Raw genomic sequence first — 57671 nt, forward strand, 5'->3', positions numbered from 1 at the left:
TGGCCCGCGTGCGCAGCACGCTTCGTGGACTGACTGTCGCCGACTGTTTGACCACAGCGAACGAAGTGAGCGGAGGGAGTTTCGGCGACGGGCCATGAAGCCAGCCAGCGGAGGGCAGTCCTCGGCCCCCGGGGGGGCCGAGGACCGCCCCCGACGGCGCGCCACAGCCTCCCCACCCGCGCCTTTGCACGCCCCAACGCCACCGCGTCAATACAACTCAGGCACGATCATCTGCTCCGGCACCGGCTGCCTGAAGTAATCGTCATGCCGCACCCGCTGCGGCAACTCGATCGGCGCGTGCGCCACCTCGCCGTACGGCAGCTGCCCCAGCAGGTGCGCGATGCAGTTCAGCCGCGCCTTCTTCTTGTCGACCGCCTGCACCACCCACCACGGCGCCTCCGGGATGTGCGTGCGCTCCAGCATGATCTCCTTGGCCTTGGTGTAGTCCTCCCAGCGGCGGCGCGACTCCAGGTCCATCGGGCTCAGCTTCCACTGCTTCAGCGGGTCGTGGATGCGGCCGAGGAAACGCAGGTGCTGCTCCTCGTCGGTGATCGAGAACCAGTACTTCAGCAGCACGATGCCCGAACGCACCAGCATCTTCTCGAACTCGGGCACGGTGCGGAAGAACTCCTCGTACTCGTCGTCGCTGCAGAAGCCCATCACCCGCTCGACGCCGGCGCGGTTGTACCAGCTGCGGTCGAACAGCACGATCTCGCCGGCCGCCGGCAGGTGCGTCGCGTAGCGCTGGAAATACCACTGCGTGCGCTCGCGGTCATTGGGCGCCGGCAGCGCCGCGACGCGGCACACGCGCGGGTTCAGCCGCTGCGTGATGCGCTTGATGACACCGCCCTTGCCGGCCGCATCGCGGCCCTCGAACAGGATCACCACCTTCTGGCGCGTGCCGACCACCCAGTCCTGCAGCTTCACCAGCTCGCCCTGCAGCCGGAACAGCTCGCGGAAATAACTGCGACGCGCTTCGCGGTCCGACGGCGTGCCGTCGGGGTCGCGGTCCTCGATCTCCAGCTCGAGCTCCTCGTCGTAGCTGTCCATCAGATCGCGGTGGATGCGCTGCATCCACTCGTCTTGCTCGGGGTTCACGCTCATGGTGTGTACGGCAGGTTGGAAGGAAACACGGGTGCCCGACGGTGCAACAACCCGATGACGGGATCGTGACAACCGGCTGTCATCCGGCCGTCACGACGCCGTCCGACGATCCGGCCATGAACACGACCACCGCCGGAACACTGCCGCCCTCGTCACGCCCCCAGCTGGACAGCAAGCCCGGCCCGCTGACGGCGGTCCTGTTCGTCGGCCTGCTCGCCGCCGGGCTGCTGTTCACCGGCTACAGCCTGGTCGGCGACATCAGCGAGGCCGGCACGCCCGCCACCACCTGGGTGCCGTTCCTGCTGCTGGGCGTCGCGCTGCTGATCGCGCTCGGCTTCGAGTTCGTCAACGGCTTCCACGACACCGCGAACGCGGTCGCGACCGTCATCTACACCCACTCGATGCCGCCGAACATCGCCGTCGTCTGGTCGGGCTTCTTCAACTTCCTCGGCGTGCTGGTGTCCAGCGGCGCGGTGGCCTTCGGCATCATCTCGCTGCTGCCGGTCGAGCTGATCCTGCAGGTCGGCTCGGGCGCCGGCTTCGCGATGGTGTTCGCGCTGCTGATCGCCGCCATCGTCTGGAACCTCGGCACCTGGTGGCTCGGGCTGCCGGCCTCGTCGTCGCACACGCTGATCGGCTCGATCATCGGCGTGGGCATCGCGAACGCGCTGATGCACGGCCGCGACGGCACCAGCGGCGTCGACTGGGCGCAGGCCACCAAGGTCGGCTACTCGCTGCTGCTGTCGCCGCTGGTCGGCTTCGGCTGCGCGGCGCTGCTGCTGGTCGCGCTGCGCGCCTTCGTGAAAAACCGGGCGCTCTACGAAGAGCCGAAGGGCAACCAGCCGCCGCCGTGGTGGATCCGCGGCCTGCTGGTGCTGACCTGCACCGGCGTGTCGTTCGCGCACGGCTCGAACGACGGCCAGAAGGGCATGGGGCTGATCATGCTGATCCTGGTCGGCACGGTGCCGATGGCGTACGCGCTGAACCGCGCGATGCCGGTCGACCAGGTGACGCAGTTCGCCGCGATGGCGCAGGCCACGCAGACCTCGCTGCTGCACGGCGCCCCCGCCGCAACATCGGCCGATCCGCGCAAGACGCTGTCCGACTACGTGCGCACCAAGGCACTGACCCCCGACGTGGTGCCGGCGCTGGCCGCGATGGCCGGCCGCATCGGCCAGCAGGTGAAGCAGCATGGCTCGCTGGCCCGCGTGCCGGTCGACGCGGTCGCGAACGTGCGTAACGACATGTATCTGGCCTCGGAGGCGATCCGCTTCCTCGACAAGGCCGACAGCGCCGGCATCGATGCCGATGCGCGCGCCAACCTGATGGCCTTCAAGAAGCAGATCGACGACGCGACGAAGTTCATCCCGCTGTGGGTGAAGGTGGCCGTCGCGATCGCGCTGGGCCTGGGCACGATGATCGGCTGGAAGCGCATCGTGGTCACCGTCGGCGAGAAGATCGGCAAGACCCATCTGACCTATGCGCAAGGCGCGTCGGCCGAACTCGTGGCGATGATGACGATCGGGGCGGCCGACGTCTACGGCCTGCCGGTCTCGACCACGCACGTGCTGTCGTCCGGCGTGGCCGGCACGATGGCCGCCAACCGTTCGGGGCTGCAGATGTCGACCATCCGCAACCTGCTGATGGCGTGGGTGCTGACGCTGCCGGCGGCGATCCTGCTGTCGGGTTCGCTGTACTGGCTGTTCACGCACCTGTTCTGACAAGGCGCGCGGTGGGACGACACACCCCCGTTCGGGCGTGTGGGATCACGCGTTTCGCCCGAATGGGTGGTTTGCCTCCTGCGCGCTCAGCGCATACGATGCGCGCTTGCTTGAGCGTCGATGAGGCCTCCCCTGCGATGAATCCTGTTCTGCACACTGGCGCCGAATCCACGGCCGCTGCCGTGTCCGCCCACCCGAAGGTCCTGATCGTCGACGACCACGCGCTGCTGCGCGTCGGCATCGTCACCAGCCTGTCGGCCATCGAGGGCACGCCGCTCGAGCTGATCGAGGCGAGCACGCTGCACGATGCAATCGAGGCCTATCGTGCCCACCCCGACACCACGCTGGTGCTGCTCGACCTGAACATGCCCGACTGCAAAGGGCTGCAGGGCCTGAAGCAGTTCCTCGAGACCTTTCCGCAGGCGCGCGTCGCCGTCATCAGCGGCACGCAGGATGAATTCGTGATTGGTCAGGTGCGCGCGCTCGGCGCCGTCGGCTACGTCACCAAGGGCCAGGCGCCGGGCTCGATGTGCGACATCGTGCTCTCGCTGCTATCGGCCGCGCCCGGCGGCGCCAACGGCCATGGCGCCCACCACGGCGCCAGCGGGCGCTTCCCGCGCTTCCCGAGCTCGTCCAGCTACGACCGCGTCGCCGAACTCGGCCCGCGCCACCTGGAGATCCTCGAACTGGTGCTGTCCGGCTGCTCCAACCAGGAGATCAGCACCGCCACCGGCCTGTCGCTCGGCACCATCAAGAACTACGTGTCGACGATCCTGCTCGCGCTCGACGTCAAGTCGCGCTCGCACCTGATCAGCCTGTTCCGTTGAACGGTCCGGTGAACACGCGGCCGCCGGTGGTGTTCCGCATCGCGCCTTCGGCCGCCCACGACGCGCACGACGAAGGCCAGGAACGCCGCCGCGAGCGCACCGCCGCGTCGCAGGTGGAGCGCTTGTTCCGGCATCCCTACCGGTCGATCGCGGGCGCGTTCGCGGTCGCGCTGCTCGGCTGGGGCGTGTTTGCGCTGCTGACCGACGAGCCCCGCGTGCTGTGGTGGTCGGCCGCGATGCACAGCGTGCAGGGGCTGCAGCTGCTGCTGGCCTGGCGATTCCGGCGCCAGGGCCGCGCCGCGCTCGCCGAGCCGCAGCAGTGGTTGCGGCGCTACCTGGTCATGCTGGCGCTGTCGTCCACCGTGTGGGGTGCCGCCGCCTGGTGGCTGTTGCCGAGTACCAACTGGACGGCGACCTCCTGGCTGGTCGGCGTGCTGGTCGCGGTGGCCGCTGCCGGCGCGCACCTCGCGACGCCGTACCGGCCGGCCATCTACTGCTGGCTGCTGCCGGTGCTGCTGCCGCTGATCGCGGTGCTGCTGCGCGAGGGGCTGCCGCTGTCGCTGACGCTCGGCTCGCTGGTGGCGGTGTCGGGGCTGGTGATCGGCGTGTTCGCGCTGTCGCGCCACCGGCTGCTGATGCGCGAGCTGCAGACCAAGCTCGACAACGACGCGCTGGTGCGGGCGCTGCGCCAGCAGGTGTTCCTGGTGGAGCGGGCGAACCGCGAGAAGAGCCGCTTCCTCGCGTCGGCCAGCCACGACCTGCGGCAGCCGATGCACGCGCTCGGCCTGTTCGCCGCGACGCTGCAGAAGCAGCTCGGCAGCTCGCCGCTGCAGCCGATGGTGACGAACATGATCCGCTCGATCGACGCGCTGGAGCAGAGCTTCACGTCGATGCTTGACATCTCGAAGCTGGACGCCGGCGTGATCGAGCCGAACCTGCAGTCGTTCCCGATCCGCGACCTGTTCCGGGTGCTGCACATGCACTGCAGCGGGCAGGCCGAGGAACTCGGGCTGTCGCTGCGCTTCAAGCCGGGCGGCAAGATCGTCACCAGCGACCCGCATTTGCTGGAGCGGGTGCTGAGCAACCTGATCCACAACGCGATCCGCTACACGAACGAAGGCGGCTTGGTGGTGGTGGCGCGCAACCGGCGGCATCACGTGAGCATCGAGGTGTGGGACACCGGCATCGGCATGGCCGAAGACGAGCTGCCCAAGGTCTTCGACGAGTTCTACCAGGTCGGCAACCCGGGGCGCGACCGCACGCGCGGGCTGGGCATGGGCCTGGCCATCGTCAAGCGGCTGGTGGTGCTGATGGGGCACCGGCTGGAGGTGGCGTCGACGCCGGGCCGCGGCACGGTGTTCCGCATCCTGATCAAGCAGACCGAGCTGGTCGAGATGGACAACATGGTGATCGCCGCCGACACCGTGCCGGCCGAGGTGGATGCGAACCGCACGGTGCTGCTGATCGACGACGAGGAGATCATCCGCGAGGGCATGCGCGAGCTGCTGCAGACCTGGGGCTACCACGTGCTGACGGCCGGCACCATCCTCGAGGCCTGCACCGAGGTGCGCCGCCATGCCGGCGTGATCGACGTCGTGGTGTCCGACCTGCGGCTCGCGAACGACGAGGACGGCATCGCGGCGATCGAACGCGTGCGCGAGTTCTACGGCGCCCCGCTGCCGGCGCTGCTGATCACCGGCGACACCTCGCCGGAGCAGGTGAAGCGGGTGCACGACAGCGGGCACCAGGTGCTCTTCAAGCCGGTGCGGACAAGGGAGTTGTATGCGGTGTTGAGGGCGGTGCCGTAGGGCGGCGGTATCGAACTGTGCACCCCGTTGAGCGCCTCAAGTTTCCAGGTCAGGAAATTGCCGATAGAGGTGCGCGTTGACCTGAATCTCGATGGACCCAATGGCCAGTCCAACGCCTTTCTTCACTTGCTCGAACTCCTCGCTGGAGACCTTGTCCTTGACGATGGCGAGCACCGAGGCAAGTTCCTCAACAGCGGCAAGTGCCTTTTCCTTGATTCTGACTGCTTGGTCTCTGTTCATCGTTTCCGTCTTCCAACCGAGGCCCGATTCCGAGACTCGAAAATGCCGGTATGAGCCCGGGTCACCTCGTCATGTCGGGCACGCAACGCAGTCTGAGTTGGTGGGGCGCCAAGGCCTCGATCCATCCCCTGGCGATCAGAAAAGGTCTTCAGCAGCCATGAACAAGCTTCGAGGAGGTCATTGAAGTCACCGCTTCAGCTCACGCCCCGTCTTTGCGCAGCAATAGGGAATCGTTGTCATCGCATGCTCCGCGGATAGGTGGTTGCGTCGACAGGGGTTGCTTGCTCGACTGTCATCCTTTTCGACTGTTCGACACGCAGTGCCTTCAGGCGCTCATCTCGGTCCTGGCGGAGCGTTGAGTCAAGTTCCCTTCGAACACCGGGCCACCCGGATTCGATGGTGCGCAGCAGCACCTTTGCACGCCCAGGAGAAACCACCATCAGGCTTGAAGCAACAGCGTCAGGATGCTTCGCGAACACCGAAGCCAACGCTTCGGGGACCGCTTCGTCCGCCGAGTTCTGGCGGGAGACCGCGTACGCCATCAGTGCGCGAAGCAAACCCTCGTCAAACTCCCGGTCAAGCATATCCACAGCCCGACGCACGCACGGCAAGGCCGTCTTTTCGCTGTACTGTTCGTTCTGCCTGCGCAAGGTCTTGTAGGTGGTTCCATCGCCTGAATTGACTGAGCGCTTGAATCGCTCGTTCAGGTCAATGCCTCGTCGGAGAACCTGAATGACCTGTGCCGGGTTCTTCCGCTCGCAGCCAGCGTCCGCCAAAGCCGGATACAAAAAAAAGATTGCCACGAAGGTCAGCGACCACCTCATTGCGGGTACCTCACGATGACAGGGATTCCCGACCAACCTTCCTTGAAGTATTCGCGGAGGGCGTCATGAACCGTTCTTTGAGCTGCGCCGCATGCCGGACCAATGCAGCCTTGAGTACCCGGCACGTTTCCATCAGGATGAATACGCAGGAGATCCCGGGAAGTCTGGAAGGTCGGATCGAGGTCAAGGCTCCATCCCCTGCCCTCGCATTGCATGGCCTTGTTACCCACCTCATTGCGTGGGCGGAAGTTGCTGCCGTCGTAGACACCCTCGGGCAATCGCCCGTTGCCCCAAGGGCCGGACACCGCCGGCACCCGGAACTCAACACCCATGTCTTCGTATCCCGTCAGGTAGGTTCCATCGAAGACCAGACGATCGAGCAGGCCAGAAGGATCAACTCGCGATGTCGGATTTCCGCGCACGTACGCATAGGTATTGATTCCCCCCGCCAACCCGATCGGATCGCTCTGCGTGTAGTCTCCGCCCTCCTTCCGGTAGTAGCGGTTCCAGTTGTAGAACAGCCCCGACTCCGCATCCGCGTACTGCCCTGGGAATCGCAAGTTGAGCATGAACTCCCCGAGCCCGGCTGGGTTGGTCAGCGGCGCCGTGGTGCCGAACGGCTCGGCCATCCAGCTCCACCGCGGCCGGCCTTCGCGATCGACCACCATGCGCGGCGTGTTCAGGTGATCGGTGTGGATGAAGTACACCAGCGGCGCGCCTGCCGCGTCCGACGGATCCGGCATGAACACCGCGACCGGCACGTCGTCCAGCCACACGTATTCGCGGATCGCGCGGCCCTGCGCGTCGTACTCGCCGAGCAATTGACCTTGCGGGTCGTACACGAAGATTACCGTGCTCTGCGGCCCGTCGCTCGTGAACTTGCGGATGCGCCGCCGCTCGGTGTCATAGCTGTAGCGCGCCGTCACCCCGCCTCGCGCGAGCGCTGCCAGCTGGCCCGGCAGGTCGTAGCTCGCGGTGTAGCCCGCGCTGTCGCTCGTCGTGTTCCCCGCGTTGTCATACCCGAAGCTGCGCGCTGGGTTGGTCATCGCAGCAAGCCGGTTGCTGGTCGCCTCGGTCACGTAGGTGCTGGGCACCCCGCTCAGGCTCAGCTCGGTGCGGTTGCCGTTCGGATCGTGAGCGATCGCCCAGCTGGTCGTCGCGGTGACCACGCTCGTGAGCCGGCTGTTCGCGTCGTGGCCGAAGTTCTGGTCGAGCGCGGGTCGCGGCATGCCATCCAGCGCCAGGTGCGTGAACGAGACGATCCGATCGGCTTCGTCGTAGCGGATGTCGCGGAAGACATCGCCAATCCGCAAGCGCACGATGCGCCCGTCGAGGTCGGTCACCCGATCGTGCACCTGCGCACCGCGGGCCATCGCCCACTGCCAGCCCTCGACTGTCCCGAACGGCTGGTACATCACCTGATCGATCAGCAGCACCTCGGCACTTCCCGCGTCCTTGGCCAGCGCGATCGACGCAATCTGCGAGCCGTTCCAGCGGATCGCCACTCGGCGACCCGACGGGTACGTGATGCCGGTCAGCCGCCCGAGCGTGTACTCGTAGCCGACGACGGTCGTGACCGGTGCACTGTTGCCTCCAGCGGTCGGGCTCACCCGCTGCGTGCTCGTGACGACCTCGCCCCACGCGTTGTAGGCGTACTGCGTCGACCCGCCGGGAAAGATCGTCGAAGTCAGGCGCCCGATGCCAAAGCTGAAGCCCGGCCCGGTCTGGCTGTGGTTCCAGACCAGCAGCGCGTCCGGCTGCCCGGGCTGCAGGTACTGGATGGCATTCAGCCGACCTGCCGCGTCGTAGGCGATGCGCGCGGTCACGCCACGGCTGTCGATGCGCGTGCTCACGCGACCGGCTTCGTCGACGCTGAGGTCGGTGATGCCGGTGTCGGGACTGATCACCTGGCGGCCGCCACCGTTCTTTTCGGGGTAGCGCGTGACCAGCCGGCGCGGGTCGGTCACCTGCGTCACGCGGTCGCGACCGTCATGCTCCAGCTCGGTCACCCCGCCCGAGGGATCGACGTGCGCCTTGAGGCGGTTCAGCGGGTCATAGGCCAGCCGTGTCTCCAGGTTCAGCGTGCCGGCGCCGCGGATCACCTTCGTGACCTGTCCTTCGGCGTCGTATTCGTAGCGCGTCACCGAGCGGGGCGAGACCGGCGGCGCTGGCAGCGTCTGCGCCTGCGCTGTCAGGCCCGCGACGACGCCGACGGCAACGAGGCACCGCACGGCGGCCCTCACCGCGCTGCCTCCCGGCCTTCGCTCTGCTGCACCCGCCCGAGCGCGTCGACGATGCGCTCCAGCGTTCGACGCAACGTCCCCTGCGGGTCCTGCACCTTCTCGCGAACCTTGATGCTGGCCATGTCCAGCAGGTAGTCGATGCGGCGGCCCTGCTCGTCGTAGACCGCGACCTGGCGGTGCGCATCGTCGTAGTCCCAGCCGACCCAGCTGCCGTCGGGCAAGGTCAACCGCTTCAGCTGGCCCACGGCATCGTAGGTGTAGCGCGTGATGCGTCCGGCCACGTCGCGCGACAGCAATCGCTGCCGCAGGTCCCAGGTCTGCAGCGTGACGATGCCGTTCGGGTCGACGCTCTCCAGCAGCTTGCCCATGCGGTTGTAGCGCAGGTAGCGCGTGACGCGACCGTCGCTCGTGGTCTCGCTCTGCAGATCACCCACCGTGTGATCGGCGGTCTTGTCCTCGTAGTAGGTCCACGTGGTCGTGGTGTGGTCGGGCGCCGTGGCAGTGAGCTTCTGCCCGCGCACGTTGTAGGTCCAGCTCCAGACCTGGGCGCCGGGCGGGTACGCCGCCACGGCGTTCAGCGGCACGGCGAGCGAAGCGATGACGGCAAGCCGCCTGATGATGTCCAGCATGAATCCCCCTGATCTGTTTGACGCTTGACGCGCCGCAGTCTTCGGAGGGGATGTGCAGGAAATGTGGAGATCACCCTGGTGGCGATGTGTTCGCCATGCGAGCGCGCGGGTGTAGCGTTGAGGGCAGTGCCTCGACGGGGAGAACCAAACGGCGACGAAAGGCCACTCAGCCAGGTCTCGACCACCCTGGAGCCCACCCATGAAACCGAACCTCACCGCCGTTGCGACTCGCCACCGGACGCAATTCGTCGGCGAGCCGCTCAAGACCAAGCTCGGCGGGATGGGCAGTCGACGGCGCCGCGCCGACGCAAGAAACGCAGCCACGAGCGAAGTCCAGCGCCATGGCCTCGTTCGCCTCGATTTCTCGCGCCGAAGGCTGACCCCGGACGAACTCGCCCAGGCCATCGACGCCTTGACGACCCATCATGTGCATGGCCTGGACTTCGGCGCAACGCAGCTCGACGATGACAAGGTCCGGCGGATTGCCGAAGCATTGCTGACGAATACCTCGCTGACCGAACTGAACCTGTTCAACTGTGGCCTCGACTCGAAAGCGGTCGACCTGCTGGCCACTGCGCTGCGCAGTCATGCCACGCTGCGGTCGCTGACGCTCGCGTGTGCCAACGCGGCAGCATCCGGCGAATCCCTTGCAGCACTGGTCAAGGCCAACGGCGGCCTGCGATCGCTCGATCTGTCCTGGTCACGCCTCGACGGTCCGGCCCTGTGCAGGCTCTTCAACGCGCTGCCTGAGAACACCAGCCTGGACCGGGTCCGGCTGCGAGGCCTGCACATTCCGACGGAAGCCGTCTTCGCGCTGTCGACTGCGCTGCGCCGTGCCGCCGGCTCCCTCCTGGCACTGGACCTGTCGGGCTGCACCATCGATCAGGGCGATGCGGATCGATTGATCGATGCCGTCGCAGCAAGCGGCCTGTGGGCCATCGAACTGGTTGGAACCTCGCTGTCCGAGCGGCAGCAGGCGCGGCTTGAGAACGTCCTGATGACGAACCGCAGCCGCTCCTCGGCGACCGGCAGCCTGTTGCAATGCCTGCGCACCGACCACCACCTGCCGCTCGACATCTGCGCAGAGATCATGCGACACATTCCTCTCGATGCCGAAGGCCTCGGAACCGTGAGGAATCTGCGCGCATGGGCGATTGCCATCGACCCAGTCAATCCTGGGTCTGCAGTCTGAACATCACATCCACCAGGTTGCGCAAGGCAGACGGCTCCTGACGAGTGTCGAGCGCTCGCGTCAAAGCCATGAACGCTTCCTCGAGTGCGTCCGTGAGACCCATCGACAGCCAGGTGACGACGCGCCCTGCCGTTTCGAGATCATCGCCGACCATATCGAGCATTCCGTTGAGCGCGCGTCCTATTGCCGCCTTGGCGAAAGGCTTGCGAAAGGCAATCTGATCGAGGTCCGATTTCAGAGACTTCAATACGGTCAGGAGGTCGGTGGCACTGCCGCGTTCGAGAGCGGTCTCAAGACGGCTCATGGCGCCGAAGAAGCTGGTCGCTGCCTGGCGCCGGCAGTCCGGGTCCGCAACTTCCAGCGCGTCAAGGACGGCGTCGCGGAACTGGACCGCCAGCGGTTCCAGCTGCCGTTTCTTCTCATCGACAGAAGCGTGCTCCAACGGCAGCTCTTCCACAGCCTCCTTGAAGTCCGCCATCGCGGCCCGGATCATCGAGCGTGCAGGCTGAACTGCGTGTTGCTCGTACTCGTATGCCGCAATGCGGGGCGCGATCTCGTCCAGCGTCTCGTCGACAGTGGCGTCGTCTTCAGAACCCAGCTTCTGCAGGGTCTTCTCCAACGACCTCCCGGATTGCCCGATGTCGCAAAAATCTTCCAACAGCGCGATGCGGACTTTCTTTCTCATCGGGGCATCGAGCAACTGCCGCAGTCCCTGCCTCACCTGCTCGTCATCGAACTGATTCGAGTCGCTGAGCCGACCGAGTGCTTCATCGAAGGCAGTACTGTCCTCACGCAAGGCGCCCGAATGCATCCACCACTGGCGCACGAAGTGCCCGCGCACCTCGTTCTCATGGCAGGCGCCGGTCCACGACTGCCAGAGGTCGCTCACGGTGTCACAGGGGAGCTCGATCTTCGACGTCGACATTTCCTGTGCCAGCGTCGTCATTGCCATGCCCAACTGCCGCTCGACGTAGCGCAACCCGCTGCCCTCATTCTTCACATCCGAGAAGGCCTGCTGCATGCGCGCGACGGTCATGCCCAGCTTGATTCGACGCATGCTCGTGACGACTTCCCCGAGACGGGCAATGTCATGCGACGGCTTGGTGATCTCCTCGCGATCACCGTCGTCCGGGGGGGAGATGGCGTCCAGGTCTTGCCGATGACTTGTCAGCAGCGCGCGACAATGCGAGGCAAATTCCTTGTTTTGACTTGATTCCGCATGTCGTACGAGGTCGTTCCTGAGCATGTTCACTGCTTCTCTCAACCGGGCCGGCCGCGACGGGGTGACCGCATTCGCCATCGTGTGTTCGACCGTCTGCAGCAAGTCTTCCAGGATCTTTGCCTCCTGACCGGGAACAATGAATTCGATGTCCGGACGAGCGTCATCACATTCCTTGAAGACCTTCAGCACATTCTTGGCCGACGGTGAGTGACGCACGAACGTCGCCAGCTTCACCTCTTCGTCAAAGCTCACTTGCAGTCCCTGCTTGCCGGCGGAGCCCGGCTTGCGCAGGATCCCCGAGCCAGACTCCTGCCCGGTCCATGGTTCGGGCAGAGACGCGCGCTTGGCATGAACTCGTTGCTCATACATGTCGCTCCTGAGCCGCATCGGCGTCGTCGACACCTTTTTCTTGCAGACGCCGTCCTCGTGCGGCGCCTGCAGTGGAACGATTCCACAATCCTGAAAAACGATTCCACGATCCCTGGAAGAGGGTGCCTTCATAGACTGCTCCAAACAATGACGGCGCCCCGGGAAGACATTCCCCGGGTCACGTCAGTGGCGCGGCACCGGTAGCAGTTCCATGGCAGGTTGGTTTGTCAGCTCGTGTCCACGCACGAATGCCGACGAAACGTGGCGCGCGGTGGCCAACGGTCTGAGGCGTCTTCGCCGCCGCGCTTCAATGCGATGTCAATCGCGCTGTGCCAGCCTGGCGATCTGGCGCGCCACCTCGGTGATCAGCGGCCGGAAATCCGCCGAGAGCCGCGTCACGTCGCCACCGAGCAGGGTCCACTGGTGGGTCAACGCCTCCAGCGCATGTCCCACGGCGACCGGCGACTTCGCGCCTTCGCAGAGCGAATCCAGCGCAACGCAAGCCCGCTCGGCGGCCAGGTCGACCTCGTGCGCGCTGGGCAGCCGGGCATGAGGGAGGACATTGGCAAAGACGTTGGCAACGACGATCTCGAGGATCTCGACCTGCCAGTACTCCCGCAGCATGCCCGGGTCGGTCATGTGATCCGCGATCAGGCCGAGTTCGTCCTTCACCATGTCGGCCTCACCGCCCAGAGCCGCCTGGGTCAGCACGCCACGGAACAGCGCGATCAGCGCCAGCTTGCGCGAGACCCCTGTCCAATCCGGGCCATGGCGCCGCCCCGCGACCGCCAGCATGCGGTCGGAGAGATCCGATACCAGCGCCGACAAGGCCCTGGCCCGCGCCGATTTCAATGGCAGCTTGCCGATCGCTCCGGTCCGCGCGCCGGCATCGCTCATGAGCTGCAAGGCCTCCCGCTCCGGCACTGAAGTCCGGGCCGGCGCCTGCGGCAGGCGTGGCGGCGGAGCAAACGAGACGAGGCGTTCGTCCGCTGCGAACCCGACCTTCTTCATGGGCTCGGCCTCGTTCTCGGGCCTGGCCTTCTTCCTGCGCCTGAGCGCAGTCGCTTCGCCGGCATCCTCCGGGTGAAGCGCGGCCCGCTTGAGGCCGGCACCGGCCATCAACTTCACGTTCTTGACCTCCTTGCCCACCTTGGGCGGCCTCGTGATCTCTTCAAGCTTCCTGCTGAGTGGTCCGGCCACATGGCCCGCGCGCGGGCCTTTGCCTCCACTCATGCGATCGATGTTCTTGTTCAAGGCAGACCTCCCATCATTGAACAGCCCCCTCTGTAACAGCGGGCGTCGGAAAGTTCACGCGGCATGCTTCCCCCTAGAACACGCACCGACTCACCTTGGTCACTTTGTGACCGCCCCCCCGCCTCCTAGCATCGCCCCGCGATTGCGCTCACGCGCGGCCCGCGGCATGCGTGGGCCGGCATGCACCGAAAGGCATAGGTTGTGTTGATTCCTTCAGTTCGTGCGGGCTGCGTGGCGATGGCCTGCGCATTGCTGCTGGCCACCGGCGCCCACGGCCAGTCGACCCCATCGGCCGCCGCGGCCGACGGCCTCGCCCCCGCCAACACGCAGGCCCGCGATGCGCTCGCCCGCCAGCGCGACGCCGAAAGCCTGTTCTCCGTCAGCGCCGAAGGCAAGGCGCTCTACGAACGCGATGTCGTCAAGCTCGACGGCTACGGCTACTGCGGCCGCTCGATCTCGCTCGCCGAACAAGGCGAGTTCCGCCAGAGCATCCGCGCCGCCAGCAAGGCGCTGCACCTCGGCCAGGCCGACGACAACGACGACCTGAAATCGCTGGCGCAGCGCGACCTGGCGATCGCCTACAACTACGCCGGCCTGCTCGACGAGGCCGAGCGCTTTGCCAACGGCTCGCTCGCGCTGACGCCGAAGAACCCGCAGCAGGCCCACGCGCCGTCGCTGAAGGTGCTCGGCGACATCGCGGTGCGCCGCGCGCGCTACGGCGACGCGGCCGGCTACTACGGCCGCAGCATCGCGCTCGCGAGCGACCGCTTCCGCCCGCTGGTGCAGGTCTCGCTCGCCAACGCCTACACCGCCGCCGGCCGCGCGCCCGAGGCGCTGAAGCAGCTCGACCAAGTGCCGGTGCGCGAGGCCGACAAGCTCGGCCCGTTCTACAAGCGCAGCCGCGCCAACGCGCTGCTCGGCAGCGCACAGCCGAACGAGGCGCTGGTGCTGTTCAGGCAGGTGCTCGCCGACCCCGGCACCGGCGACGCCGCCTACCACCGGCTGTGGGCCTCCGAAGGCATCGCGCGCGTCGAGGCCGCGCGCGGCGACAAGGCGGCCGCGCTCGCGGCCTACCTCGACACCGTGCAGCAGGCCGAACGGCTGCGCAGCAGATTCACCAGCGAGGAGTTCAAGACCGGCCTGTTCGGCGACATCCAGCAGGTCTTCAACGCCGCGCTGAACCTGAGCCTGGACGCGCGCAACTACGAGGCCGCATGGACGCTGTCCGAGGCGTCGCGCTCGCGCCAGCTGCTCGATTCGATCCGCGACCGCGCGAGCGACACGCTGGCGCAGGAGCGGGTGTCGCTGGCCGAGCTGCAGCGCTCGCTCGGCACCGGCGATGCGGTGCTGCAGTTCCACGTGCTCGACGACCGCAGCATCGTCTGGCTGGTCACCCGCAGCGGGCTGTCGGCCGCGGTGATCCCGCAGGGCCAGGCCTCGCTCGCGAAGCAGGTCGACGGCTTCCGCAGCAGCGTCATCGAGCGTCGCCGCGACACCACCGCGCTCGCGCAGCAACTCTACAAGTCGCTGCTGTCGGGCGTCGACCTGGGCCAGACGGACGACAAAAGCACCCGCCGCCTGTTCGTCGTGCCGCACGGCCCGCTGCACTACCTGCCGTTCCAGGCACTGCACGACGGCCGCGGGTTCCTGGTCGAGCGCAGCGCGCTGGCGGTGTGGCCGTCGGCGGCCGTCGGCTCGAAGCTGCTGGCGCGCGGCAATGCGCAGGCCTCGTCGCTGCTCGGCTTCGGCAACCCGGCCACCGACCGCGACGTGCCGCCGCTGCCCGGCGCCGAGCGCGAGGTGCAGAAGGTGGCCCAGCAGTTCGGCCGCAGCGAGGTCTTCGTGCAGCAAGAGGCCACCAAGCAGCGCTTCAAGGCGGGCGCCGCGTCGGCGAGCGTCGTGCACATCGCTGCGCACGCCGAGCTCGACGAGGTCGATCCGCTGTTCTCGCGCGTGCTGCTGGCGTCCACGCCGAGCGAACCCGGGCTGCTGGAGGCGCGCGACATCTACAACCTGAAGCTCGACGGCGTGCGCCTGATGACGCTGTCGGCCTGCGAGAGCGGCCTCGGCAAGGTCGCGCGCGGCGACGAGATCGTCGGCTTCACGCACTCGATCCTGTCGGCCGGCGCCAACAGCATCGTCGCGTCGCTGTGGCCGGTGGCCGATGAATCGACCGACCTGCTGATGACGCGCCTGTACCGCGAACTGGCCGGCGGCCGCGACCTGATGGGTGCGATGCAGCAGGCCGAGCTGGAGGTGCAGAAGAACCGCCGCTTCGCGCACCCCTTCTTCTGGGCCCCCTTCAACGTGATCGGCAACGGACGCCTGCAGGTCTTCAACGCCGTGGCCGCGCGATGAGAACAAGCATGACCCACCTCCCCCTTCGCACGCTGCCGATGGCGCTGGCGCTGGCCTTCCCGCTGCTGGCGCACGCCCAGGCCGAAGCCCCTGCGCTGCGCAACGCGCCGCAGCCTGCCGACGCCGCCTCGGCGCCGCGCGCCACCGCGAAGCCGGTCGTCCGGTTCACGATCACCTCGGTGCGCTTCACGCCCACCAAGGCGGTGCCCGAAGCCGAGCTGCAGCAGGTCGTCAAGCCCTGGTTGAACCGCGAGATCGCCGCCACCGACCTGGCGGTGGTCGCGGTCGCGCTGCGCCGCCTCTACGAGGAGCGCGGCTACGGCCTGGTCGGCGTCGGCTTCCCGACGCAGGACCTGGCGCAGGGCGTGCTGCGGATCGCGATCGTCGAGCCGCGCATCGTCCGCGTGACGGTCGAGAGCCCCGACAAGCCGCCGATCTCGCCGCAGAAGATCGCCGCGGTGCTGGCACGCAACGGCATCGCGAAGGACGAGCCGCTCGACGTGCTGGCGCTCGACCGCGCGATGTACACGCTGAACGACTGGCCCGGCGTCGGCGCGAAGTCGACGCTGCTGCCGACCGGCGACGAAGGCCGCTACGCGATCGCGGTGCAGACCGAGGCGCGCCGCGGCTGGGATGCGAGCGTCGATGCCGACAACTACGGCTCCGAGGTCAGCGGCAGGTACCGCGCCGGCGCGCTGCTGCGCTGGAACAACCCGACCGGCTCGGGCGACAACCTCGACCTGCGCGCCTCGGTCTCCAGCGGCAAGGGCACGCTGGTCGGCCGGGCCGGCTACGAGATCCCGCTCGGCGCGAGCGCGTGGCGGCTGGGCGCCGGCATCTCGCGCGTCGAGTACGAGCTGGGCCAGGACTTCGCCGGTACCGGCGCGGTCGGCTCGGCCAACGTCGCCGACGTGTCGCTGTCGTACCCCTTCATCCGCACACGCGACCGCAACCTGGTCGGCCGTGTCGCGCTGACGAGCAAGAAGTTGGTCGACGAGTTCGGCGACACCACCGAAAAGAAGATCCGCGGCGGCGAGTTCGGCCTGTCGTTCGAGAACCGCGACGCCTTTGCCGGCGGCGGCTTCACCGGCGGCAACCTCTCGCTGCAGTTCGGCAAGCTCGACATCGAGAGCGCCACCTACCGCGACTACGACAGCGGCCTGGGCGACCGCGCGACGCAGGGCAGCTTCCGCAAGCTCGGCGTGCAGGTCAACCGGCTGCAGGCCATCGTGCCGCGCGTCTCGCTGTTCGTCGGCCTGGTCGGCCAGTTCGCGAGCAAGAACCTCGACAACGCCGAGAAGATGACGCTCGGCGGCGCGCGCGGCGTGCGCGCCTACCCGTCGGCCGAAGGTTCGTCGGACGAGGCCGCGGTGCTGAACACCGAGCTGCGGCTGTGGATCGACCCGCAGTGGACGGGCTTCGTGTTCCACGACGCGGGCCACGGCAAGCGCTTCAAGCGCCCGGATGCCGACGGCCGGCCGAACACGCTGAACCTGCACGGCTCGGGCCTGGGCGTGCAGTACACCAACGCCGAGTTTTTCACGCTGAAGGCCGCGGTCGCGCGGCGCGGCGACGAGCCCGTCACCTCCGAAGCCGACGACAAGCGCACCCGCTTCCTGGTCGAGCTGCAGCACGCATTCTGAGGATCCCGCCATGGCAACCCGCAATCGCTCTCTCGTGTCGTCCCTGGGGTCATCCCATGCGTTCCAGCCGCGCCGGCTGCCGGTCGCGCTGGCCGCCGCCCTCGCGCTCGGCGGCACGGCGCTTGCCGCACCGCCGCTCACGCAACTGCCGGTCGTCAAGCCCGGCGGCGCGCAGATCAACGCCACCGTCGGCACCGCCACCGGCGGCGCGAACCCGACGCTCGCCGTCACGCAGAACGCCAGCGCCACCAACCGGGCGCTGGTCGAGTGGGAGAGCTTCAGCGTCGGCAGCAGCGCGAAGGTCAACTTCACGCAGCCGAACGCGCAGAGCATCCTGATCAACCGCGTGACCGGCAATGCCAACGGCATCCAGGCCAGCGAGATCTACGGCGGCATCAGTGCCAACGGCCGGGTCTTCCTCGTCAACCCGACCGGCATCGTGTTCGGGCCGACGGCGCAGGTGAACGTCGGCTCGCTGGTGGCGACCACGCTCGACCTGTCGGCCAGCATGACGGGCAACAACTACGCCGGCTTCGTCAACGGCAGCGGCGGCATCGACTTCGAGACCACCGTGGCGCCGGCCGGTGGGCGCAGCGTGCAGGTGCTCGTACCCGACACGCTGGTGCCGCAGATCCAGACCGGCAACGGCGGCTCGATCCTGCTGATCGGGCGCGACGGCGTCGAGCAGTCGGGCACCATCAGTGCGCCGCGCGGCTCGATCACGCTGACCTCGAGCGGGACCGCGACGCTGGCGCCGGTCACCACCAGCGGTTTCATCCAGATCGCGGTCGACACGCCGGCCCAGCGCAGCAGCGGCGTGCTGCTGGGCACCGGCTCGCAGACGCTGGCCAGCGGCGGGGCGATCCGCGTCGGTGCGGCCGTCGGAGAAGACGGCACGCGCAGCGAGACGATCACGATCCAGGGCCTGGTCAGCACCGACAGCACGACCGGCGCGGGCGGCACGATCGACATCGATGTCGGCAGCGATGCGGCGTCGAAACTCGTCCTGAGCGGCGACGCGGTGCTCGGCGCCAGCAGCACGGTCGGCCGGGGCGGGCGCATCACGCTCGGCGGGCGCGACATCGCGCTGGACAACACGGGCAAGGTCTCGGTGGCCGCCGATGGCGCGACCGGCGGTGGCAGCATCGCGATGGGCAGCATCAACACCGGCTCGCTGGTGGTCGCAAGCAACGCCGTCGTCAGCGCCGATGCCACCGGCACCGGCGATGGCGGGTCGATCGCGATGCAGGCGATGCTGAACCGCATGGTGTCGGCCTCGCCGACCGGCCTGCCGCGCGTCGAATTCGGCGTGCTCGAGATGTACGGCACGCTGCATGCGCGCGGCGGCGTCAACGGCGGCAACGGCGGCAGCATCGAGACCTCGGGCCTTGCGGTGACGGCCAGCCTGGCCGACAGCACCTCGGGCGCGCTGATCGGCCATGGCACGGTCGACGCGGGTCCCCGCGCGGCGGGTGGCCAGACCGGCACCTGGGTGCTGGACCCGTTCGACGTGACGATCTCGGCCAGCGGGGCCACCACCACCGACGGCTTGTTCACCCCGACGGGTCCGGGCGCCAACATCCGCGCGGACAACCTCTCGGCCGCGCTCGACAGCGGCACCAGCGTTGAAATCTCGACCGGTTCCGGCGACACCGGCAGCGCGACCGGCACCATCACGCTGGCGGACAACACCGCCATCGTGCGCAGCGCGGGCACCGTCGCGACCATCCTGACGCTGCGGGCGCACGACAGCGTCGTGATCGGCACCGGCAGCTCGATCACCGTGAAGGGCGCCGGCCCGTTGGACATCAACCTGCTGAGCGACCTGGACAGCACCGGCAGCGGCAACATCAGCATCAACAGCGCGACGATCACGACCGGCGGCGGCAGCCTGCTGTTGAGCGGCGGCGGGGCGCCGGGCGCCGGATTCGCACACGGCAACGGGCAGATCGCCGGCGTCGACATCAACAACAGCAGCATCGACACGCGCGGCACGACCGGTACCGGCGACGTGACCATCCGCGGCGCCGGCGGCCCGGGCACGTTCGAATCCGGTGTCTCGATGTTCGGCGCCGACATCACCGCGAACGACATCACCGTGCTCGGCACCGCGGGTGCCGGCTCGGGCGTGCAGATCAGCGGCGCCACGCTGACCACCGCGGCCGGCACGGTCGACCTGCGCGGCATCGCGACCCGGATCGCGAGTGCCGGCAACCCGACCATCGGGCTGGACATCGGCTCGCTGGACATCTCGGCCGGCACGGGCTCGGTGCGGCTGGCCGGGCGTGCCGACGATGCCGGCTTCACGCCGACGGCGATCACACCGGCGGTCGGGCTGCGCTACAGCACGCTGTCGATCGCCGGCGCGGCCGGCTCGACCGGCACGATCACGCTGGCCGGGCAGGCGGCGAATGCGAGCGGCGGCACCGGCGTTCAGTACAACGTCGGCGACAGCAACGGCCTGCACATCGACAGCGGCCCGAGCAGCAGCACGCCGGGTCCGACCGGCGCCAACGTGGTGATCGGCGGCGAAAGCGGTGGCGGCACCGCGCTCGACCTCGGCGCCTCGTTCAACCCGTTCGTGCGCACGACCGGGTCGGTGAACTTCCGGCCGCTGGGAGTCGATGCGAACGGCGGCTTGACCGAGCAGACCGGCATCGCGATCCGGATCGGCGCGGCCAACGCCGGCGGCCCGCCGGTCAACGAGTTTCGTGTCGACCCGACCTGGCTGCGGCCGGCGGGCGACGTCGATGGCGGCGTGACGGCGGCCAAGGGCATCGTCGTCGGCTCGGCCGGCCACGTCGCGCTGATCACGCTGGATGGCGGCGTGCTGACGAACCACGACAGCGTTTCGCTGACGTTGCAGAACCAGGGCAATGGCGCGGCCGGCATCGTGCTGGGCGGGCAGAACACGATCGGCACGCTCGGGCTGATGAGCAGCGGCACCGTGACGCAGGCCGGCGCGATCGCCGTGCAGACGCTGGTGATCCAGGGCAGCGGCGGCAACAACGTGACGCTGACGAACGCGCAGAACCAGATCGGCACGCTGGCCTTCGATCCGCCGGGTTCGCTGTCGGTGGTGACCGGCGGCAACCTGGTGATCGATGCGGCGAGCGCGGCGTCGTTCGACGCGGCCGGTGCCGGCTTCTCGACGCTCGCGATCACCGACAGCCAGGGCGGTGCGACGGCGCTGCTGCAAGCGGCCGGCAGCATCACGCTGAACCGTTCGATCTCGATGGACAACGAGATCGGCCGCCTCGACATCGTGTCGCCGACGCAGGTGGTCTTCGGCGCCGGCGCGACGCTGTCGGCCGGTGCGCGCTGGAGCGTGTGGGCGCCGGCGGTGACCGGCCTGGCGGCCGACTCCGGCGCGGTCCGCTACTACGGCTGCGCGTTCGGCGACACCGGGACGTGTTCGGTGTCGGGCATCGCGTTGCCGTCGACGGGCCGGCAGGTGCTGTTGCCGACGCAGCCGACGATGACGGTGGTGGCAGCGCCGGCGAGCGGACCGGCCGGCGCGATCCCGCCGCTGACCTACACGGTGACTGGACTGGTCGGTGGCGACACCGCCGCGACCGCGCTGACCGGTGCGCTTGCGACGACGGCGACGCCGACCAGTCCCGACGGCAGCTATGCGATCACGCAGGGCACGCTGGCCTCACCGACCGGCTACGCCATCACGTTCCAGGGCGCGAACCTGGTGCTCGGCGTGGCAGCGGCGCCGATCGGCAACCTGGACATCCTCGGCGTGACGCGCGAGGCGCTGCAGTCGCGCTTCCAGTCGCAGTTCGAATCGGGCGTGTACGGGCGCAACCTGGCGCAGCCCTACATCTGCACCGCGGCGTCGCTGATCCGCGGGTTGTCGTCGGACGACAAGCAGGCCGATCCGCTGGCGTCGGAATGGGGCAAGGTGCGGAACCAGCCGCAGCTGTCGGGGTGCCTTGATGTCAGCGACGGAGGGTCTTGTTCGGCGTTCTGATGTTGGCGCTGGCGCGTCGCGGCGGGTGAGGGGATGGGCCGGGGGCTCATGCTGGGGCGGTCGGCCTGGCGGCCGACTCCACGGAGAAGATCGGCTTTGGGGATGCATCGGCAAACTCCCTCCGCTCACTTCGTTCGCTGTGGTCARACAGTGCCGATGAGTCAGTCYACGAAGCGCGCTGGCGCGCGCCATCCCCAAAGCCGATCTTCTTCGTCGCCCCAGAAATCGCCCCCAGCCCATCCCCTCGCCCCCCGCGAAGCACCACCTGCTTTTGTTGAGGGGAAAAGATTGAATGGAAGATTGACCCGGATTGCGCTGCGCTTCATCCGGGCTGCGCATGGCGGAGCTCACGCCTTCAGACCTTCTTGATGGCCGACTTGCCGAACAAGCCTGCCGGCTTCACCGCCAGCACGATCAGCAGCAGCACCAACCCAGGCACGTCCTTGTAGCCGGTCGACAGGTAGAAGCCGGTGGTCGTCTCGGCGATGCCGAGGATGATCCCGCCGACGATGATTCCCATGCCGCTGGTCAGGCCGCCGATGATCGCCACCGCGAAGGCCTTCAGGCCCAGCACTGCGCCCATCGTCGCGCCGGTCAGCGTCAGCGGGGCGATCAGCACGCCGGCGAAGGCCGCCGTCAGCGACGACAGCGCGTACGAGAACGTGATCACCAGGCCGGTGTTGATGCCCATCAGCTTGGCAGCGTCGCGGTCGTTGAAGGTCGCTACCACCGCCTTGCCATAGATGGTCTTGCGGTTGAAGAACTCCACCGCCAGCATCATCAGCAGCGCACCCACCACCACCAGGATCTCCATCGGCAGCACGTTCGCACCCAGAAACTTCAGCGGCGACTCCGGCAGCGGCGACGGGAACTTCAGGTCGTCGCGGCCCCACACGTTCTCGGCCACGTTCTTGAAGATGATGCCCAGCGCGATCGTCGACATGATCCAGCCGAACTCCGACTTGATCTTGATCGCCGGCCGCACGCCGATGCGCTCGACGACAGCCCCCTGCAGCGCGCCGAACACGCACACCAGCGGGATCATCAGCCAGTAGTTCAGCCCCAGGCCGACCAGCGTCAGCCCGACCAGCGCGCCCAGCATCAGCGCGTCGCCCTGGCCGAAGTTCAGCGTGTCGGAGGTCGCGAAGGTCAGCTGGTAACCGAACGCGATCACCGCGTAGATCATCCCGAGCGCAATGCCGCTGTAGATGAGTTGGGTCAGGATCTGCATGGTGCTTCCTGCGCAAGGGATGGGCTCGAACAAGCGCCGCCGTGGCCCGGGGCTCGCGGCGGCGCGGTCTCGGGGCGTCTTACTTCTTCGTCGCGGTCAGCGCGCCCTTGGCGTTCGGGTCCTTCACGCGGACTTCCGACGCCTTCTTGAAGTCGTCCGGGTAGGCATAGACCACGCGCTGGCCCTTGACCTCGCCGAACACCGGGATGTTCGCGGTGATCGCCTCGTGGTCGCCCTTGTTGAACGGCTTGTTGTACGTCGTCACGACGCCCTCGACCGGTGCCTTCAGGTCCTCGAGCGCGGCCTTCACCTTCGGGCCCTCGGTGCTGCCGGCCTGCTTGATCGCCGCGGCCAGCAGGTAGACCGAGTCGTAGCCCTGCGCGGCCGACACCGGCGAATCGATGCGCGCGTTCTTCGGGTTGAAGGTCTTCAGGTAGTTGATGATGAACGACTGCCGCTTCGGCGTCGTCGGCTCCTGGATGAAGGTCTGCGGCATGCGCGCACCCTCGCCGCCCGGGCCGGCGTTGTCGATGTAGTTCGCCATCGACAGCGTCCAGCTGCCGACCAGCGGCACCTTCCAGCCGAGCTTGGTCATGCCGTTGGCGATCTGCGCGAGCTCCGGGCCGATGCCGTAGGTCAGCACCGCTTCGGCACCGGCCTCCTTGGCCTTCAGCAGCTGGGCCGTCATGTCGACGTCCTTGATGTTGAACTTCTCGACCGCCACCGGCTTGACGCCCTTCAGCGCGAGCGCCTTCTCCAGGTCCTCGCGGCCGAGCTGGCCGTAGTTGGTGGAGTCGGCCAGGATCGCGACCTTCTTGAAGCCGCGCCGCGTGATGGCTTCGTCGACGATCATCGGCGCCTGGATGCTGTCGTGCGCCGAATTGCGGAAGATGTAGTTCTCGGGCTGGCTGTCGAACTGGTGCGTGATCAGCGAGCCGGTCGCGACGTTGTTCATCACCGGGATCTTCGCGTCCTGGTAGAAGCGCTGCGATGCGAGCGCGACGCCGGTGTTGATGTAGCCGACGGTCGCGGCGACCCGCTCCTTGTTGATCAGCTCCTGCGCGATCTGCACGCCGCGTTCGTTCTTCGCCTCGTCGTCGCGCTCGACCAGCAGCAACGGGCGGCCCAGCACGCCGCCGGCCTTGTTGATCTCGTCGGCGGCCAGCCGCACGCCGTCGCGCATGCTGACCCCCATCGACGACGACCCGCCGGTGAACGGTCCGGCCACGCCGATCTTGATCGGGTCGGCGGCGAAGGCGGCAGCGGCGGCCAGGCTCAGCGCGCTCGCAAGAAAGAGGTTGGAAAAACGGGTCCGGGGGCTGCGCATGGTGTCTCCTGCGTGCGGCGGGTGGTTGAACTTCAGTCCTGGCAAAGCCCTGTGTTCCCGTGGGACACGACGATCACGCGCAGCGTCGGCGTGTCGTGTTGCGGTGCTCCGTTGCGACCAGCGTCGATGCTCGCGCATTCGCCCCGATCTGCCCTCGTGGTATTCACGTACGTGGTGTTCGCGTCCCGCGCCAGTCCGTGCGTCCAGGCTGAAACTGCTTTGCGCGGCGTGCAGCAATCTGCACCGCGGCGGGGCATCGGCGCGCGGTGCAAGACCGCCGTCACCCGCTCCAGACGCCGTGCCGGCGGTGCCAGTCGGCCAGCGATTCGTCGGGCCAATGCTGCGAATGCACATGACCGCGCCCCGTCGGCACGTCGACCCATGGCGCGACGAAGGCGAGCGCCGCCTCGACGACCTCGGCCGGCTTCGGCAGCGGCGTGTCGATCGCCGACGCATGCGGGTGCACGAGGTCGGGCCAGCGCGGATCCCACAGCCACAGCGCGCTGCCGCATTTGACGCAGAAGTGGCGCTGCGCCTTCGAGCGCGTCGCGCGCTTGCCGGGCTCGCGCATCACCGCGTGGTAGACCGCCAGGTGCTTGCGGCCGCGCACCTTCAGCGTCGTCGCGTCGCCGCCGAGGTTGATCGCGTAACCGCCCCCGCCGGCCGTCTTGCGGCAGATGCTGCAGTGGCAGTGCATGTAGGGCTGCGGGCTGTGCGATTCGAGGCTGAAGCGCACGGCGGCGCAGTGACAGGAGCCTTCCAGGTGCATCGGGATCCTCCGCGGGCGCACCGTGTGTGTCATCGATCACGGTCACCCCCAAAAGTGGGGAAAGAAATTCTGCCTGTCGCTTCTACACTGCGCCGCGCAGCAGAGGGGCTGCGATCAACAGAACCAATCCAATCCGGAGGGATTTTCATGAAGACCCGTCTTTTGAGCGCGCTTGCGCTGAGCGTGCTGGCCACCGGCTGCGCGTCGATCATCAACGAATCGAACCAGCCGATCCGCGTGGAAACGCTGAAGGCCGATGGCACCGAGGTCAAGGGTGCCGAATGCCGGCTGACCAACGACTACGGCAACTTCACCGGCAAGTCCGGCGAAGCGATCCCGGTTCACCGCTCGAGCAAGGACCTGGACATCGTCTGCACGGACCCGAACAGCCCGCAGGCCATCGCCCACGCGATCTCGCGCGCAGGCGGCGGCATGTACGGCAACATCATCTTCGGCGGCGGCATCGGCGCGATCATCGACCACAACAACGGCAAGGGCTACAACTACCCGAGCTGGCTGCAACTGAAGTTCGGCAAGACGATCACGTTCGATCGCCGCACCGAGAAGGACGGCCAGGCCGTCGTCGGCGTCGAGGCTGCGGCATCGGCCGTCGCCAGCAAGTGATCGCAGCGGCCTGACCTGCTAGGCCGGCGAAGGGTCGGTCGTCGCCCGCGGGCCGGCGACGGCCCCCATCGCGCCGCCCCAGACGTGGTAGACCGCCTGCAGCACCGCGTACTTGGCCAGCTGCGTGTAGAGCTCGGCGTCCTTCTTGCTGATGCCGTGGGCCTCGAGCGTCTTCGGCATCGCGACGAGCATCGAGAACAGCGCGCCGAAGCTGCCGCCCAGCACGCCGTGCGAGGTCCAGCCCGGGGCGCTGGCCAGCACCGCCTTCACCGCGGCGGGCATCTCGGTGACGACGTTCTTGCCGTAGCTGCCGAAGCGCCTGGCGACGCTGGCCATCTGCTCGAGCGCCGGCTTGTCCAGGTGATCCAGGCAGGCGCCCAGGTCTTCGCGGGCCAGGAAGTGCTGGAAGCCGGAACGCCCGGCGCCGTTGTCGAGGCTGTTGCGGATGAGTTGCATGCCGCCGCCGCCGATCGTCTCGCCGCCCGCCACGTCGATCGCGTTGTCGCCGAGCGTCCGTTGTGTCGTCGACCCGACGTGGTGGGTGATGGCCGTCTGCGGGATGCGGATCCCGCCGTTGCGGGCGGCACCGAAGCTCGCTCCGGCTGCCACGCTGATGTTGACCGCCAGGCTCGTCTTCGTGTGCGCATTCGCACCCTTCAGCGGGTCGGGCGTCTGGTCTTCCGGCGGCCGCAGGTAGTAGGCATCGGCAAAGGTCTTGCCGACGGCCGGGCCGGTGCCGACGTCCATCACCGACATCATCACGCCCAGGAAGGCACCGGCGCCGCAGGCCGACAGCGCGGCCGGCACGTCCTTCCAGCTGCCGAGCAGCCCTTCCAGCGCCTTGTCGGCGAGCGCGAAATCGACGATCGCGGAGCCGGTGTTGAAGCCGCTGGCGCCGGCCATGCCGTGCATCAGCGCGGTGCCGCGATCACGCCACTCGACCTGGTTCAGCAGGCGGATGAATTGCTCGCGGGTCGTGATGCCGTGGTCCTGCAGCACCTTCGACTGCTTCTCCGCCAGGTCTTTCAGCGGCTGGATGTCCGCGGCATCGCGGCGCATCGAGCTGAGCACGAAGGCGACGCAGCCGGTGACGTCGTTCGGCAGCCTGGCATGGAAGGCGCTCTTGTTGAAGAAATACGGGTTGACGTCGCGGAAGCTCGGCACCTGGGCCGCCTCGATCGAGGCCAGGTGGTCGGGCGCCTGTTCGATCGGCGGCGGCGCTTCGGTCGAGTGGATCGACGGGTTGAATCCGCCGGGCATCTGCAACTCGACCGAATCGGCGGAGTTGCGGCGCGAACCGGCGGTGCCGAGGCTCGACGAGCTCTGCCGCGGGGCCCGCGTCGAGGCCCGGCCGCTGTCGGAACGGGCGAGCGACGCCTCGCTGTTGCGCCGACTCTGCAGCGGCCCCTCGGCCGCGGGGCGCTGGGATGCCGTCGAGCTGGCCGACGAGGCCGGCAGGGGCGGCAGCTCGTGCAGCGCGATCGACGAGCTGCGCGAGCGGGAGACGGCATGAGAAGGCGAATTCGGAATGGCCACGGCGATGCTCCGGTGAACGGGGAACGCCCCCGCTGCGTGCGACAGCGTCAAGGTAGGTGCTGTCGCACGCGCCGGCCGCTGCCGATCCGAAGCGGCCGATGGCGATCCGAAGCTCACGCCGGATGCTGATAGCGGTGCTCCTGCGTGAGCCCTGCGAAACCGTAGGCGCTGGCGCGCAGGTCGGCCACATGCACGTACGAATGCTCGGCCACGCCGCCCAGCAGCTCGCGCATCGTCGCGTGCACCGCGTCGAGGTAGACGGCCTTCTCGCGCTTGGTGTTGGTCTCGTCGGTGATGCTGACCATCCAGTGGTAGCTGCGCGGCCCGCCGGCGGCGAGCGCCCGCCCGCCGATGAACCACTTCGACGGCGCAATGAAGTCGACGACGACCGCCGTCAGCGACGGATCCTTGCCGAGCAGCCGGGCGGTCAGATCGGTGGCGCTGCGGGCGACGTTCGCGGCGAGTGCATCGTCCGCTTCGCCGGAGACCTGGATGTGGAGGTAGGGCATGGAGAACTCCTGTGGTTGTTGACAAGCCCACTGTAGGCACCGAGCATCCATCCGTGAATCAGTTTGATTCGATTCCATTGATGGAAAAATCAGATGAAAGCCCGCGATGAATGACCTCGACCCGCTGTGGCTGCGCAGCTTCATCGCGATCGCGCAGGCCGGCTCGGTCACGCGGGCCGCCGATCGCGTCAACCGCACGCAGTCGGCCGTCAGCACCCACCTGCAGCAGCTGGAGGCGAGCGTCGGCGCGCGGCTGGTGCAGCGCAGCACGCGCTCGCTCGCGCTGACGGCCGAGGGCGAACGCTTCCTGCCGCATGCGCGCCGGCTGATCGAGTTGCAGGAAGAAGCCCGCGCCGCGGTGCAGCCGGCGCAGCAGGCGGCGGTGTGGCGCATCGGCCTCAGCGAATACTTCCTGCCGGCGCGCCTCGCCGACCTGCTGGCGCTGCTGCGCGACGCGCAACCGCAGGCCCGTTTCGAGCTGCTGTGGGCCAGCTCCGCTGCACTGCAGCAACTGTGGGCCGCCGATGCGATGGACCTGGCCGTCGTCACCAGCGACAAGGCGCTGCCCGGCGCGCGCCTGCTGCGCCGCGAGCCGCTGTCGTGGGTGGCGGCGCCCGGCTGGCAGCCCCCCGCGAACGCGCCGGCACCGCTGGTGCTGCTCGGCCCCGACTGCCCGGTGCGCGCGATGGCGCTGGCGGCCTTGGCCCGCAGCGCGCGGCCGTACCACCTGCAGCTCAGCTGCACCGGCAGCCACGGCGCGGTGGCCGCGATGCGCGCCGGCTGGGGCATCGGCTGCCTGAACCAGTCGGCGATCCCGGCCGACCTGGACGTGCTGACCCGGCGCGACCCGCGCGGCTGGCCGTCGCCCGGCCGGCTGTCGTTCCACGTGCTGGCCCGGCCGGCCTTGCGCGACACCGAACGCCTGTTGCGGCAATGGGCAGCCGGCTGAAGCGCGCCTGAAACTCCTACACTGCGCCGATGACCAGCATTGCATTCATCGGCGGCGGCAACATGGCCAGCGCCATCATCGGCGGCCTGCTCAAGAGCGGGCGCGCGCCCGGCGACATCCTGGTGCTGGAGCCGAATGCCGAGCAGCGTTCGAGGCTGCAGCGCGACCTCGGCGTGATCACGCTCGAGGCGCCCGGCTCGGTGCTGCAGCGCGCCGCCATCGTCGTCTGGGCGATCAAGCCGCAGAACTTCAAGGAAGCGGCCGCCGCGTGTGCCGCGCACATCGCCGCAGCGTTGCAATTCAGCGTGATGGCCGGCATTCGCAGCCATGACATCGCGCGCGCACTCGGCACCGAGCGCGTCGTGCGCTCGATGCCCAACACGCCGGCGCTGATCGGCCAGGGCATCGCCGGGCTGTTCGCGCGGCCGGCTGTCGGCGACGACGAACGCGTCCAGGTCGAGCGCCTGCTCGCGCCCACCGGCCGCACGCTGTGGGTGGAGCGCGAGGAAGACCTCGACGCCGTCACCGCGCTGTCCGGCTCCGGTCCGGCCTACGTGTTCTATTTCGTCGAGGCGATGATGAAGGCGGCGCAGGACATGGGCCTGAGCGCCGAGCAGGGCCGCGAGCTGGCGCTGGCGACCTTTGCCGGCGCGTCGGCGCTGGCATTGCAATCCGGCGAAGCGCCGTCGTTGTTGCGCGAGCGCGTCACGTCGAAGGGCGGCACGACCTACGCCGGGATCACGTCGCTGGAGCGCAGCGACGTGCACGGCGCGATCGTCTCGGCCGTGAAGGCGGCGCAGCGCCGCGCGCGTGAACTGGGTGACGAATTCGGTTGATTCCCGTGCTGCAGGCGCACAAGCTATGTGATGCCTGGAACACATCATGCAAAGGAGGCATGAGCTTCGGTGAGAAATTCGGGCGCCGCGGGCCTACAGTCGCGCTCCATGCCGGCGGCGTGGGCCACGAGTTTGCGCAGCGCCAGGGCATGACGACTTCCCCCACGGAGACCCGCATGAGCAACCTGTCCTATGTCACCCCGCACGCCGATAGCCCCTGGCAGACCTACCTGTCGCAGGTCGACCGCGTGCTCCCCTATATCGGATCGCTCGCCAAATGGGGCGAGACGCTGAAGCGCCCGAAGCGTGCGCTGATCGTCGACGTGCCGATCGAACTCGACAACGGCACGGTGCAGCATTTCGAGGGCTACCGCGTGCAGCACAACCTGTCGCGCGGCCCGGGCAAGGGCGGCGTGCGCTACCACCCCGACGTGACGCTCGAAGAGGTGATGGCGCTGAGCGCGTGGATGACGATCAAGTGCGCCGGCGTCGGCCTGCCGTACGGCGGCGCCAAGGGCGGCATCCGCGTCGACCCGAAGAAGCTGTCGCAGAAGGAGCTGGAGCGCATGACGCGCCGCTACACCAGCGAGATCGGCATCATCATCGGCCCGCAGCGCGACATCCCGGCACCCGACGTGAACACCAACGGCCAGATCATGGCCTGGATGATGGACACGTACTCGATGAACACCGGCTCCACCGCGACCGGCGTCGTCACCGGCAAGCCGATCCACCTGGGCGGCTCGCTCGGCCGCGTGAAGGCCACCGGCCGCGGCGTGTTCGTGACCGGCCGCGAGGCAGCGCGCCGCATCAACCTGAACCTCGACGGCGCGCGCATTGCCGTGCAGGGCATGGGCAACGTCGGCAGCTCGGCGGCCGAGCTGTTCGTGCAGGCCGGCGCCAAGCTGGTCGCGGTGCAGGACCACACCGGCACGCTCGCTAACCCGAACGGCTTCGACATGGCCGACACGATGGAAGTGCTGAAGCGCGACGGCGGCATCGCCAACTACAAGAACGCCGAGCGCATCGACAACGAAGCCTTCTGGGACGTCGACTGCGACATCATGATCCCGGCAGCCCTCGAAGGCCAGATCACCGCGGCGCGTGCGAACCGCCTGAAGGCCAGGCTGGTGCTCGAAGGCGCGAACGGCCCGACGCTGCCCGATGCCGACGACGTGATGCACGACCGCGGCATCCTGGTGGTGCCCGACGTGATCTGCAACGCCGGCGGCGTGACCGTCAGCTACTTCGAGTGGGTGCAGGACTTCAGCAGCTTCTTCTGGAGCGAGGACGAGATCAACGTGCGGCTCGACAAGATCATGGTCGATGCACTGCGCCACATCTGGGACACGTCGGAGAAGCACAAGATCACGCTGCGCACCGCGACGTTTGCGGTGGCCTGCGAGCGGATCCTGATCGCACGCGAAGAGCGCGGCTTGTATCCCTGATCAGGGGGCTTACGTCCACTGGCTGAGCAGCACGCCGGCGAACACCGCGAAGCCCAGCCAGTGGTTCAGCCGGAAGGCACGGAAGCAGCCGTCGCGCGTGCGCGTGCGGATCAGCGTCCAGTGCCAGCCGGCGATGCCGGCGGCCACCGCCAGCCCGACGAAGAACGGCCAGCGCAGCCCCTGCTGCGCACCGAGCACGCCCCAGCTCGCGATGAACAGGCCGTAGAACGCCATCACGCCGGCCACGTCGAAGCGGCCGAGCGTGATCGCCGAGGTCTTGATGCCGATCTTCAGGTCGTCGTCACGGTCGACCATCGCGTACTCGGTGTCGTAGGCGATCACCCAGCAGAGGTTGCCCAGCAGCAGCCCCCACGCGAGCGCCGGCACCTCGCCGCGCACCGCGGCGAACGCCATCGGGATGCCGAAGCTGAACGCGACGCCGAGCACCGCCTGCGGCATCGAGAAGAAGCGCTTCGTGAACGGGTAGAAGATGCTGACGGCCAGCGCGGCGAAGCTCCATGCGATGGTCGCGGCATTGGTGGTCAGCACCAGGCCGAAGGCGGCCAGCGCGAGCGCCGCGCCGAGCAGCAGCGCCTCTTTCACGCTGACCGCGCCGCTGGTGACCGGCCGCTGCTCGGTGCGCTTCACGTGCTTGTCGAAATCGCGGTCGGCGACGTCGTTGACGGCACAGCCGGCGCTGCGCATCAGGAAGGTGCCGAGCGTGAAGACGATCAGCAGGTGCCAGCCCGGAAAGCCGCCCGCCGCGATCCACAGCGCCGACAGCGTCGGCCACAGCAGCAGGTAGCTGCCGGCGGGGCGGTCCCAGCGGATCAGGCTCAGGTACAGCGACAGGCGCGACGGCGTCGGCGCGGTGGGTGAAGTCATGGGTGCGAAGTCTAGGCCGGTGAGGCGATCCATTCGATGCGTGACCACAACGCATGCAGGCGCGGTGCCTTGGCGGCATTCAGCTGCGTGGCCCATTGCACGCGGCCCCACAGGTGCGCCCGGAAATCGGCATGGCCATCGCGGTTCTGCGACGCCGGGCCGTGCAGCGCACACCGGTGCAGCACGGCACGCAGCCGGTCGAACTCGCGGCGTGGCAGGTTCGGGTGCGCATTGACGACCACGCCGCAGACGCGCTGCGCGGAGGCCTGCGTCGCCATTCGCGTCTTGCGGTGGTTCAGCGCATAACCCTCCTCGAGCGCGATGCGGCCGACCCAGGCGGCGATGCGGTCGAACGAGTTGCGCAGCGATGGCGGACCCGACAGCACCAGGTCATCGGCATAGCGCGAGTAGGTGGCCCCGAGCACATGGGCCAGGCCGTCGAGCCGCAGGTCGAGCTGGAAGGCACTCAGGTTCGCGAGCATCGGCGAACTCGGCGCCCCTTGCGGCAGGTGGGCGCGGCGCAGCGCACGGGCGTCCTGCCAGTCGACCCAGCCGTCGTCGCGCAGCCGCTCGATCACCGGTTCGGGCGTGCTGACGGTGCACAGCGCGGCCAGCTGGCGCGCCACGCCGGGCGGATAGCCGAGCGTGTGGAACACCGCCGCGACCTGCGATGACAGGATGTGGCCGAAGAAGTTCTTCAGGTCGAAATGCAGCACCACCGGTTGGCCGACGTGCAGCCGCGCATGCGTCAGCACCGAGCGGCCCGCGACGAAGCCGTGGCAGGCCTCGTGCACCGGCACCTTGTCGAGCAGCTCGTGCAGCGCGCGACCCTGCAAGGCCTTGAGCCGGCTGCGCGGGGATTCGATCAGCCGGCCACCGCCGCTGCGCTTGGGCTGCAGCGTGAAGGCGTAGTGCTGCGCGTGAAGCGGCAGCGCCGGGCGGCGATCGTGCGTGAACCAGTCGAGGTCGTCGAGCGTGATGCCCAGCCAGTCGGCGATGGCCGCGCTGTGCGGCAGCGGCGGCAGGTCCAGATCGTCCAGGCCCAGCGGGGCCGGGCGCATGCGCGAGGCGCGCAGGATCCAGCGCCGCACGAAGGGCAGGCCCGGCACACGCGGTGCGTTGACGAACGCACGCGTCTGTTCGATGCGCGCGGCCAGATCGTCGACCTCCTGGCGCTGCCAGGTCGCGCCGGACACCGTCGGGAGTTCGTCGATGAAGTCGGCGAGCCAGTGCGGCGACGCGCCCAGCGCCTGCTCGGCGCGTGCCTTCAACGACGCGGGCGTCTGCGGCCCGGCCCACAGCGCCCGCGCCAGGGCGAGGGCATCGAGGTGACGAAGGCGTGAAGCGTACATGTCGAGGTGCGGCCCAGGGACGCCGACCTGCCGGTCTCGTGGTCAGCTGGCGTGCGCGTCAGCGCACGTCGGGCTTGCACCGCGAATGCCAAAGTCGACTCGATGCCGTGGGGGTGCCCCACAGCCGGGTCCGTACTGCAACCCGTTTCTGCTCGGCGTGTGTGGCCGCGCGCGGATTCTAGAGGCCGACCCCATGCGCCATCAATGACGCCGAGACGACGATCAATACCAGCAGCGTCATCTGCACGGCCAGCAGCCGCGAGATCAGCCGGTGCTCGCGCTCGGTGATCTCGGGCGCGCGACCGGCCTTCAGCGCCGGCCCCCAGCGGATGAAGCGCACCGTCGGGTAGATCGACAGCAGCCCGACCAGCACGAACAGCGTCAGCTTCAGGTGGAAGAACGGGCTGTGCGCATAGAACGACCAGCCCTTCTCGAAGTGCGCCGCGCGCACGAAGCCGACGATCAGCAGCAGGCCCGCGAAGATGCCGTACCAGCGGTCGGCCAGCGCGATGCGCTTCGCCTCGGCGAGCGTCGGCGTGCGGCTGAAGCTGAGCCATTCGAGGAACAGCGTCGCGGCGATGCCGAACGCAGCGATGAAGTGCAGGGCAGCGACAAGCGAGCTGGCGATCATGCGGTTCCTCCGGAGGTTTTTCTAGCCGTCGAGTTTCTTCTGGAACACCAGGCCGGCGTGCTCGCGCAGCGCGTGGAACTTGATCTTCGGCCAGTTGGCCTCGATCGCGCGCAGCTCGGGCGCGTATTCCACCAGCACCGTCGGCGCGTCGACCGCATCGTAGGCCACGCGGTGGTCGTTCGCGTCGATGAAGCGCTTCAGCTCGCGCTCGCCGCCATCGGCGTCGTCGCAGGTGACCCAGCGCGCCACCTGGAAGCGGCTCGGCTGGATGCGCGCCTTCACGCCGTACTCATGCTCCAGCCGGTGCGCGACGACTTCGAACTGCAGCTGGCCGACCGCGCCCAGCAGCAGCACCGAGCCGGCGACCGGGCGGAACACCTGGATCGCGCCTTCTTCGCCGAGCTGCTGCAGGCCGGCCTTCAGCTGCTTGGTGCGCAGCGGATCGGCCACCTCGACGCTGCGGAACATCTCGGGTGCGAAGAACGGCAGCCCGGTGTACAGCAGCGATTCGCCTTCGGTCAGCGTGTCGCCGAGCTGCAGCACGCCGTGGTTCGGGATGCCGATGATGTCGCCGGCAAAGGCCTCGTCGAGCAGCTCGCGGCGCTGCGACAGGAAGCTCACCACCGTGTTCGGCCGCAGTTCCTTGCCCGAGCGGCCGACCTTCAGCCGCATGCCGCGCTCGAAGTGGCCGCTGGCCACGCGCACGAACGCGATGCGGTCGCGGTGCGCCGGGTCCATGTTGGCCTGGATCTTGAAGACGACGCCGGTGAACTTCTTCTCGTCCGGCTCGACCAGGCGCTGCGTGGCCTGGCGCGGGCCGGGCGCGGGCGCCAGGTCGACCAGCGCATCGAGCACCTCGCGCACGCCGAAGTTGTTGACGGCCGAGCCGAAGAACATCGGCGTCTGGTGGCCGGCGAGGAAGGCCGCCTTGTCGAAGGCCGGCGCCGCTTCGCGCACCAGCTCGATCTCGCCGTGCGCCTGCTCGTACTGCATGCCGAAGCGCGTGGCGTAGGCCGGGTTGTCGAGGCCGGCGAGGATCTCGTCGTCGTTGTGGTTGCGGTCTTCGCCGGGGCTGAACACCCGCATCTGCTCTTCGCGCAGGTCCATCACGCCGTGGAACTGCTTGCCCATGCCGACCGGCCAGGTGAACGGCACGACGCCCATGCCGAGTTCGCGCTCGATCTCGTCCATCAGCACCAGCGGGTCCTGCACCTCGCGGTCCATCTTGTTGACGAAGGTGAGGATGGGCGTGTTGCGCGCGCGGCAGACCTGCAGCAGCCGGCGCGTCTGCGGCTCGACGCCGTTGGCCGCGTCGATCACCATCAGCGCGGCATCGACCGCGGTCAGCACGCGGTAGGTGTCTTCGGAGAAGTCCTGGTGGCCCGGGGTGTCGAGCAGGTTGATGACGCAGTCGCGGTATTCCATCTGCATCACCGAGCTGGCGACCGAGATGCCCCGCTGCTTCTCGATCTCCATCCAGTCCGACGTGGCATGCCGCGACGCCTTGCGCGCCTTCACGCTGCCGGCGATCTGGATCGCGCCGGAGAACAGCAGCAGCTTCTCCGTCAGCGTGGTCTTGCCGGCGTCAGGGTGGGAAATGATGGCGAAGGTGCGGCGGCGGCGCACCTGCGGGGTCAGCTCGGAGGACATGGGCTCTGGGAGCGGCGCAGAAGACCGCGCCGTCACGTGGAAACAGGGGATTATCGCGGACACACCTCGACCGTCCGGCTGTTGTCGACGCATGGCTTCAGTCCTCATTTTTGAGTTGCCGCCTTCCGAAAGTATGCTGAAACCGTTTTTAATTGAGTTTTGAACGGTTTCAGAATGCCAAGGCCACTCCAACTGAACGAAACCGCGCCGTACGTCGTGAAGGACGGCGCCCAGCGCATTGGCGAGCGCCTGAGCACGGCCCGCAAGCGCCGCCGTCTGACCCTGCGCGAACTCGCATCGAGGGCGGGCGTCAGTTACGACACCGCGCGAGCGGTGGAAGCCGGCAACCTGCAGACGGGTCTGGGTGCCTACTTGGCCGTGCTGTGGGCCATGGGCCTGGAGTCAGAAATTCAGGCCTTCGCCGACCCGGAGCGCGACGATGAAGGCAAGCAGCTGGAACGCATGCGCCTGCCGCAGCGGGTCCGTCAAAACAAGGAACCACTCGATAACGACTTCTGATCACGCGCTTATGTTGGCCTCCATGGCGGCGCCGCACCTACGCAGCAGTGCGCTGCAGGCGGTGCTGTCCGACTGACCGCGCCCGCGACGTTCGACGACCGCCGCTGACCGCGTCACCGGCCTCAAGCGCCGAAGTACCGCCCCGGCGTGACGCCGACGTTGCGCCGGAACATCGCGATGAACGCACTCAGGTTGTCGTAGCCGAGGTCGAGCGCGACGTTCGTCACCGGCGTGCCGGCGGCCAGCAGCTCGAGAGCCTTCATCAGCCGCGCGCGCTGTCGCCACGCGCTGAAGTGGAATCCGGTCTCGGCGACGAAGCGGCGCGTCAGCGTGCGCGGCGCGATGCCGGCCCAGGCGGCCCAGTCGTCGAGCGAACGCGTGTCGGCCGGGTCGTCGCCGATCGCGCGGGCGATGCGCAGCAGGCGCGCGTCGACGGGCAGCGGCAGGCCGAAGGATTCGTGCGGCAGCTCGCGCAACTCGTCGCGGATCACCTCGGCAATGCGCGTCTTCGGCGCATCGAGCGGGCCGCCGTCCCAGCCTGCCGCTCGGTGCACTGCTTCGCGCAACAGCCCCGAGGTGCGCATCGTGCACGGCATGTCCGGCAGGTCCGTGCAGAAGGATTCGGCCAGGTACACGCTCCAGCCGATGAAGGCCCCATGCGAGCGCAGCGCATGCCGGTGATGCGGCGGCACCCACACCGCATGGATGGCGGGCACGACCCACTGGCCGCCCTCGGTGCCAACCGTCAGCAGCCCGCGCTTCGCGCCGAACAGCTGGCCTCGCGCATGCGCATGTGGCGCGGTGACGCGCGGGTCGGCGCCTTCGACCTCGACGGCCAGCACGGCGGGGCCCTCGGCGGAATCCAGCAGCGAAGAAATCAGCAGCGGCGAGGTCATGGCGTCAACGCGGTATCAGTCGGCTCCATCACCGTAGCGCAGCCAAGGTGTGTTGTCCAGAATCACCGCACATCCACTGATCCAGGAGAGAACCGATGCGAGCCGACGACGTGCTGCCCGACCAGGCCAACCAGGGCGATTTCAATGGCGTGACGATCCGCAAGGGCACGATCGCCGCCTTCCTCGCGAACGCGACCGCGTGGAGCGACCCGGCGTCGAGCGCCGCGCAACGCGAGACGGCGCAGGTGCACATCGCCGAGGCGCTGCCGGCGCTGCGCGCGGTCGGCTTGTTCGAGGTTCTGGAAGTGCGCGACCCGGCGCTGCGGGACTGGCTGGCCCGCCGGTAGGCCCATCGAGGTACCTGCACCATTCGGCGTGATCGCCGACCGCGTCGCCTTGCAGGCGATGGACCCGGGGGGCGTCGACGTGTCGACGACCGACCTCGCCGCGTTCAGCGAGCGCCTGCTGCGCGAGAACCACACGCTGAAGCGCCAGCTGACCGACCCGCGGCTGTTCAGCGGCATCGGCAACGCCTGCTCCGACGAGATCCTGCATCGCGCGCGGCTGTCGCCGATCCTGCTGTCGAAGGCGATGCAGCCGGCGCAGGTCGCGCAGCTCTTCGGCGCAGCACGCGCCGTGCTCGCCGAATGGACCGAGCGGCTGCGCAACGAGGCCGGCGACTGGCCCGGGAAGGTGACGGCGTTCCACCCGCAGATGGCCGCGCATGGCCGCTACGGCCAGCCCTGCCCGGTGTGCGGCACGCCGGTGCAGCGCATCGTGCATGCCGACAACGAGACCAACTACTGCGCGCGCTGCCAGACCGGCGGCAAGCTGCTGGCCGACCGGGCGCTGTCGCGGCTGCTGAAGGCGAGCTGGCCGAAGAACGTCGACGAGCTGGGCTGAGGCCGTCCCCCTCGATGCGGGGGCGGGCCGGTCCGCGGCTTGAACTCCCGCCGGCCGGCCCCTACGATACGCCTCGCACAACAAGGCCAGGGAGGCCGCCATGACGATGACCGTTGGCTCCGCCTATCAGCAGGCGTATGGCGACATCCTGTCGCTGGCCCGCTCGAAACTCGCTCACGAGCAGGCGCCGATTTCCGCCATCACGCTGGCGCACGAGGTCTACCTCGGCCTGCGCGAACGCAGCGATCTCCGCTTCGAATCCCGCGTCAAGTTCCTCGCCTACGCCAGCCGGGCCATGCGCTCGCTGCTGGTCGACATGGCGCGCGAGCGCCTGGCCCAGAAGCGCTCCGCGGAACTGCTGCCGTTGACCGTCGGCGAAGAGGTGATCGACCACGGCGGCGGCACGCCCGAGCAGATGCTGTCGATGAACCAGGCCATGGATCGGCTGGGACAGATCGACGAGCGGCTGTTGCGGGTGGCGGAGATGCGGGCCGTGCTGGGGATGGAGCTGGCCGACATCGCGCAGGCGCTCGACCTGTCGGAGCCCACCATCAAGCGCGACTGGAAACGCGCCAAGGCGTTCCTGTACGAGACGCTCGAAGGCCGCCCTTGACCGGCCGGGCGCCGTCGATCGGCGCGGACGCCAAGGCGCTGGCGTTGCTCGGCCAGCTGATGGATGCGGCGGATGCGGAACGCGCCGCGCTGCTGACCGGATTGCGGCTCGATTCCCCCGAGCTCCATGCGCGCCTGCTGCGATTGCTGCAGGCCTGCGAGTCGACCGATGATCCGGGGTTCCTGCGCCAGCCGCTGGCCGACGCGCTCCTCTCCCCGAGCGGCAGCCGCTGGCAACCGCTTCAGCCCGATGACGTGCTGGGCGGCTACCGCCTCATCAGCGAGCTGGGCCGCGGCGGCATGTCGGTCGTGTGGCTGGCGGAGCCTGCCGATGGCCTCGTGAAGCGGCAGGTGGCGATCAAGCTGCCCTCGATCGCGCTGGGCGCCGACACCCTGGTCGAGCGCTTCTCCCGCGAGCGGGATGTCCTGGCCAGCCTGGCCCACGCCCACATTGCCCGCATGTACGACGCAGGCATGGCCCCCACCGGCCAGCCGTTCATCGTGCTCGAGCGGGTGGAGGGCTGCGCGATCACGCAGTTCTGCGACGAGCGCCGGCTCGCTCCCGAGGCCCGGCTGCGCCTGTTCCTGCAGGTGCTCGATGCGGTGGACCATGCGCACAAGCACCTCGTCGTGCACCGCGACCTGAAGCCCTCGAACATCATGGTCGACACCCAGGGCCAGGTGAAGCTGCTGGATTTCGGCGTCGCGAAACTGCTGGATGCCCCGGAGGCCGGCTCGGCAGCGCTGACCCAGGTGAACGGCTGCGCCCTGACGCCCCGCTATGCGGCACCCGAGCAACTCCAGCAGGGCGCCATTTCCACCGCGACGGACGTCTATTCGCTGGGTGTGGTGCTGTACGAACTGCTGACGGGCGGCTCGCCCTACGGAAGCGCCGCCGATTCCGTCGGCCAGGTGGGCCACGCGATCCTCACCGTCGAGCCGGTGCGGTGCCCCGCACTGGGGGGCGACCTGGAGACCGTGTTGCTGAAGGCCTTGCGCAAGGCGCCCGCCGATCGATACGGCTCCGCGGAGCGCTTTGCCGACGACCTCCGGCGCTGCCTCGAGCACCGGCCGATCACGGCCCGCCCGCCTTCGTGGCGCCATCGGATGTCGCTGTTCGTTCGCCGCCATCGGGGGGCCAGCCTGACGGCCGGGCTCGCGTCGGTGCTGGTGCTGGGCTTCGCCATCCTCGCGTTGCAGCAGCACGCGCAGTCACGCCAGCAGGAGGCACGCGGCACGGCCGTCAGCGGGTTCCTGAGCGACCTCGTCAGCGATGCCGAAGCGGACGAGACGCATCAGGCCGGCCGCGACGTCACCGGCAAGGAGATGGTGGACGCCGCGGTGTCCCGGGCGCGCGCGCAGTTCGCCGATCGGCCTCAACTGGAAGGCGAGCTGCTGGCCGAGTTGGGGCGGATGTACTTCCGCCTGGGCGAGCACGACAAGGCCGTGCGCACGCTGGGCGAGGCGCTGGCCTTGCTCGAAGCGCATGCGGTCCCGGAGGATCCTGCGTTGAACAAGACGCGGGCCCACCTCGCCGGGCAACTGATCGAGGACGGCCAGCCGGCGCGCGCAGAAGAGCTCGCCCGGCTCGCGCTGGCGGCCTGCGCCAGCCGCGACCGCGAGTGTGCCAAGGCACGCGCCTACGCGAGCCGGTCGCTGTTCACCGTGGAGAACGGGCGGGGCCATGCCGATGCCGCGCTCGCCCACGCGAGACGCGCCACGGTCGAGATGGAAACCGCCTTCGGGCCCGACGACGCCAACACGGTGGATGCACTCGAGGCCCTGGCCGTGGCCGCGCGCAATGCGGGGCGCCTGCAGGAAGCCGGCCGCGCCATGGACCGGGCGCTGGCCTCGGGCGACCAGAAGGCCTTGCATGCGTCGAACCGCATCCAGATGCTGCGCACCAAGGCCTTGCTCGACGCCGACCTCGGCCGCTTCGACGCGAGCCGGGACCAGTTGCAGGCGCTGCTGCTGCGCACGACCGACCCGGGCGAGCGGGCCATCCAGCTGCGGCTGCTGGCCAACGTGTTCCTGTTGCTGGGTGACGCCGGCGCGGCGCAGCACGCCGCCGAACAGGCCATTGCCCTCGCGGCGCCCGGCAGCGCCAGGGCGAACACGCTCTTTGCGCGGCAGGCGCTGGCGCGGGCCCTGGCCTTGCAGGGGCACGGCGCGCAGGCGCAGCGCGAGCTTGAACAAGCCGCGCAGGGGTTGCAGGCGCTCGGTTTCGGCGCTGCGTCGATCGAGGTGCTGCGGGTGCAGCGCCACGGCGGAGAAATCCTGCTTCGGCAGGGCGACCTGGCCGGCGCGCGCGTCGCGCTGGTGTCGGTGGTGGGCGTGCTGGAAGCAGGGCCGGCACGCTACCCGGCCGACCTGGGACAGTCGCTCGATCTGCTCGGCTGCGTGTTGCGCGAGGCCGGAGACGCGAGCGGCGCCACCGCGCTGCACGCCCGGGCGCGAGCTGCCTACGAAAAGAATTTGCCGCCGGATCATCCTTTCTTCAGCCGGAATGCGCTCTACCAGTCGGTGGCAGGCCCCTGCCGCTTCATTCCCTGACTGTCGACCTCACCGGACACCTTGGAGACTCCCATGTTCAAGCCCTTCTTCCATCCGCTTTCCACCGCCCTGCTCTGCGCACCGATCGCCTGCCTTGCGCAGCCCACCTCGGCCGATGCCACGATGCCGGTCGCCGTGCCCACCGTCATGACCCTGCAGCAGATGCAGGACCGCATCGCCAGGCTGAACCTCGAGCTCATCGCCGTGGGCGCCTACGTGACGGTCGGTGCCGATGGCCGCCTGGGCTGTGCCTGCGGCGGCAGCCCGACCGTCCCCAACGCCGGCGGGCCCCGCGGACCGCGTTCTCCTCTCGACACCCAGCACCTGATGCGGGGCCTGGAGGTCATGCAACTGGTGTCGAAGAACGACCAGGCCGGCCTGGCCACGCCCCTCTATTCGGCCCTCGCCCCGAAGGCCGGCGCGACGACGGCCCTGCCCAACTGAGGCACGAAAAGATTTTCCTTCGACCGTGATCCCCGGCGCCCGCAAAAGGCGCTTGAACAGGCAAGGGCGAGCCGAACAGGGCTCGCCCCCCGCAGAGCAACTGGATTGCTCGGATTCCGTCACGTCACTCGAAGGACTTTTCATGAACACCCTTGCATCGCGCGCATCGCGCACCGTCGGCGCGCTGGCGCTGGCCCTCGCGGCAGCCTCCCCGGCCCTGGCCTTCAACCCCCAGCCGGATCCCCCGGGCCTGTGCGAGCCGACCCGCCTCGGCCCGCCGGCACCGCACAACCCGCCGACGTACTGAGCCCACCCTCATCGACCCGAAAGCCGAATCATGATCATCCAAGGCAAACTCCACCGCATCACCAACGTCGTCGCGTTCCTGACGAGCTGGCTGCAGACCAACGGCCAGCCCACGGCCGGCTTCGTTGCATGGCCCAAGGCCCGCGTCACGCTGGGCACCGACTTCGCGTCGGGGCAGTTCACCGGCGGGTTCATCCCCAACATGTCGATGGACACGGACACCGACAGCCAGGGCTTCTTCAAGTTCTCGGCGCCGGAGCTGGCGGCCACCCCGTTCCGGGGCCGCCTCGTGGCCTACAACGTGAGCTCGAAGGTGCTGCCGCCCGTCGCCGGCGTGGCGCTGCCACCGATCCCGGTGTTCGAGCCCCTCTACCGCTCGCTGCCGTTCAAGTTCGCCGACGTCTCCGCGGCCGAGCAGGCGCAGGTGCAGCACATCTATGCGATCCAGGCGACGACGCCCGACAACCAGGGGCTGACGCAGGCCATGCTCAACGAGCGCCTGGCGACGCTTCGCACGTCGCTGAAGCTGGACAAGCTGAGCGCCGCCATCCTGTCCAACCGCATCGGCGTCACCGCCAGCAAGAGTGGCGCCGATGTGAAGTTCGATGCCTTCGTGGTGGGCGCCACCGGAGCGGACCTCACGCACGTCATCGAAGCCCAGGTCGGCGACATCGACATCGACCTGCCGGGTCCGGACTTCATCGTGGGCCTGTGCGTCAACAAGGACGACATCAAGGCAGCGATCCGCACCGGCATGGCCGACACCGCCAAGCAGATGAGCCAGCTGATGATCGACGCCAAGGACGCGCTGCTCAAGGCGAACGGCGCCGGTTCGCTGACGTCGAAGGTCGGGGTGACCTCCTGGTGCACGCGCCATCCGCAGACCGGCACGACCGTCGTCAAGATGCCGGCCGGGGTGCCGGACCTGCACGTGCCCACCTTGTCCGTGGTGCCGGATCCGGCCTTCGGCATGCCGGTGAAGCTGTACTGACGGCGCCTACGGCGCGACCGTCACGAACACCGGGTTCGAATAGAACCACAGGCTGCCGTAGTTGCGGTCGTTGATCGCGTTGACGCGGGCCGCGTTGTCGGCGCCGGTGGTCTGCGGGTCGGCCAGCGGTTCGCCGTTGGCGGTCAACCCTGCCACGTCCGGGGCCAGGTTGGTGCCACGCAGGCGGAAGTACTGGCTCTTCTTCGCCTCGACCGGCAGGCTGACCGAGAAGTAGCCGTCGGCCTCGACCTTCCAGTCGGCCGCGGTGAAGCGGCGCAGCACCCGGGTCGTGGCGTTTGTCGCCACGCCATAGGCGGGCGTGCCTGGCAGCGCCTTGCCGGTCACGTCGCCGACGATCAGGTCGACATGGTCGACGACCGGCTTCATGTTGCCGGGCGTGCCGCTGTCCACCGGCTTCTGGTAGTTGTTCAGCGCGGGGCTCTTGAAGCGGATCGTGACCGTCACGCGCTCGCCGGCGGGCACCTTGATCTCCTGGCCCATGAAGCCCTTGCCGGTCGACCCGCTGATGCGGAAATCCAGCGCGTCGATCAGGTCGCCGAACACGCCGAACATGCGGCCGTCGCGCAGGCTCTTCGTCAGCCCGCCGATGCCGGCCTGGCCGTCGGCCACCCAGACGTGGTTCTTCGAATACTCGCCCGGGTAGTAGCCGCTGCTGTTGCTGGCCGCGTCGATCTCGAAGTGCGAATCGGAGTCGGCGATGTTCCAGATGCGCCGGCCTTCGCCGAGCAGCGCATCCCAGGTGCCGCCCAGTTGGGCCACGAGGGCATCGACGCCGCCATAGGTGCGGTTCGGCGCGTTCTCGGGCGTGTAGGCCGAGGTGTAGCCGCCGCGGTTCGGCTCCATCTGGTTGCCGACCATGCCTTCGATCATGAACACGATGTCCGGTGCCAGGTCGTTCATCTGGCGCAGGTCGGTGATCGTGTACTTGCCGGGGTTGCGCGACGGGTGGTTGAGGGTCGCGAAGCTGGTCGCGGGGTAGTTCGTCTTCAGCCACGAGATCGCCTGCAGCGCGTCCGCAGACGTGCTGTTGAAGCGCTGCGGGTACTTCGCCTTCCAGACCGCCACATCGGCCGGATCGAACTGGGATTCCGCCAGCGTCGTGAACGCGTACTGGAATTCCTTCGCGCCGCCGGTCGACGTCTGCAGCGCCGGGGCGCCTTCGAACAAGGCCACGCCGAGGTGGTCGTGCGTCGGCATGTCCCATTCGAAGCCCGAGAAGATCAGCTTGTCGGCATAGGTGCCGCCGGCCTGCAGCGCCTTCACGCGCGGGATCTCGTGCGACGCCATGCCGTACGCGAACGGCACCGGCGCGGCCAGCAGCGTGCCGTCGTTGTCGTACTTGGACGAACGCAGGTGGTTGGTCAGCGCCATCCAGTCGAGCTTGTAGGTGGCGAAGGCCTTGTTCAGCACGAAGTCCAGCGTCTGCGTCGTGCGCGAATCGTCGGACTGCACGGTGTGCACATGCAGGTCGCCGGCCGTCCACCTACCGGCGGGCTCGTTGACGGCGCCGTTGCCGCCGCCGCTGTCGCCATCGCCGCCGCAGGCGTAGATCAGCGAGACGCTTCCCAACAACAACGACAGAAGCTTGATCCGACGGGACATGGACACGATGGGTTCCTTCGCGAAAAGGGATGGATCGTAGGAACCCCTCGTGACACGTCAGTGAAGCGGTGTTGCGCGCGCGCGATCATCGAACTGTCACGGCGATTGCATATGGCCCCCCTAGAGTGGTTTTCTTCCTGATGTCGATGAGAGCCGTTGATGAAGAAGTCCCCCTCGATCCAGCGCCGCCGCCTGCTCAAGCTGAGCCTCGCGTCCGCTTCCACCGTCGCCGCAGGCGGCTTGCTGGCCGCTTGCGGCGGTGGCGACGATGACGCAGCGCCCGCGTCGGCGCAGATTTCAAGCTTTGCGCTGGCGGTGTTGCCCGACACCCAGTTCTACTCGCGCTACGCCACGTCCACCGAGAGCAGCCAGTACGAGCGCCATTACGGCAGCGAGCCGTACTACGCGCAGACCCGGTGGATCGCCGACAACGCGCAACGCCTGAACATCCCCTTCGTCATCCACCTCGGCGACGTGGTGGACCAGGTCGGCAAGCCCGAGCAATGGAAGGTGGCCGACACCGCGATGCAGGTGCTCGAAGTGGCCAAGGTGCCGTACTCGATCCTGGCAGGCAACCACGACGTGCTGAACGACGTCGACTACGACGCGAGCCCGACGACCGGCACCGACACCCAGCGCGTGCTGGCCACCGAACCCTACCTGCAATGGTTCGGCGCCAAGCGCGCGAAGCGCCAGTCGACCTTCGGCGAGCGCGACGGCACCGGCTTCCACGAGTACCACGTCTTCAAGGCGCAGGAGCAGCAGTTCCTGGTGCTGTCGCTGTCGTGGCGCATCTCGGACGCCGGCATCGCCTGGGCGCGCGGCGTGATCGCGAGCCACCCGACGCTGCCGGTGATCCTGGTCAACCACCAGCTGCTGAACATCGCGCCGGACGCTGTCAGCCCGCTGGAGACCGGCTACGGCAAGATGCTGTGGGAGAAGCTGATCCGCGACAACGACCAGATCTTCATGACGCTCAACGGCCACCACCATGGCGGTGCCCACCTGACCAAGACCAACGACTTCGGCAACGCGGTCGAGGAGATGGTGGTGGACTACCAGATGGCCTACCAGGGCGGCAACGGCCTGATGCGGCTCTACGAGTTCGACCTGACGAACCGGCAGATCAAGGTGCTGTCGTTCTCGCCGTGGGTGCCGATGAAGCCGGCGGACACGCTGAATGCGTTCGACCAGGCCGTGCTGACCGAACCGAACCACAGCTTCACCATCGGCATGGATTTCGCGAAGCGCTTCGCCCGCTTCAACCCGGGCTTCGGCACCGGCCAGGCCACGGTGGCCTCATCGCTGGTGGAGCAGGCGAAGGCGCTGGTCCTGAAGGGCTACAACGAGCCCGCGGCACCGGCCCAGCGGGCGGCCAAGGACACCGACGACTACCCGAAGGTGGCCTCGACCGTCGCGCACTGGCGCTTCTTCGGCGGCACCGACGGCGCGGCCGTGGCGCCCGGGGCGCAGATCGCCGACGTCACCGGCGCCAACCCGCTGAAGCGCGACGCGCTGAACACCGGCGTGATCGTCGGCGCGGAGGCCGGGGACATCGTGTGGAGCAGCGACCATCACCGCCTGTCGGCGGCGCCGGGTTCGGTGGCGTTCCTGAACACCAACAAGAACACGCCGCGCATGAGCTACTTCCTGACCGACACGACGGCGGCCGTCAACGCGCTCACCTTTGCCGCCACCGGCTACACCATCGAAGCCTTCATCAAGATCGACAAGGCCTGGGACAAGTCGAAGCACGCCTGGATGAACATCATGACGCGCGACGGCAAGCGCGGCGACCTGGCCGGCTTCGACGGCGGCGATCCGGAATCCCCGCCGATGCTGTTCGCGATCTCCAGCCTGCGCGAGGTGCAGTGGGAGGTGGTGCCCGACATCGCCGCTGCACGCGAAGGCGATGCCAGCTGGTCGGGCGAGATCATCGCGGACACCTGGGTGCACATCGCGATCGTCAACGACCCCGCGACGCACGACACCGTGATGTACGTTGAAGGCGCGCCGGTGCTGCGCAACACCAGCAACGTGCCCGGCCTCGCGACGCTGTCGGCGGGCTCGCCGTGGGTGGTCGGCGCCGGCTCGTGGGACGGCGATCGGGCCGACGGCTTCTTCGGCAAGATCGGTGAGGTGCGCGTGGTGGCCGAAGCGCTGCCACCCGGCCAGTGGCTCACGGCACGGCGCGCCTGACGACGAAGCGAGGCCCCTGCCGGCGCGTCAGAGCCCGCCAAACCAGTTGTAGCCGTGCAGGTCTTCCCAGTAGCCGCTCGTGAACTCGTTGGTGACCGTGAGGCCGACCAGGTGCTTCGGGTTCTTGAAACCGAGCTTGATCGGGATGCGCAGCCGCAGCGGGAATCCGAACTCGTCGGGCAGCCGATCGGCCCCGGCGAAGCCGTGCGCCAGCAGCGTCTGCGGGTGCATCGCACTCTCCATGTCGATGCTGGTGTAGTAGCCGTCGGCGCAGCGGAACGCGACGTAGCGTGCCGACAGATCGGCCCCGATGCGACGCAGGAAGTGCGACAGCGGCACGCCGCTCCACTGCCCGACGGCGCTCCAGCCTTCGATGCAGATCAGCCGCGTGATCTCGGTGACGACCGGCAGTGCGCGGATCTCGTCGAGCGTCCACGCCGTCGCATGCTGCACGCGGCCGCTCACCTCCAGCCGCCAGGTCGCCTCGTCGATCTCGGGCACCGAGGCTTCGGAATAGAACGCGTTGAAGCGGAACGGCTTCGTCAGGTCCGCCGGGGTGTACTCGGGCGCACGCAGGTCGCGGCGCAGCAGTGCTGCCTGGGCACCATCGTTGAAGCGCGAGATGCGCCGCAGCACGGCCTGCATGCCGTCGGTGTCGGTCACATTGCAACCGGCCAGCAAGGCGGATGCGCCGCCCGCCACGCCCAGGCGCAGCCAGGCACGCCGGTCGAGCCCGAGGCCACGGCCCTGCAATTCCCGCGACAGCAGGCGCATGGCCGCGGCTTCATCGGTCGGTGGACGTTTCATCGGGTCTCCTCTCGCGTCTTGCGCCGCAGGCCCAGCATCGGCAGCAGCAGCTGCGGCGACGCCAGCGCGAGCGCCACGTGCCCGACGACGAAGCAGGCCAGCGTCGCCATGCCGGCGAAATGGATGCGGCGCGTCATCTCGTAGCCGCCCAGCAAGGCCGACAGCGCCTGGAACTGCACCGGCTTCCACAGGCTCAGGCCGGAAGCCACCTCCAGCGCCAGCACCATCAGCACGCCCAGGTAGGCCAGCTTCTGGATCGCATTGCGGCCGCCGTCGCCATGGTCGAGCGGGTTGCGCAGGAAGCGCTTCAGGTCGGCCGCGAAGGCCACGGGGCTCACCGACAGGTAGAGCCGGCGCAGGCGGCCGCTGGCGACCAGCGTGACCACGGCCACCACCCCGTTCGCGATGAACACCCACATCGCGGCGAAGTGCCATTGCAACGCGCCAGGGAGCGAGCCGCCGAGCGTCGCCCATTCGGGAAACGCCGGCACCCAGAACGGATCGGCAGCGTAGATCTGCCAGCCGCTGGCCAGCAGCGTGAAGAAGCTGGCCGCATGGATCCAGTGGGTCGCACGGACCCAGCGGGGCGGCCGGTCATGGCCCGGCGTGCTCATCGCTCAGATCGGCGGAATGAAGCCGTCGCGACCGACCAGCACGATGCGTGCGGTCACCGGACCGCCGTCGGTCGGTTGGCCGATCACCATCACCTTGGCGCCGGTCACCACCAGCGACGGCTGGCCCGGCACGAACTGGCCGAACACGGTGGCGTTGTCGACCACCACCGCCTGCGTCTTGTCGCCGAAGCGCATTTCCAGCTCGCTGGTGCCACCCTTCTTGACCAGCTTCGCGACGGTGGCGTTGGTCATCGTTCCCTTCTTGCTCAGGTCCCACGGGAAGTGGCCTTCGTTCAGGCCACGCGCGCCTTCGGGGAACACCATCACGCCGAGGGCGCGGACCTTGCCGCCGGCGGCAGGCGCTGCGGCGATGCCCAGGTAGCTGTTCTCGGCGACCGAGGCGATGCTGGTCTTCGAGACGTCCATCACCTGGTAGCCGTCGGGCAGCTGCACGGTGGTGACGGCGCCGTTGCGGGCCTTGACGTCGACCTGGTGGTCGCGCACCGCGACGACTTCGCCGCGGATGTGCACCGTCGCGTCGGCGGCCGAGGCGGTGCCCGCCGTCAGCAGGCTGCCCACGAGGGCGATGGCCGACGCGATGCGCGGCAGCAGGGGGGAAGCAGATCGGAAGGAAAACATGGGAAGGAACTCCTGTAGTCGAGTTCCCGACTGTCCCCGGATCGGCGTCGCGGCGGCATCGGTCGAATGTCCGATGTCCGCGGACCCGTCTCAGCGCCTCAACCGCCGGCGGCCTTCCCCCGGTTCTCCCCGCGCTGCCAGTCCCCGCCCAGCGCCTTCACCAGGAACACCGAGCTCAGCTGCCGCTGCCCCAGCAGCTGCGCCGCCTGGCGTTCACTGGCCAGCAGCGACTGCTGCGCGGTGATCACGTCGAAGTAGGTCGATGCACCGCCTTCGTAGCGGCTGGTCGCCATGTCGAGCACCCGCCGGGCGGAAGCCACCGCGGTCTGCGCCTGCGTGCTCGCACGGTCCAGCGCGGCCAGGCCGGTGATGCCGTCCTCGACCTCCTGCATCGCGGTCAGCACGGTGCGGCGGTAGTTGGCCACCGTCAGGTCGTAGCCGGCCTTCGCGAAGTCGATGTTCGCGCGCACCCGGCCGCCGTCGAAGATCGACTGCGTCGCCGACACGCCGATCGACCACAGCAGGCTGGGTGCGTTGAACAGCGAGCTCAGGTCGCGGCTCTCGTAGCCGACCGACGGGCCGAGCAGCACGCTCGGGTAGAACGCCGCGCTCGCGACGCCGATCTGCGCGTTCGCCGCCGCCATCGCGCGCTCGGCCGCGGCCACGTCGGGCCGGCGCTGCAGCACATCGGACGGCACGCCCAGCGGAATGGCCGGCGGCTCGTAGCTGCGCACCGCCGGCGCCAGCGAGAACAGCGGCGCCGGCGTGCCGGTCAGCGTCGCGATCGCGTGCTCGAACTGCGCGCGCTGGCGGCGCAGCACGTCGACCTGCGTCAGCGTGGTGTCGAGCAGCGCCTGCTGCTGCGCGACGTCGAGCCCCGAGGCCGCGCCCAGGTCGCGGCGCGCGGTCACCAGCTCGAGCGAGCGCCGCTGCAGCGCGATCGAGCGCGTCAGCACGTCGAGCTCGGTGTCGAGCGCGCGCAGGCTGAAGTAGTCGACCGCCAGCTCGGCCGTCAGCAGCAGCCGCGTGTTCTCGAAATCGGCCGCCGACTGCTCGGCCGACGCGCGCGCGCCTTCGACCGAGCGCTGCACGCGACCCGCCAGGTCGACCTCGTAGCTGGCCGCGAGCGACAGCGTGAAGTCGTTCTGGATGGTCGAGAAATTGGTCGAGTTGTAGTTGGTCAGCGGCCGGTTGGCCGAGATGCGCTGGCGCGCGTCGCGGGTGTTGAGCGTCAGCTGCGGCAGCTGCGACGATGAACTCGACGCCACCACCGCCCGCGCCTGCGCCAGCCGCGCCGCGGCGGCCGCGAGCGTCGGGCTGCCGGCCAGCGCCTGCTGCGCCAGCGCGTCGAGCTGCGCATCGCCGAAGCGCTGCCACCACGGGCCCTTCAGCGCGGCGTCGTCGGGTGTGGCCTCGCGCCACGGCGCATCGAGCTGCCAGCTGACCGGCATGTCGAGCTTCGGCTGCCGGTAGTCGGGACCGGCGGCACACGCCGAGAGCGCAAGCGCGACCACGCACAGCGACCCGCGCAGCATCACAGCGACCCCTTCGGCGCGGATGCCGGTGCCGACGCCGCCGCGGCCACCGTCACCTGGTCGCCATCGGCCAGCGAATCGGACGGGTTCAGCACCAGCCGCTGGTCGGCGGCCAGGCCGTCGATGACCTCGACCGACTCGCCGTAGTTGCGGCCCAGCGTCACCGCCTTCAGCGTGACGCGGCCGGTGCCGTCGACCACCGCGACGCGCGCGCCCTCGGCGCGGAACAGCAGCGCATTGGTCGGCACCAGCATCGCCTGGCTGGCCGACAGCGGCAGCGCCACCTGCACGTACGCGCCGGGCAGCAGCGTGCCGTTCGGGTTCGGCAGCGCGATCTCGACCTGCATCGTGCGCGTGCCGGTGTCGATCGACGCCGCGGTGCGCGCGACCGTGCCCTTGAAGCTCTGGCCGCGCAGCTCGCCCTGCGTGACGACCACCGGCTGCCCCGGCTTCACCAGCTGCGCCGACGACTGCGGCACGTTCACGTAGACGCGCAGCGGGTCGGTCTGCGACAGCGTGAACAGCGGCTTGCCGCTCATGTCGATCAGGTCGCCGACATCGACGTAGCGCCGCGTGATCACACCGGCGAACGGCGCCACGACGCGCTTGAAGCCTTCGAGCTGGCGCAGCCGCTGCACGTTCGCGTCGGCCGCGGCCAGGTTGGCGCGCGCCTGCGCGGCGCTGCCGCGGCGCTCGTCCAGGTCCTGCTGCGAGACCACGTCCTTCTTGCGCAGGCTTTCCCAGCGCTCGACGGTGCTGGTCGCCAGCTGCAGGCCGGACGCCGCCTGCTCGCGCGCCGCCACCGCCTGCGACAGCTGCTGGTCGAGCTCGGGCGATTCGATCTCGGCGAGCACCTCGCCCTTCTCGACGCGCGCACCGATGTCCTTGGTCCAGCGCCGCAGGTAGCCGGCCGCGCGCGCGGCAATGGGCGACTGCACGAAGCCCTGCAGCGTGCCCGGCAGCGCGAGCGTCTGGCCGGCCTCGGCGGTCTTCGGCAGCGTGGTCTTCACGTACTGCTTCGCGCGTTCGGTGGTGCCGGCCTCCAGGGCCCTGGCGTTGCCCATGCGGCTGATCACGGTGCGGCCGCCGCCGAGCGCCAGCAGCACCAGCACGACGACGGTCAACCAGCGGATGCGGCGGGCCACCTGCTTGCGCTGCAGCGGGTCGGCCAGGTGGATGGCATCGGGCGAATCGTTCGCATCGGCGGCGTGGATGCCCAGGGCGGCGTGGCGCTGCTCGGTCATGGCTCAGGTCTCCTGGAGGTTGGCCGCGGGCGGCAGGGCGGCATCGGGCGCAGGGGCATGCGCCGCACGGCGTTGCGCCAGCCGGCGGTGCACGCCGGCGTAGACCACCGGCACGAAGAAGAGGGTCGACACGGTGGCGAACAGCAGCCCGCCGATCACCGCGCGGCCGAGCGGCGCGTTCTGCTCGGCGCCTTCGCCGAGGCCGAGCGCCATCGGGATCATGCCGATGATCATCGCGAGCGCCGTCATCAGCACCGGCCGGATCCGCGTCGCGCCGGCTTCGAGCGCGGCCGACAGCGCCGGCACGCCTTCGTGCAGCCGCTGCCGCGCGAACGACACCAGCAGGATGCTGTTCGCGGTGGCCACGCCCATCGTCATGATCGCGCCGGTGAGTGCCGGCACGCTCAGCGTGGTGCCGGTGATGAACAGCATCCACGCGATGCCGGCCAGCGCTGCCGGCAACGCGGCAACGATGACCAGCGCATCGATCCAGCTCTGGAAGTTGACGACGATCAGCAGGTAGACCAGCACGATCGCCATCGCGAGGCCGACACCCAGCCCGATGAACGAGGCCTGCATCGTCTGCACCTGGCCGCGCAGCACCGCCTGGCTGCCGCGCGGCAGCTTCGGCTGGATCTCGTCGACCAGCTTCTGCACCCGGCCGGCGACGTTGGCCAGGTCGGTGCCCTGCACGCTGACGTAGACGTCGATCGCCGGCAGGATGTTGTAGCGCGACGCGACCGCGAGTTGCCGCCCCGGCGCCGCCTCGACCAGGTTGCCGAGCAGCTGCGTGCTGCCGGTCGCGCCCGTGGCCGTGCCCGCAGTGGCCCCGCCCACCGCGCCGACCGGCATGTTCAGCAGCGCGTCCAGCGAATCGACCTTGTACTGCGGCGTCTGCACCGCGATGTTGTAGACCACGCCGTTCTGCGGGTTCAGCCAGAAGGCCGGCGCCGTCTGCGAGCTGCCCGACAGCGAGATCAGCACGTTCTGCCCGACGTTCGACGCGGTCAGCCCGAGCTGCTGCAGCCGCGAGCGGTCCATGGTCAGGTTCAGTGCCGGCAGGTCGTTGCGCTGGTGAACGTGCGCATCGACCGCGCCGGGAATCTGCCGGATCCTGCGCGTCAGCTCGGCGGCGAGCGCCGCGTTGGCGGCCAGGTTCTGGCCGGTGAACTGCACGTCGATCGCCGCCGGCAACCCGAAGTTCAGGATCTGCGTGACGATGTCGGCCGGCTGGAAGAAGAACTCGGTGCCGGGGAAGCGCTTCGGCAGCTCGGCACGCAGCAGGTTGACGAATTCGTCGGTCGGCCGGTGGCCTTCCTTCAGCGACAGCTGCAGCTCGCCGTCGAGCGTGCCGATGGTGCCGGCGTTGCTGTACGACAGGTTGATGCCGCTGTTGGGCACGCCGAGGTTGTCGAGGATGGTCTCCAGCTGGTCGGCCGGGATCATCTCGCGGATGGCGGCCTCGACCTCGTCGGCCAGCCGCGCGGTCTCTTCGATGCGGGTGCCGGTGGGCGCGCGCAGGTGCAGCCGGATCTGGCCGGAGTCGACGCCCGGGAAGAAGTCGCGGCCGAGGAACGGGATCAGCCCGCACGACAGCAGGCAGAAGCCCGAGAACAGCAGTGCGAAGCGCTTGCGCTGTGCGAGCAACCCGGACAGCGCCAGCGTGTAGACGCGGCGCACGCGCTCGAACTGGCGGTCGAAGGCGCGGTACAGGCGCTGCAGTGCGTTCGCCTTGCCGGTGCCGGACGATGCGCCGGAAGGCGCCGCATGCGACTTCGCCATCAGCAGCATCACCAGCGTCGGCACCAGCGTGCGCGACAGCAGGTACGACGCGATCATCGCGAACACCACCGCCTCGGCCATCGGCACGAACAGGAAGCGCGCGACGCCCGACAGGAAGAACATCGGCACGAACACGATGCAGATGCACAGCGTGGAGACGAAGGCCGGCACGCCGATCTCGCCGGCGCCGACCTCGATCGCCGCGAGCAGCGGCGTGCCCAGGTGCAGGTGGCGCTCGATGTTCTCGATCGTCACGATCGCCTGGTCGACCAGGATGCCCACCGACAGCGCGAGCCCGCCCAGCGTCATCAGGTTCAGCGTCTCGCCGAGCATCTGCAGCACCAGGATGGACGCGAGGATCGACAGCGGGATCGTCGCCGCGATGATCAGCGTGCTGCGCCAGTTGCCGAGGAACAGCAGCACCATCGCGGCAGTGAGCAGCGCGGCGATCGCCGCTTCGGCGATCACGCCCTTGACTGCTGCCTTGACGAACACCGACTGGTCGAACAGCGGCGTCACCTTCACGTCGGCCGGCAGCGTCTGCGCGGCGCGTGGCAGCAGCGCGCGCAGGTTGTCGACGATGTCGAGCGTGGAGGCACCACCGTTCTTCAGCACCGACAGCAGCACGCCGCGCGCGCCGTCCTGGCGCACGATGTTGGTCTGCGGCGAGAAGCCGTCGCGCACCGACGCGACGTCGCGCAGGTAGGTGGTGGCCCCGCCGGTGGTGCGCACCGGCAGGTCGCCCAGGCCGGCGATCGCGTCGGGCGAGCCGTTCATCTTGACGGTGTATTCGGTGGCGCCGAACTTCGCGGTGCCTGACGGCAGGATCAGGTTCTGCAGGTTCACCGCATTGACCACGTCGGCCGGCGACAGCCCGCGCGCCTGCAGCGCCGCGGTGTCGAGGTCGACCGAGATCAGCCGGTTCTTGCCGCCGTACGGGAAGGGCACGGCCACGCCGGGGATCGTGATCAGCTGCGGGCGCAGCTGGTTGATGGCGGCGTCGAACACCGCCTGCTCGGGCAGTGTCGGGCTCGACAGCGCGAGCTGGATCACCGGGATGCTGGAGGCCGAGTACTTGATGACCAGCGGCGGCGTGATGCCCGGCGGCAGCTGGCGCACCTGGGTCTGCATCGACGCGACCACCTGCGCGATCGCGGTCTGGATGTTGGCGGTCGGCTGGAAGAAGACCTTGATGACCGCGATGCCGGCGAGCGACTGCGACTCGATGTGCTCGATGTCGCTGACGGTGGTGGTGAGCCCTCGCTCGCTCTGGGCCGAGATGCGCTGGCCCATCTCCTGCGCCGACAGCCCACCGTAGTTCCAGATGATGCTGATCACCGGGATGTTGATCTCCGGGAAGATGTCGGTCGCCATGTTGCGCAACGCGAACGGCGTGGCCAGCACGATCAGCAAGGCCATCACGATGAACGTGTAGGGACGGCGGAGCGCCAGCTGGACCATCGACATCGATCGGGACTCCTGCGTGCGCCCCATTGCGCAACCCACGATGATATTCAGATCGGGTTGCCGGCGTGTTGCTGATTCGGCCGATCGATCCTCGTTGCCGGTGCGCCAGCGTCCAACACCCTGTGCGCGGCGTGGCGGTCAGCGCGGCGTAAGCTGCCCGGCGCGGCGACTCAAGGAGTGGCAATGACGCGCACGGGATGCACGGGGCGAGGGATCACGGCACTGGTTTGGGGGGCGTGTGCACTGGTTGCGGGAACGTCGGCCCTGCAGGCCGCCGAGGCGCCGCTCGCGGCGCCGGGCAACGTGGCCGGCTTGCCGAGTTGCGTGAGCGCCGACTGGATCCCGTTCGGGCGCGACGACCAGAGCGCGTTGCTCGATGACGCCGACCGCCACGCGGTGCTGGCCGAGATGCACCGGCTCTACCCGGTGATCGAGCACGACGGGCTGCCGGTGTCGCGCATCGTGCTGTGGCGGCGCGGCGGCGGCCAGCTGCTGTTCATCGCGGCGATGGACAACCCGCGGCAGGCCGGCGAGGCCTGCTTCATCGCGACGGTGTCGGCGGCGCGCTTCAGCATGACGGTGCCTTTGCTGCGCAAGTACCTGCCGCAGGACGCGGCGCCGCCGTGATCACCCGCCGGCGCGCTTGGCGGTGTGGCCGGCCTTCTTCAATCGCTCGACCACCATGTCGATGTGGTCGCCCTGCAGTTCGATCACGCCGTCTTTCACGGTGCCGCCGACGCCGCAGGCGGCCTTCAGCTCGCGCGCCATCTGCGCCAGCGCGTCGTCGTCGAGCAGCAGGCCCTTCACCAGCGTGACGCCCTTCCCCTTGCGGCCTTTGGTCTCGCGCGAGACGCGCACGATGCCGTCGCCTTGCGGCAGCGCCTTCTGCGCCTTGCAGATGCATTGCGCGATCGGCTGGCGGCAGTCGGGGCAGGTGCGACCGGTGTCGGTCGAATAGACCAGCGACGACAGGCCGGCGAGGCCGGACACGCTCTTCTTCATCACGTCGGATCCTTTCGGGCGGCGATGGTAACGCCCGGGGTGCGACGTATCCTGGCGCGACCACCAGACAGGAGACGCCCATGAGCCGCCCCCCCATCAGCCGCTACCCGGTGCCCGACATCGCCGGCCTGCCGGAGGACATCCGCGCGCGCATCCTCGAGGTGCAGCAGAAGGCCGGCTTCGTGCCCAACGTGTTCCTCGGCTTCGCGCACCGGCCCGACGAGGCGCGGGCCTTCTTCGCGTACCACGATGCGCTGCTGCTGAAGGAAGGCGGCCACCTGACGAAGGGCGAGCGCGAGATGATCATCGTCGCGACCTCGGGCGCCAACAACTGCCTGTACTGCGTGGTCGCGCACGGCGCGATCCTGCGCGTCTACGAGAAGCAGCCGCAGATCGCCGACCAGGTCGCGACCAACTACCTGAAGGCCGACATCACGCCGCGGCAGAAGGCGATGCTCGGCTTCGCGATGAAGGTCTGCAACGACGCGGCGAACATCGTCGAAGGCGACTTCGAGGCGCTGCGAGCGCACGGCTTCGACGACGAGGACATCTGGGACATCGGCGCGATCACCGCGCTGTTCGGGTTGAGCAACCGGATGGCGAACCTGATGAGCCTGCGGCCGAACGACGAGTTCTACCTGATGGGGCGGGTGGCGAGGGAGAAGGTTTGACGGCGGACTACTCGCGGCAATTCGACAGCCATATTCTCTAGCCATATATTTGATTCATATTGCCATCTATGCGATAGATGGCGCAGCTTGCCATTGCGCGCATTCCGGGTGCAGACTGATCGAGAAATCGGCTACATCGTGCCGAAGCTAGTGGTAATACTGATGATAAATGGATCCTATCGACCCAAGCCGTCAGCCCACAGAATCAGTCAACCGCATTGAAGTTGCACGGGAATTTAGGCACCGAGCCCACGGATTCCGACGGCTCGAACTTCCGGCCAAGCTGGAATCACCCTGACAATGAAAGACAACATGTTTGAAATGACTGAAGCAGACTGCGACGTAGCTGCAGGTGGCATGGGAGCCGGTGGAGGCGGCTCAAGTGGCGCAAATAGATCAATCACTTACACGACTTCAAGCTCCAGCAACATGGATGCAAGTCAATTCGCCATATTCATCGATAGCTGCACCCAAGGCGTGCCGCTTTGCATTGTTGGTTTGTTATCGATGATATTTGACTGAGCTAGAGGGATGCGCCTCCCGGAGGCGCATCTCGGCCACATTGAGCAAGATGCGATTGCGAGACCATGCCGCCCACTTTTGCGAAAAGTCCTGTCTGGGTGGTTCTGGCGCCTTGCGCACTGGTTGCGCTCGTACTCGGAATACTTTCGTTCCATGGAATGAGTCCGACGAATGTGAAAACCAATGAAAAGGACTTGATCGTTCTCTCGGGATCCCTCGATTCCAAGTTGCTGGAACGCTACAAGGTCGCCGTTGAAAGGACACCGAACCTACGCACCCTGCGCATCAAGGACTCTCCGGGAGGCAGGGAGTTCGTATCGGAATACCTGCGAGAAGAAGTGCGAAGAAAAAATTTGACCGTTGAAATTCAAGGCGGTTGTGTCTCGGCCTGCGCAAACATTTATCTATCAACGCCTCGACATGACATGCTGGTCAGCACGTCAATTCGCCCGACTTATCTTCACTTCCATGGGACGTATAGCCACTCTACGGGCAAGTTCCTGCGTTCCGCCTCGGCGAATGATCTGAAGGAGGCAATCGAGAATACTTCGTACAAGATGCCCTTGGATCTGTATATGCAGGCGCGAAACTCAGAGCTTCCGAACGGGGGTTTGCTGGTTTTTCGCGACCCGTTCCCAGTCGGCAGCGAGAGCTTTACAAGCTTTTTTTGCTTGGGCAATGAGAATCACCGCCCGGCAGATTGCAAGCCACTGGTCTTCTCTGCCAAGGACTTGGGGCTGTAATGAACCTGATCAAAAAAACACTCGTTGCATCGCTGGGCGTTGGGGTAATTATTTCCGCTGCATCAAAGGCGCTCCTTCCGGATGTCCCGATTCTATTGATGATGGTTGCCTCAGTCGCAACCACTTTGGCTTTCGCCGGGGTGGTTCTACTTTACTCGCGAATTGTTATTGCTTGGCGAGCCTACTGCTTACGTCAGGGAGCGATCGATCCGGCTTGGCTGTGGTTTCCCAACGACCCTCCTGGTTTACGAAGAAAGAATCGGAAGAGAGACAGCGCTTGAATGGACCAAGAACGTCATGCAATTCACAGGTCAAGACATGTTTCTTGATGCCTTGAACGGCGGAAACATGGGCGCCTAATTTAAAACGGCCCGGCCATCGCTTATTGACGGCTGGGCGAACAATCAGGGGACACTGGTGTTGACATTTCCGAGAGAGC

Annotated in this window: 50 protein-coding genes; 25 read left to right on the forward strand and 25 right to left on the reverse strand. The window is 68.2% G+C overall.

The features are described from left to right. Positions 1–207 precede the first annotated feature (207 nt). Positions 208–1104: a polyphosphate kinase 2 gene (ppk2, locus tag ASC98_RS10965; protein WP_056810141.1), complete on the reverse strand. Its 897-nt coding sequence runs from the start codon at positions 1102–1104 to the stop codon at positions 208–210. A 116-nt stretch (positions 1105–1220) separates the two neighbouring features. On the opposite strand from ppk2, the gene ASC98_RS10970 reads away from it, so the two are divergent. From ASC98_RS10970 to ASC98_RS10980, 3 genes are all read left to right on the forward strand, one after another. Further along, a complete protein-coding gene (locus ASC98_RS10970) occupies positions 1221–2825 on the forward strand; it encodes an inorganic phosphate transporter (protein WP_056810139.1) in 1605 nt (534 codons plus the stop codon). A gap of 182 nt (positions 2826–3007) precedes the next feature. Further along, positions 3008–3652, forward strand: coding sequence for a response regulator transcription factor (locus ASC98_RS10975; protein WP_056810136.1), 645 nt, complete (start codon positions 3008–3010; stop codon positions 3650–3652). Next, positions 3649–5460, forward strand: a complete 1812-nt coding sequence (locus ASC98_RS10980; protein ID WP_056810133.1) for an ATP-binding protein — start codon at positions 3649–3651, stop codon at positions 5458–5460. The genes ASC98_RS10975 and ASC98_RS10980 overlap by 4 nt, the downstream gene beginning before the upstream one ends. Positions 5461–5496: 36 nt before the next feature. On the opposite strand, the gene ASC98_RS10985 is transcribed toward ASC98_RS10980, so the two are convergent. From ASC98_RS10985 to ASC98_RS31070, 4 genes are all read right to left on the reverse strand, one after another. Continuing rightward, positions 5497–5700 (reverse strand): hypothetical protein, encoded by a 204-nt coding sequence (locus tag ASC98_RS10985; protein WP_056810130.1) that lies wholly within the window; start codon positions 5698–5700, stop codon positions 5497–5499. A gap of 236 nt (positions 5701–5936) precedes the next feature. Further along, the gene (locus ASC98_RS10990) at positions 5937–6524 is read right to left on the reverse strand and encodes a hypothetical protein (protein ID WP_056810126.1); all 588 of its coding nucleotides are present in this window, start codon (positions 6522–6524) and stop codon (positions 5937–5939) included. Further along, entirely contained in the window at positions 6521–8767 is a 2247-nt protein-coding gene (locus ASC98_RS10995) for an RHS repeat domain-containing protein (RefSeq protein ID WP_082541750.1), read from the reverse strand. The genes ASC98_RS10990 and ASC98_RS10995 overlap by 4 nt, the downstream gene beginning before the upstream one ends. After that, positions 8764–9396, reverse strand: a complete 633-nt coding sequence (locus tag ASC98_RS31070; protein ID WP_056810120.1) for an RHS repeat protein — start codon at positions 9394–9396, stop codon at positions 8764–8766. The genes ASC98_RS10995 and ASC98_RS31070 overlap by 4 nt, the downstream gene beginning before the upstream one ends. Positions 9397–9595: 199 nt before the next feature. Between ASC98_RS31070 and ASC98_RS11005 the strand changes: the two genes are divergently transcribed. Beyond that, positions 9596–10588, forward strand: a complete 993-nt coding sequence (locus ASC98_RS11005; RefSeq protein WP_162249248.1) for a hypothetical protein — start codon at positions 9596–9598, stop codon at positions 10586–10588. On the opposite strand, the gene ASC98_RS11010 is transcribed toward ASC98_RS11005, so the two are convergent. Both ASC98_RS11010 and ASC98_RS11015 read right to left on the reverse strand, forming a co-directional pair. Then, the gene (locus tag ASC98_RS11010) at positions 10566–12311 is read right to left on the reverse strand and encodes a hypothetical protein (RefSeq protein WP_157597811.1); all 1746 of its coding nucleotides are present in this window, start codon (positions 12309–12311) and stop codon (positions 10566–10568) included. The genes ASC98_RS11005 and ASC98_RS11010 overlap by 23 nt on opposite strands. A gap of 186 nt (positions 12312–12497) precedes the next feature. Continuing rightward, complete coding sequence (locus ASC98_RS11015) at positions 12498–13433, reverse strand: hypothetical protein (RefSeq protein WP_157597812.1); 936 nt, start codon at positions 13431–13433, stop codon at positions 12498–12500. A gap of 237 nt (positions 13434–13670) precedes the next feature. On the opposite strand from ASC98_RS11015, the gene ASC98_RS11020 reads away from it, so the two are divergent. From ASC98_RS11020 to ASC98_RS11030, 3 genes are read left to right on the forward strand one after another with little or no spacing between them, the layout of a single operon-like run. Next, the gene (locus tag ASC98_RS11020; protein WP_056810107.1) at positions 13671–15791 is read left to right on the forward strand and encodes a CHAT domain-containing protein; all 2121 of its coding nucleotides are present in this window, start codon (positions 13671–13673) and stop codon (positions 15789–15791) included. A gap of 8 nt (positions 15792–15799) precedes the next feature. Next, positions 15800–17434, forward strand: coding sequence for a ShlB/FhaC/HecB family hemolysin secretion/activation protein (locus ASC98_RS11025; RefSeq protein ID WP_057480030.1), 1635 nt, complete (start codon positions 15800–15802; stop codon positions 17432–17434). Positions 17435–17444: 10 nt separating this feature from the next. Beyond that, entirely contained in the window at positions 17445–21413 is a 3969-nt protein-coding gene (locus ASC98_RS11030) for an S-layer family protein (protein WP_082541753.1), read from the forward strand. Between the two features lie 355 nt (positions 21414–21768). Here ASC98_RS11030 and ASC98_RS11035 read toward each other — a convergent pair whose 3' ends face one another. The 3 genes from ASC98_RS11035 to ASC98_RS11045 form a co-directional block, all read right to left on the reverse strand. Then, positions 21769–22644: a branched-chain amino acid ABC transporter permease gene (locus ASC98_RS11035; protein ID WP_056803989.1), complete on the reverse strand. Its 876-nt coding sequence runs from the start codon at positions 22642–22644 to the stop codon at positions 21769–21771. A 79-nt stretch (positions 22645–22723) separates the two neighbouring features. Further along, a complete protein-coding gene (locus tag ASC98_RS11040; RefSeq protein ID WP_056803992.1) occupies positions 22724–23971 on the reverse strand; it encodes an ABC transporter substrate-binding protein in 1248 nt (415 codons plus the stop codon). 280 nt (positions 23972–24251) lie between these two features. Continuing rightward, positions 24252–24740 carry a GFA family protein gene (locus tag ASC98_RS11045; protein ID WP_056803995.1) on the reverse strand — a complete coding sequence of 163 codons (489 nt, stop codon included), beginning with the start codon at positions 24738–24740 and terminating at the stop codon, positions 24252–24254. Positions 24741–24887: 147 nt separating this feature from the next. Here ASC98_RS11045 and ASC98_RS11050 point away from each other — a divergent pair, with 147 nt between their 5' ends. Beyond that, the gene (locus tag ASC98_RS11050) at positions 24888–25364 is read left to right on the forward strand and encodes a hypothetical protein (RefSeq protein ID WP_056803998.1); all 477 of its coding nucleotides are present in this window, start codon (positions 24888–24890) and stop codon (positions 25362–25364) included. Positions 25365–25382: 18 nt separating this feature from the next. Here the strand turns inward: ASC98_RS11050 and ASC98_RS11055 are convergent, their stop codons facing one another. Together ASC98_RS11055 and ASC98_RS11065 are read right to left on the reverse strand one after the other, a co-directional pair. After that, positions 25383–26900, reverse strand: coding sequence for a hypothetical protein (locus tag ASC98_RS11055; protein WP_157597859.1), 1518 nt, complete (start codon positions 26898–26900; stop codon positions 25383–25385). Between the two features lie 113 nt (positions 26901–27013). Further along, entirely contained in the window at positions 27014–27409 is a 396-nt protein-coding gene (locus ASC98_RS11065; protein WP_056804010.1) for a 4-oxalocrotonate tautomerase family protein, read from the reverse strand. 106 nt (positions 27410–27515) lie between these two features. Here ASC98_RS11065 and ASC98_RS11070 point away from each other — a divergent pair, with 106 nt between their 5' ends. The 3 genes from ASC98_RS11070 (at position 27516) to ASC98_RS11080 (ending at position 30642) form a co-directional block, all read left to right on the forward strand. Next, complete coding sequence (locus ASC98_RS11070) at positions 27516–28358, forward strand: LysR family transcriptional regulator (protein WP_056804013.1); 843 nt, start codon at positions 27516–27518, stop codon at positions 28356–28358. 29 nt (positions 28359–28387) lie between these two features. Further along, positions 28388–29194, forward strand: coding sequence for a pyrroline-5-carboxylate reductase (gene proC, locus ASC98_RS11075; RefSeq protein WP_056804015.1), 807 nt, complete (start codon positions 28388–28390; stop codon positions 29192–29194). A gap of 176 nt (positions 29195–29370) precedes the next feature. After that, positions 29371–30642 (forward strand): Glu/Leu/Phe/Val dehydrogenase, encoded by a 1272-nt coding sequence (locus ASC98_RS11080; RefSeq protein ID WP_235581230.1) that lies wholly within the window; start codon positions 29371–29373, stop codon positions 30640–30642. A 9-nt stretch (positions 30643–30651) separates the two neighbouring features. Here the strand turns inward: ASC98_RS11080 and ubiA are convergent, their stop codons facing one another. From ubiA to ASC98_RS11100, 4 genes are all read right to left on the reverse strand, one after another. Then, positions 30652–31527, reverse strand: coding sequence for a 4-hydroxybenzoate octaprenyltransferase (gene ubiA / locus ASC98_RS11085; RefSeq protein ID WP_056804018.1), 876 nt, complete (start codon positions 31525–31527; stop codon positions 30652–30654). An 11-nt stretch (positions 31528–31538) separates the two neighbouring features. Next, entirely contained in the window at positions 31539–32879 is a 1341-nt protein-coding gene (locus ASC98_RS11090; protein ID WP_056804022.1) for a reverse transcriptase family protein, read from the reverse strand. A gap of 178 nt (positions 32880–33057) precedes the next feature. Next, positions 33058–33510, reverse strand: a complete 453-nt coding sequence (locus ASC98_RS11095) for a DUF2214 family protein (protein WP_082541824.1) — start codon at positions 33508–33510, stop codon at positions 33058–33060. Between the two features lie 21 nt (positions 33511–33531). Then, positions 33532–35160, reverse strand: coding sequence for a peptide chain release factor 3 (locus tag ASC98_RS11100; protein WP_056804025.1), 1629 nt, complete (start codon positions 35158–35160; stop codon positions 33532–33534). Positions 35161–35319: 159 nt separating this feature from the next. Between ASC98_RS11100 and ASC98_RS11105 the strand changes: the two genes are divergently transcribed. Beyond that, the gene (locus ASC98_RS11105; RefSeq protein ID WP_157604805.1) at positions 35320–35679 is read left to right on the forward strand and encodes a helix-turn-helix domain-containing protein; all 360 of its coding nucleotides are present in this window, start codon (positions 35320–35322) and stop codon (positions 35677–35679) included. 122 nt (positions 35680–35801) lie between these two features. Here ASC98_RS11105 and ASC98_RS11110 read toward each other — a convergent pair whose 3' ends face one another. Beyond that, complete coding sequence (locus ASC98_RS11110; protein WP_056804032.1) at positions 35802–36575, reverse strand: helix-turn-helix domain-containing protein; 774 nt, start codon at positions 36573–36575, stop codon at positions 35802–35804. Between the two features lie 95 nt (positions 36576–36670). On the opposite strand from ASC98_RS11110, the gene ASC98_RS11115 reads away from it, so the two are divergent. The 7 genes from ASC98_RS11115 to ASC98_RS11140 all read left to right on the forward strand — a co-directional run bounded on the left by ASC98_RS11115 (position 36671) and on the right by ASC98_RS11140 (position 42384). Beyond that, positions 36671–36922, forward strand: coding sequence for a hypothetical protein (locus ASC98_RS11115; RefSeq protein WP_056804035.1), 252 nt, complete (start codon positions 36671–36673; stop codon positions 36920–36922). 28 nt (positions 36923–36950) lie between these two features. Next, positions 36951–37478, forward strand: a complete 528-nt coding sequence (locus ASC98_RS11120) for a zinc finger domain-containing protein (RefSeq protein WP_056804039.1) — start codon at positions 36951–36953, stop codon at positions 37476–37478. Positions 37479–37578: 100 nt separating this feature from the next. After that, positions 37579–38091, forward strand: coding sequence for a sigma-70 family RNA polymerase sigma factor (locus ASC98_RS11125; protein WP_056804042.1), 513 nt, complete (start codon positions 37579–37581; stop codon positions 38089–38091). Continuing rightward, positions 38088–40643: a serine/threonine-protein kinase gene (locus ASC98_RS11130; protein WP_056804045.1), complete on the forward strand. Its 2556-nt coding sequence runs from the start codon at positions 38088–38090 to the stop codon at positions 40641–40643. The genes ASC98_RS11125 and ASC98_RS11130 overlap by 4 nt, the downstream gene beginning before the upstream one ends. 33 nt (positions 40644–40676) lie before the next feature. Next, positions 40677–41087: a hypothetical protein gene (locus tag ASC98_RS11135; RefSeq protein ID WP_056804048.1), complete on the forward strand. Its 411-nt coding sequence runs from the start codon at positions 40677–40679 to the stop codon at positions 41085–41087. A 142-nt stretch (positions 41088–41229) separates the two neighbouring features. Then, complete coding sequence (locus ASC98_RS30290) at positions 41230–41394, forward strand: hypothetical protein (RefSeq protein WP_157597860.1); 165 nt, start codon at positions 41230–41232, stop codon at positions 41392–41394. A gap of 30 nt (positions 41395–41424) precedes the next feature. Next, positions 41425–42384, forward strand: a complete 960-nt coding sequence (locus ASC98_RS11140) for a hypothetical protein (protein ID WP_056804051.1) — start codon at positions 41425–41427, stop codon at positions 42382–42384. A gap of 6 nt (positions 42385–42390) precedes the next feature. On the opposite strand, the gene ASC98_RS11145 is transcribed toward ASC98_RS11140, so the two are convergent. After that, on the reverse strand, positions 42391–44007 hold the full coding sequence (locus tag ASC98_RS11145) for a hypothetical protein (RefSeq protein ID WP_056804054.1): 1617 nt from the start codon (positions 44005–44007) through the stop codon (positions 42391–42393). Between the two features lie 159 nt (positions 44008–44166). Here ASC98_RS11145 and ASC98_RS11150 point away from each other — a divergent pair, with 159 nt between their 5' ends. Continuing rightward, positions 44167–46206, forward strand: a complete 2040-nt coding sequence (locus ASC98_RS11150) for a LamG-like jellyroll fold domain-containing protein (protein ID WP_056804056.1) — start codon at positions 44167–44169, stop codon at positions 46204–46206. Between the two features lie 27 nt (positions 46207–46233). On the opposite strand, the gene ASC98_RS11155 is transcribed toward ASC98_RS11150, so the two are convergent. The 6 genes from ASC98_RS11155 to ASC98_RS11180 form a co-directional block, all read right to left on the reverse strand. Further along, entirely contained in the window at positions 46234–47013 is a 780-nt protein-coding gene (locus ASC98_RS11155; RefSeq protein WP_056804060.1) for a molybdopterin-dependent oxidoreductase, read from the reverse strand. Next, on the reverse strand, positions 47010–47627 hold the full coding sequence (locus ASC98_RS11160) for a cytochrome b/b6 domain-containing protein (protein ID WP_056804062.1): 618 nt from the start codon (positions 47625–47627) through the stop codon (positions 47010–47012). Before ASC98_RS11160 ends, ASC98_RS11155 begins: the two co-directional genes overlap by 4 nt. A 3-nt stretch (positions 47628–47630) precedes the next feature. Further along, the gene (locus tag ASC98_RS11165; RefSeq protein WP_157597861.1) at positions 47631–48266 is read right to left on the reverse strand and encodes a hypothetical protein; all 636 of its coding nucleotides are present in this window, start codon (positions 48264–48266) and stop codon (positions 47631–47633) included. A gap of 98 nt (positions 48267–48364) precedes the next feature. After that, a complete protein-coding gene (locus ASC98_RS11170; RefSeq protein ID WP_056804068.1) occupies positions 48365–49801 on the reverse strand; it encodes an efflux transporter outer membrane subunit in 1437 nt (478 codons plus the stop codon). Continuing rightward, a complete protein-coding gene (locus tag ASC98_RS11175; RefSeq protein WP_056804071.1) occupies positions 49801–51045 on the reverse strand; it encodes an efflux RND transporter periplasmic adaptor subunit in 1245 nt (414 codons plus the stop codon). Before ASC98_RS11175 ends, ASC98_RS11170 begins: the two co-directional genes overlap by 1 nt. Before the next feature lie 3 nt (positions 51046–51048). Further along, on the reverse strand, positions 51049–54294 hold the full coding sequence (locus tag ASC98_RS11180; RefSeq protein ID WP_056804793.1) for an efflux RND transporter permease subunit: 3246 nt from the start codon (positions 54292–54294) through the stop codon (positions 51049–51051). A gap of 324 nt (positions 54295–54618) precedes the next feature. Here ASC98_RS11180 and ASC98_RS11185 point away from each other — a divergent pair, with 324 nt between their 5' ends. Next, positions 54619–54921: a hypothetical protein gene (locus tag ASC98_RS11185; protein ID WP_056804074.1), complete on the forward strand. Its 303-nt coding sequence runs from the start codon at positions 54619–54621 to the stop codon at positions 54919–54921. Here ASC98_RS11185 and ASC98_RS11190 read toward each other — a convergent pair whose 3' ends face one another. Further along, complete coding sequence (locus ASC98_RS11190) at positions 54922–55296, reverse strand: translation initiation factor Sui1 (RefSeq protein WP_056804077.1); 375 nt, start codon at positions 55294–55296, stop codon at positions 54922–54924. It lies immediately after the preceding gene. Between the two features lie 80 nt (positions 55297–55376). On the opposite strand from ASC98_RS11190, the gene ASC98_RS11195 reads away from it, so the two are divergent. The 4 genes from ASC98_RS11195 to ASC98_RS30305 all read left to right on the forward strand — a co-directional run bounded on the left by ASC98_RS11195 (position 55377) and on the right by ASC98_RS30305 (position 57513). Continuing rightward, positions 55377–55967 (forward strand): peroxidase-related enzyme, encoded by a 591-nt coding sequence (locus ASC98_RS11195; protein WP_056804079.1) that lies wholly within the window; start codon positions 55377–55379, stop codon positions 55965–55967. 300 nt (positions 55968–56267) lie between these two features. Beyond that, positions 56268–56489, forward strand: a complete 222-nt coding sequence (locus tag ASC98_RS30295; RefSeq protein ID WP_157597862.1) for a hypothetical protein — start codon at positions 56268–56270, stop codon at positions 56487–56489. Positions 56490–56662: 173 nt separating this feature from the next. Beyond that, a complete protein-coding gene (locus ASC98_RS30300) occupies positions 56663–57232 on the forward strand; it encodes a hypothetical protein (RefSeq protein ID WP_157597863.1) in 570 nt (189 codons plus the stop codon). Further along, positions 57232–57513: a hypothetical protein gene (locus ASC98_RS30305; protein WP_157597864.1), complete on the forward strand. Its 282-nt coding sequence runs from the start codon at positions 57232–57234 to the stop codon at positions 57511–57513. The genes ASC98_RS30300 and ASC98_RS30305 overlap by 1 nt, the downstream gene beginning before the upstream one ends. Positions 57514–57671 lie beyond the last annotated feature (158 nt).

It is taken from the genome of Rhizobacter sp. Root1238 (assembly GCF_001425825.1).
Classification (GTDB): Bacteria; Pseudomonadota; Gammaproteobacteria; order Burkholderiales; family Burkholderiaceae_C; genus Rhizobacter.

Coding starts and splice junctions, on each gene's coding strand:
- ASC98_RS11025 (WP_057480030.1), top strand. CDS start 15,800: ATGACCCACCTCCCCCTTCGCACGCTGCCGATGGCGCTGGCGCTGGCC.
- ASC98_RS10970 (WP_056810139.1), top strand. CDS start 1,221: ATGAACACGACCACCGCCGGAACACTGCCGCCCTCGTCACGCCCCCAG.
- ASC98_RS10990 (WP_056810126.1), bottom strand. CDS start 6,524: ATGAGGTGGTCGCTGACCTTCGTGGCAATCTTTTTTTTGTATCCGGCT.
- ASC98_RS30295 (WP_157597862.1), top strand. CDS start 56,268: ATGAAAGACAACATGTTTGAAATGACTGAAGCAGACTGCGACGTAGCT.
- ASC98_RS11040 (WP_056803992.1), bottom strand. CDS start 23,971: ATGCGCAGCCCCCGGACCCGTTTTTCCAACCTCTTTCTTGCGAGCGCG.
- ASC98_RS11165 (WP_157597861.1), bottom strand. CDS start 48,266: ATGTTTTCCTTCCGATCTGCTTCCCCCCTGCTGCCGCGCATCGCGTCG.
- ASC98_RS11050 (WP_056803998.1), top strand. CDS start 24,888: ATGAAGACCCGTCTTTTGAGCGCGCTTGCGCTGAGCGTGCTGGCCACC.
- ASC98_RS11045 (WP_056803995.1), bottom strand. CDS start 24,740: ATGCACCTGGAAGGCTCCTGTCACTGCGCCGCCGTGCGCTTCAGCCTC.
- ASC98_RS11110 (WP_056804032.1), bottom strand. CDS start 36,575: ATGACCTCGCCGCTGCTGATTTCTTCGCTGCTGGATTCCGCCGAGGGC.
- ASC98_RS11140 (WP_056804051.1), top strand. CDS start 41,425: ATGATCATCCAAGGCAAACTCCACCGCATCACCAACGTCGTCGCGTTC.
- ASC98_RS11170 (WP_056804068.1), bottom strand. CDS start 49,801: ATGCTGCGCGGGTCGCTGTGCGTGGTCGCGCTTGCGCTCTCGGCGTGT.
- ASC98_RS11095 (WP_082541824.1), bottom strand. CDS start 33,510: ATGATCGCCAGCTCGCTTGTCGCTGCCCTGCACTTCATCGCTGCGTTC.
- ASC98_RS11135 (WP_056804048.1), top strand. CDS start 40,677: ATGTTCAAGCCCTTCTTCCATCCGCTTTCCACCGCCCTGCTCTGCGCA.
- ppk2 (WP_056810141.1), bottom strand. CDS start 1,104: ATGAGCGTGAACCCCGAGCAAGACGAGTGGATGCAGCGCATCCACCGC.
- ASC98_RS11090 (WP_056804022.1), bottom strand. CDS start 32,879: ATGTACGCTTCACGCCTTCGTCACCTCGATGCCCTCGCCCTGGCGCGG.
- proC (WP_056804015.1), top strand. CDS start 28,388: ATGACCAGCATTGCATTCATCGGCGGCGGCAACATGGCCAGCGCCATC.
- ASC98_RS11190 (WP_056804077.1), bottom strand. CDS start 55,296: ATGAAGAAGAGCGTGTCCGGCCTCGCCGGCCTGTCGTCGCTGGTCTAT.
- ASC98_RS11030 (WP_082541753.1), top strand. CDS start 17,445: ATGGCAACCCGCAATCGCTCTCTCGTGTCGTCCCTGGGGTCATCCCAT.
- ASC98_RS11160 (WP_056804062.1), bottom strand. CDS start 47,627: ATGAGCACGCCGGGCCATGACCGGCCGCCCCGCTGGGTCCGTGCGACC.
- ASC98_RS10985 (WP_056810130.1), bottom strand. CDS start 5,700: ATGAACAGAGACCAAGCAGTCAGAATCAAGGAAAAGGCACTTGCCGCT.
- ASC98_RS11155 (WP_056804060.1), bottom strand. CDS start 47,013: ATGAAACGTCCACCGACCGATGAAGCCGCGGCCATGCGCCTGCTGTCG.
- ASC98_RS11010 (WP_157597811.1), bottom strand. CDS start 12,311: ATGAAGGCACCCTCTTCCAGGGATCGTGGAATCGTTTTTCAGGATTGT.
- ASC98_RS11005 (WP_162249248.1), top strand. CDS start 9,596: ATGAAACCGAACCTCACCGCCGTTGCGACTCGCCACCGGACGCAATTC.
- ASC98_RS11020 (WP_056810107.1), top strand. CDS start 13,671: ATGGCCTGCGCATTGCTGCTGGCCACCGGCGCCCACGGCCAGTCGACC.
- ASC98_RS31070 (WP_056810120.1), bottom strand. CDS start 9,396: ATGCTGGACATCATCAGGCGGCTTGCCGTCATCGCTTCGCTCGCCGTG.
- ubiA (WP_056804018.1), bottom strand. CDS start 31,527: ATGACTTCACCCACCGCGCCGACGCCGTCGCGCCTGTCGCTGTACCTG.
- ASC98_RS11125 (WP_056804042.1), top strand. CDS start 37,579: ATGACGATGACCGTTGGCTCCGCCTATCAGCAGGCGTATGGCGACATC.
- ASC98_RS11070 (WP_056804013.1), top strand. CDS start 27,516: ATGAATGACCTCGACCCGCTGTGGCTGCGCAGCTTCATCGCGATCGCG.
- ASC98_RS11035 (WP_056803989.1), bottom strand. CDS start 22,644: ATGCAGATCCTGACCCAACTCATCTACAGCGGCATTGCGCTCGGGATG.
- ASC98_RS11115 (WP_056804035.1), top strand. CDS start 36,671: ATGCGAGCCGACGACGTGCTGCCCGACCAGGCCAACCAGGGCGATTTC.
- ASC98_RS11195 (WP_056804079.1), top strand. CDS start 55,377: ATGAGCCGCCCCCCCATCAGCCGCTACCCGGTGCCCGACATCGCCGGC.
- ASC98_RS30305 (WP_157597864.1), top strand. CDS start 57,232: ATGAACCTGATCAAAAAAACACTCGTTGCATCGCTGGGCGTTGGGGTA.
- ASC98_RS11145 (WP_056804054.1), bottom strand. CDS start 44,007: ATGTCCCGTCGGATCAAGCTTCTGTCGTTGTTGTTGGGAAGCGTCTCG.
- ASC98_RS11180 (WP_056804793.1), bottom strand. CDS start 54,294: ATGTCGATGGTCCAGCTGGCGCTCCGCCGTCCCTACACGTTCATCGTG.
- ASC98_RS11100 (WP_056804025.1), bottom strand. CDS start 35,160: ATGTCCTCCGAGCTGACCCCGCAGGTGCGCCGCCGCCGCACCTTCGCC.
- ASC98_RS11065 (WP_056804010.1), bottom strand. CDS start 27,409: ATGCCCTACCTCCACATCCAGGTCTCCGGCGAAGCGGACGATGCACTC.
- ASC98_RS11080 (WP_235581230.1), top strand. CDS start 29,371: ATGAGCAACCTGTCCTATGTCACCCCGCACGCCGATAGCCCCTGGCAG.
- ASC98_RS30290 (WP_157597860.1), top strand. CDS start 41,230: ATGAACACCCTTGCATCGCGCGCATCGCGCACCGTCGGCGCGCTGGCG.
- ASC98_RS11150 (WP_056804056.1), top strand. CDS start 44,167: ATGAAGAAGTCCCCCTCGATCCAGCGCCGCCGCCTGCTCAAGCTGAGC.
- ASC98_RS11175 (WP_056804071.1), bottom strand. CDS start 51,045: ATGACCGAGCAGCGCCACGCCGCCCTGGGCATCCACGCCGCCGATGCG.